This is a genomic window from Lactococcus fujiensis JCM 16395 (assembly GCF_002441655.1).
Classification (GTDB): Bacteria; Bacillota; Bacilli; order Lactobacillales; family Streptococcaceae; genus Lactococcus; species Lactococcus fujiensis.
In genome coordinates this window covers 1-52,123 of the sequence record NZ_JXJU01000010.1, presented here as the reverse complement: position 1 = coordinate 52,123, position 52,123 = coordinate 1, and the positions used below count along the sequence as shown (strand labels likewise).

Sequence of the window (52,123 nt, the reverse complement as noted above, 5' to 3'; positions counted from 1 at the left end):
AAGATTTAAGGATAACATCAATAAATGATGCTATTAATAATATCTTTTTGTGACCTATTTTTTTTCTTCTTCATTCATAATTTCTTAAATTGAATCCAAAAAAGAGAACTACTATCGCAATAAATAAGAGGACAACGAATAATATGAGGACAGTTGATATGCCAAAACCAATTCCAATCATCCATCCGACAAGAAAGGGACCAATCGTCGCACCAATCCTTCCGACAGCTTGTGCAGTTCCCATCCCACTTCCTCTGATTTCAATTGGAAATTGTGTGGGTGTAAGCGCGATTAAAATTCCCCATGCACCAAGATCAAAGAATGACATGAATGCTCCAGCGACTAAAATGAGCTCAATATTATTTCCAAATCCAAAAAATAGACAAGAAATAATCGTCCCCATAAGATAAATGCTTAATAGGATTTTCCGGTTCATTTTATCCATTAGAAATGCGGCAAGATAGTAACCAGGTAATTGGGCTATCGAAATCATTAGCGTAAAACCTAATGAGTTCACAATTGAAAAACCTTTTATCACAAGGATACTTGGAAGCCACAGGAAAATACCATAATAAGTTAACATCGTGATGAACCAAAGGATGCTCAATGTAATAAGTGGTGACCGATAAGTTCTAGAAAATAAAATTTTTAATGCGTTTTCCTTTGGTGATCCGACTTTTGGATCATCAGGAAGATGTTTTCTTAAAATAAAAGCATATACAGAAAAAATCGAAACTAAAGCAGCAGTGATTCGCCAACCAAAGTAAGGAATAATAAGGAAGGCCATTAATGAGGCAAGAATCCAACCATAGGCCCAAAAGCTGTCTCCAAGAATAAGGATCTTTTCACGTTCTTTCCCCCTATAATGATCAGCCAATAACGCCGCAGCAACGGGAAGTTCACCACCTAATCCAATACCTGTAATGAATCGTATAAACATAAACCAATTGACATCTGGTGCTAATGATAATGCCAAATTGCTCAATGAAAAAATAAAAAGGGTCCATAACATCACACGCTTCCGGCCAAATTTATCTGATAGTCGGCCACATAAGAAAGCCCCAACTATCATCCCTACGGATGTAACAGAACCTAATAAGCCAAGTTGAGTTGGATTTAGATGCCAATCATTTTTTAAAAGGGGCATAATAAATGATAAAAGTGCCACATCTAGTGCATCTATCATCCATGCCGTCCCAACGATCATTAATATATGTCGTCTCTTTCTCATAATTCCCTCTCTTAATAAAAGTATTTTTAACTTTTATTATCTTGTGAGAGTTTATCATAGTTTCAATTTAAAGTCAAGCGATATTTTTTTGCAGGTCTTCCAGGACCTTGCTTTTCAATACGACCATCTGGTTCTAATATTTTTTTATGGTTTTGCAAAAAGTTAGAATTATCGGGTTCATACTTCCCAAATAATTCAAAAATATGACGAGCCTCTTTCAAAGTAAAAGAAACTCCTAAGATTAACAATATCGTGGGCTGATAATCAAGTTTATTAATGATTCTATTACAAGCAACTGTTAATATCCAATTGTGGTCAAAAGCCAATCGCTTTGTTGAATCTTCTATGGTGATGTACTCATTATCATCCAATGTGGTGAATCTTAAATTATCATTGATAAATTCAAAATGTTTATTTTTAACATACACTAGGTCAAACCAAGCGACATCTACTGCCCCAGGACCTACAATAAGATTAGTACATTCAGGTAAAAAAATCATGTAACTCAGTGAGATGGCTCTACCATCAGGATTTCGTGATGGTGCTGTAAAAGTTGCTAATTGCTCAGCGTGAATTTCAGGCAAATCAAGACCTATTCGTTCTTTAACTAATCTTAAAGATGCCGTACGAGCGTTCTCGTTATCTCTCAAAAAAGTTTCGGGCAGTGCCCAATATTCTTCAAAAGGACGGTCTTCCCTTTTTACAAGTAAAACTTTTATCTTTTGACTTAACGAATCGTAACACCAAATAACATTCGTTATTGTGATTAATGGACGTGCGATTGCAACATTAATCATAACCTTCCTCCCATTACTTTGATTTTTTGTTTATAAAAAAGAACAATCCAAACGACCACATTTTCACAAGTTAAATCACTTGGATAACTGTGGCCAGTAAAATATAGATTTATTAGATTTCCCCTATTTATACTCATTATAACATGATTTAAATTCTTTTCTTGTAAATGATATGTGATGATTGGATAAGAAAAGACCTACATATCGTAGGTCTTTTAAAATTTCGACTATATTAATTGGTTCAAAAAGAACATCAGTTATTCATTGAAAGCTTTCAAATAATAAATCTAGAAAGGCCCTTTTCTTATGGTTTTTTCTTTTTCAAAATTTAGATTATTTACAGTTAGCTAATATAAAATGACCTACACCACCCTCATTACAAGCCAGTGAGACATAATCACATTGATCTTTGATTGGTTGTGCTGCATCTGCTACTGTTACGGATACATCTACCGTATCAAACATTGACAAATCATTCTCACCATCACCAATCCCAAAACTTGTATAATTCTCAAAATTAGACAAGTAATTTTGAATTGCACTCCCTTTTGAACTTAAAGGATTTACAATTTCAAGCGTTTTAATAAAAGATGAAAAAGCCATGACCGATTGTTTGCTTAACTTTTCACGAATGAAGTCGCGTTTTTCATCACTGGCTTCCATCAGCTCAATTTTAATGATTTTTTTATCCTTACGTTGTGCAAAGTACTCCAATACAGAAGGAACTTGTAAACACTCTTGTGCGAAATAGTGACGTTTAAAATCCATAATTTCAGCATGCTTGTCACCTACTTTTGCTAAACTAAGGCTTAATTCATCCAGATTCCTTTCGTATCGATCCATCGTCTGAATGATTGTTTCATTATCTGTGTGAACAAAATATAATATTTCTAATTCGTCTAATATAGGTAAAATATTACTTAAATGATCAAAAGTTAAACAATTCCGATATTCGGGCTTTTGGCCCTTTAATTTTAATCCAGCACCATTACCAAAAATCAGATCACAATCAACACCAACTTCTTCGAGAAGACTTGTGGCCATATCGATACCACGACCAGTCACAAAAACAAAACGGTCCCCTCTGTTTTCCAAATAATTAATTGCTTCTAAATTAACAGGTGAGATAGGCTCTCCTAGTGATTGGAAAGTTCCATCAACGTCTGAAAATACAATATTCATTCAATCCCTCAATCTTTAAATGTACTTATTACGCTTCTATTTTAACATATGTTTCATATTATTCAAATGCAATATTATTTGGTTTTTTATTGAAATTTAATTCAATGTAGTTTAATTAACTCATTGGTCACGTTATTCATAAAAAAATAAGCAATCAGAAAAAAACATCAGATGACGGTAATATAATGATCAAAGTCTTTTTCGTAGTTTGACATCTCCCATTCATCAACCTTACCATTTAAAAATTCAGATAAGAGAAATGCGATATAGGGACCCGTAGTGAGCCCAGATGAGCCTAAACCACTCGCGACAATCAAGCCAACTTCATCTTTAAGTGGGCCGAAAAAAGGAGCAAAATCTGGTGTATATGCTCTAGTTCCCACTCGAAATGAATATGGAAAATCCGTCAAAGAATTATTATTGAGGTACCTATCCACTCCCTGCGTCAACTTCTCGAACGCTTTCTTAGTCGGTCTTAAATCCCATTTCGCTTCATTTTCATGTGTTGCACCGAGGAGTATTTCTCCTTTGTTAAAAGGGATTAAATCAGCTTCTCCATCCAAGAAAGCAACTGGCCAATTGTTCGTATTTAAGTCAGTAGAAAAAGAAATAAGTTGTCCTTTTTGAGGTTCTACTGCTGTTGAATAGCCCAATGGTTCTAATAAGTCTTTTAACTTAGGTCCAGGTGCCAAAACGACCTTATCTACAACTACTTTTTCCTCAGCCCTATTAATCTCCCAGCCATTTCCAGCTTTCTGAACTTTTACCTCATCCGAAATAATTCTTACTCCACGACCCAATGCCCTCTTTCTCAGATGATTCAAATAAGCTTTTCCATCTAATCTTGCCCCACCTGAAATATAAAGACTTGGTGTGGGCCGTAATATTGGCAATATTTCAGATGTTTCTTTTGGATTTAACAATCGAATTTGTCCAATCTCTGGCGCCTTTTCTTTTCGCTCTATCGCCAATTGTTCAAGTTGATCTAAAGCTACTTGATCTCTCACAAATAAAGTACCACATTTTTCATAGATTTCATTCGTTAGACTAAAATCTGAGACCAACTGTTCATAAAATGCTGCACCATCACGCGCCAACGCATACCATTGTTTGTTTCTTCGTTTAGAAAGCCATGGTGAGATAATCCCTGCACTCGCACCGGTTGCTTGGTTTTTACCAGAATCATAAAGTAATACTTCAAACTGTTTGGAATCCAAATAATTGACCAATGTCATTCCAATGATGCCACCGCCAATAACTGCTATTTTTTTCATAACTTTATTATACCGAAAAATGAGGTTTTGAGCGTACTCGAGACATTTAAAAAAGCCTTAGAAACAATCCCTAAAACTTTCATATTTTACTCATTTTACTCATTTTTTTCAAATTAATCTTTTATCAAGTATTCTTGATTGAAAATTCCAATATATGGTAAATGACGATAACGTTCAGCATAATCAATTCCATACCCAACAACAAATTCATCTGGTACTTCAAATCCGATATAATCTCCGTCAATTTCGACTTTACGGCCTGCTGGCTTATCCAAAAGAGAAATAATTTTAACCGAACTTGCACCTCGATGTTCTAAAAGTTTTTTGACATATAATAATGTATTTCCAGAATCAATAATATCTTCGCAAATTAGAATATCTCGCCCTTCTGCCTTTGTTTCCAAGTCCTTCAATATTCTAACTTCACCAGATGAACTCACGCCTGTTCCGTAACTCGAAACGTCCATGAAGTCAACTTCAGCGTCGATTGTTAATTCTTTGAGTAAATCAACCGTGAACATAATTGAACCTTTCAAAATACCAACAACAAGCGGATTTTTCCCCTCATAATCTTTTGAAACTTCGATTGCTAACTCAGACACGCGTTTCTGAATATCTTCTCGTGTAAACAAAATTGCTTTTAAATGTGGATGCATATTATTCTCTATTCTAATCTTATATCCCTATTCTAACGAAATTTTAGTTTTTTTTGTTTTTTTTCCTCTTTATTTAAGATTTTTCCCTTAAATTGTTCGGATATAGCAAAAATATCTGAACATTTGTAAAATGTTAAATGGAAACGGAGTTTATCTCGTCATCATTTCCTGATAAAGTTACCACCTTTTTACGAACACTTGTGCTATAATGAGGGTTAACGAGTTAGTATTTTAATTACGAAGGAGGCACATTAAATCCGTGAATAAAGAGTTACTCCTGAAACATATTTCTGATGAACAGGGTAAAATGCCATTTTATGTTAATGAATATGTTCGCTCAATGCAAGTTCAAAGACGTTCACAAAACACCATTTACGAGTATTTGAAAGAATTTCATCGTTTTTTTGACTGGCTATACGAATCTGGTTTAATTCCAGATCCTGAAATCAAGTCAATTCCCATGACTGTCCTTGAACATTTGAAGAAACAAGATGTTGAGTCCTATATCCTCTACCTTCGTGAACGCCCAAAAGCAAATAGCAATGGACAACAATTTGGTCTCAGTCAAACCACAATCAATCGAACAATTTCTGCTTTATCCAGTCTTTTTAATTTCTTAACAAGAGAGACAGAGAATGAGGACGGTGAACCTTATTTCTACAGAAATGTAATGGACAAAATAAAAACAGTTAAGTCAAAAGAGACTTTAAATGCGAGAGCATCCGCGATTAAAAATAAGCTCTTTTTAGGAGATGAATCCCTCGGCTTTCTTGAATTTATTGACCATGAGTACAGCGATCAAATTTCTAATGGGGCAAGACCATATTTTGAAAAAAATAAAATTCGTGATCTTGCCATTATCGCATTAATCCTAGCTACAGGCATTCGTCTATCTGAATGTACAAACGCTGACGTCAAGCACATCAATTTAAAAACCCTGACCATCGAAGTTATACGCAAAGGTGGTAAACGAGATGTTGTCGCAATTGCACCTTTTGCACAGGTGTACATTGAACAATATCTAGAAGCTAGGCAAATGATTTATCAACCCGATGTGAAAGAACAAGCCCTCTTTTTAGCCAAATACAAGGGAATAGCAAAAAGAATTGATAATCGTTCGGTTGAAAATCTCGTTGGAAAATACTCAAAAGCATTTAAAATCGAAGTCTCTCCCCATAAGTTACGTCATACTTTAGCAACTCGACTCTATGCAGAAACCAAAAACCAAGCACTAATTGCCAACCAACTTGGCCATACTGATCTGAATACGTCTGCCCTTTATATTTCTATCGTAGATGATGAAAATAAAAAAGGATTGGACCGTCTATAAAACAATCATTTACAAAAATGAGCATCATTCTAGTAAGAATATCAAATAAAGAAACGCCTGCTAATTAACAGACGTTTTTTATTTATTGTTATATCCGTTTCATAAATCAAGATAAGGTAATAATTCTTCAAGTGACCTTTCAGCCAGCAAACCATACTTTTCTTTTTTATCTTTTATCCGTTCCGGCCAATCTTGCATAATACCAAATGTTACATTCATGGGTTGAAAATGCTTACTATCCGTGTGCGTAATGTAGTAAGGTAAGCTCCCAATTGCTGTTGTTCTTGGGAAAATAACTTCTTCTTCACCTTTAAAAAGTCGTGCCGCGTTTATCCCAGCAATTAATCCTGACGATGCTGATTCGACATAGCCTTCAACTCCAGTCATTTGTCCTGCAAAGAATAAATTTTCTTGTTTTCTAGAACGATAATTTTGCATAAGCAATTGAGGAGCATCCATGTATGAATTACGGTGCATCACACCATAGCGGACAAATTCGGCATTTTCAAGCCCAGGGATCATTCGAAAGACACGTTTCTGTTCTCCCCATTTCAGATGCGTCTGGAAACCAACAATATTATATAGTGAGGCAGCTGCATCGTCTTGTCTTAGCTGAACGACAGCATAAGGGGACTTGAAATCACCATCACGAGGTCCTTCAAAATCTTCCGGATATTCAAGACCCACTGGTTTCATGGGTCCATAAAGCATCGTTTTATAACCACGATTTGCCATTTCTTCAATAGGCATACACCCCTCAAATACTTTCATCTTTTCAAATGAATGTAATTCAGCTGTTTCCGCACCAATTAAAGCTGTCTGAAAGGCATTAAATTCTTCTTTTGTCATTGGACAATTATAGTATGCTGCATCGCCCTTATCGTAACGAGATTTTTTATAAATTTTTGACAAATTAACAGTTGATATATCAACAATTGGTGCTGCCGCATCATAAAAATAGAAACCATCTCCTCCATTTAATTCATGGATTTGGGCTGCGAGTGCGTCTGAAGTAAGCGGGCCAGTGGCAATAATGGTTAACTCATCACTTGGTATCTGTGTCATTTCTTCACGAATAATTTCAATCAAGGGATTACTTTGTAAAGCTTGAGTGACATAATCTGAGAATCCTTCTCGATCGACAGCTAATGCCCCCCCAGCAGGGACTTGTGTTGCATTTGCCGCACGGATAATTAAGGAATCTAACCTCTTCATTTCTTCTTTCAGAAGACCCACTGCATTTGTAATAGCAGCTCCACGAAATGAATTAGAACAGACGAGTTCAGCAAACTTGTCTGTTTTGTGTTGAGGTGTTGATTTTACACCACGCATTTCGTAAAGTTTTACGGGAATCCCTCGTTTGGAAATCTGATAAGCGGCTTCAGATCCTGCTAGTCCTGCACCAATAATATTAATATGTTTCTTTGTCATCATTTTCTTTCTTAAAACTTGGCTTTTACATAATAATAAATATGTTATTTCTGTTTTGCTTCTTGATAATCACATTCATCCGATGAACATACGACTTGTTTTCCGCCACCACGTACTTTCTTTTCGACCAGATAGTGTCCTGACTTAGGACAGTCACGTCCAATCGGTTTATCCCAACTTGTAAAGTCACATTCAGGATAACGGTCGCAACCATAAAAGATGCGATTTTTCTTTGTTTTCCGTTCGATGACATTTCCTTCATGGCAAAGTGGGCATTTCACGCCAATTTCTTTGACGATAGCCTTGGTATTATGGCAATCTGGGAAATTGCTACAAGCATAAAATTTACCAAAACGTCCTAATTTAATAACCATTGGGTGACCGCAAAGGTCACAATCAAATCCAGCAGGTTCATCTTTGATTTGAATTTTTTCCATCTCAATTTCTGCTTTAGATAATTCTTTGGCAAAAGGTTTATAGAATTGATCAACGACGCTTACCCATTTACGTTTTCCATCTTCAACTTCATCTAAATCTTTTTCCATTTCAGCCGTAAATTCTGTATTGACAATATTAGGGAAATACTCAACAATTAGAGTATTTACAATGTCGCCTAATTCTGTGGGCTCGAATCGTTTGGTAACGAGTCGAACGTAATAGCGTTTTTGAATGGTTTCAAGTGTTGGAGCATATGTTGAAGGGCGACCGACACCAATTTCTTCGAGTGTCTTAACAAGTGTAGCTTCCGAATAACGTGCTGGTGGCTGAGTAAAATGTTGTTCTGGTTTGAGATTTACTTTTTTTACGACATCTCCTTCTTCCATTGCTGGTAGCATATTATTCTTATCAGAGTCATTATAAATCTTCAAATAGCCTTCAAATTTCACTTGTGAGCCGTTCGCTACAAAGATCACTCCATTTTGTTCTAGATTTACCTTCATGGTATCAAAAATGGCTGCCGTCATTTGACTCGCCACAAAACGGTTCCAAATCAAAGTATAAAGTTTCAACTGATCTTTATCAAGATACTTGGAAATAAGTTCAGGTGTATTAAAAACATTTGATGGACGAATCGCTTCATGGGCATCTTGTGCACTTGCCGAATTTTTTATTTTTGACCCATGCTTACTGTATGGTTCTCCGAACTTGTCAACAATGTATTCGGCTGCGGCAGCTTGTGCCACAGGCGAGATACGAGTTGAATCTGTACGCATATAGGTAATCAAGCCTTGATGTCCTTGAGCGCCTAATGTGATTCCCTCATAAAGTTGTTGAGCAACCATCATTGTCTTACGTGTTCGGAAATTAATCTTATTGGCAGCATCTTGTTGAAGTGAACTTGTGGTATATGGAAGTGGCGCATTTCGAATTCTTTTCTTTTTTTCAACTTTTTCTACTGAGAAATCTGGACCTGAGAGCCGTTCCATCACTTTGACAACATCTTCATTAGTATCAAGGGCTTGTTTTTTGCCATCGACTCCCCAAAATGAGGCTGCAAATTTCTTCGTCCCTTTTTTGAAATCACCAGCGATTGACCAGTATTCCTTCGGAACAAAAGCATTTATTTCATGCTCCCTGTCTACAATGAGTTTTAAGGCAATGGATTGAACACGTCCAGCTGAAAGACCTTTCTTGACTTTTTTCCATAAGATTGGGCTAATAGAATATCCTACGAGTCGATCAAGGATTCGACGAGCTTGTTGAGCATCTACGAGTTCAACGTCAATCGTGCGTGGTTCTTTAAAAGCTTTCTTTACAGCATCTTTGGTTATTTCATTGAACACAACACGATTTTTATCTTCCAATGAGAGATCTAAAATATGTGCTAAGTGCCAAGCAATTGCTTCTCCTTCTCGGTCCGGGTCACTTGCGAGATAGACAGCTTTAGCCGCTTTAGCTTCTTTTTTAAGCGAATTAATCAAAGGTGCTTTTCCACGAATGTTAATATACTGTGGTTCATAGTCATTTTCAATATCCACAGACATACTTGATTTTTTTAAATCTCGAATATGCCCAACGGAGGCAACCACTTTGAAATTTCTGCCTAGATATTTTTCAATCGTCTTAGCTTTTGCAGGTGATTCAACGATGACAAGGTTTTTACCAGCTGTCGTTTTTTTTGTTGAAGCTTTTTTCTTTTTTTTAGTTGTCGTTTTTGGTGATTTTGTAGTTGTACTTTTTGGCATTATTACTTTCTTCTATATTATTAGATAAAACAATGTATTCGTCTTGATGTTAAACAAATCAATTTTACTCGTTCAAAAGTTAATTGTCAAGATGATAATTTGAATCCTTTTCTTATCATAAATACTTTATTTTATTATGTCAAGCAAAATGTGTTTTCTTATAGTAAAAAGCAAGTTTTGTTAAATTAGAATTTTTGCTCTAAACGTACTCGTTTAGAACGTCTCGACCATTTGTAATTAATTTTGCACCTTCTTGTATTAAATGATGACACCCTTCTGAAAATGGGGAAATAATATCACCGGGAACGGCAAAAACATCGCGTCCTTCTTCCATCGAACGTTCACAGGTAATTAAACTGCCACTTCGCATTTTTGCTTCGACTACGATTACGCCACGAGATAAACCAGCAATAATTCGATTACGTTCAGGAAAATGAAATTTTAGTGCTTTCTCACCTGGACCATATTCCGACAGTAATAATTGGTGCTTGCCGATGTACTCTTGCAAGGGACGATTCTCATTGGGGTAATTAATATCTATCCCCGTTCCAATTACAGCAATCGTGAATCCTGAGTTTTTGATGGCAGCAATGTGGCTTGCTGAATCAATTCCCTTTGCTAAGCCGCTAACAATGACCAATTGATTTCCCAGTTCTTTGATCAATTTTTGAACTGACTTAGTCCCAGATGTACTTGAATTTCTACTTCCTACGATTGAAATTTTCATTTTCTTTAGAAGTTCAAGGTTTCCTTGGTAGAAAAGGAGGACGGGGGGATTATAAATTTCTTTTAACCGTTCTGGGTAAATATCATCAAGAATTGAAAATGTAGGGAATTTTTTAAATGTTTTTCTTAGGATCTTACAGTCCTGACTCTTGTATCGTTCGATAAAGTCTGGAATAGACTTGGTTCCAGAAATTTGAGCCATTTTCCGTAGACTTAATTTAACTGGATTTGTCTCAGCAAAGCGAAGGAGTTTGTTAAGTCCTAAGTTGGTCATTCCTGCATCTTTTAGTCTAAATAAATCAAAATTTGTATACATAAGTTCTCCTTTTCTCTTATCCTTTAATACGAAAAAAATATTAGAATGTAACAAAAAAACGCCATGGGCGTTAATTTACTTATTCGGCTTTTTCAATATCACCACGAAGTTTTTCAAGATCAAGATCTGCTTCTAAAAAGCGTTCTGCTTCAACTGGGAAATTTTGAATCACTTGGTCAATTTTACCAAGTTCTAGGTTTCCATTCGCCATTGTAAAGTCCATAATATGTCCTCCGAATTGACGATCATCAGATATGAAGTGAAGGTGGAAACCAGCAACGCTCATCCCATGGAAAAGTTCAGGTGTCCAGTAACCCACAATGGTTCCCGATATATTTTCTTCGGTATATTCAGGTTGGCGTGCGGCGACATCAACAAATTGCTCTCCTTCTTTTGCCCCTGGTGACATTCTGACATGCATTTTATTAAACAAGCCATGTACTTTTACAGAGTGAAATAAATTGCGACTGAGGAGTTTTTTTTCAATTTCCTCTAAGAGTGTTTGATCTGAAATTGTCCGATCAAACTTTTGTTGAATCGTCACATGGGGTGTCGTTACTGCTGCATAGGGAGCTTTTTCGTCAGCACTGACCAAGCGTACTGTGCGATTCCCTTTAGCAATATAGGCATTTCCATCAAGAACAATTAATTCACCGTCAACGCCTGCAAGTGTTCCGATTCCGAATGATCCGTTTTTCAATAAATCGCCAATTTCAATTGTCCCTTCATAAAGTCCTGACATTAATGAGGCTAAAGTATTGTGATGAAATAATTTTACTTGTTCTTGCATTTTTTCTCCTTTTTACATTAAGAAACTCTTCTTATTATAAATCAAATTGAATTGACTGTAAAGAATTAACGATTTTAGTAATTTAATACGCCAATAGGAATTATTATTGTGATAAAAATAACAAGCAAGTCTTTTGCTTTTACATAAGAAAAAAGTTAAATTAGAATGAGGTTAAATTTGTTTAATTAAATTTAATAATACCAAGGAGCAAGAATTTAAAATGACTCATGATTATCGAGTACTCTTATACTATCAATATGTCCCACTTCTGAATGCTGAACAATTTGCAAAGCAACATCTAGCTGATTGCAAAGCACTTGGCTTAAAGGGGCGGATTTTAGTCGCTGATGAAGGTCTCAACGGAACCGTCTCAGGAACAATTGAACAAACAGATGCTTACATCGAGTTGATGCATGCTGATGCACGTTTCGCGAACATGATGTTTAAAGTTGATGAAGCAAACGAAAATGCGTTCAAGAAAATGCACGTGCGTTACCGTAATGAATTAGTTAACCTCAATCTTGAAGATGATATTAATCCTCTTGAAACAACAGGGGCTTACTTGACTCCAGTCGAATTTCGTGAAGCGATGCTTGATGAAAATTCTGTTGTCATTGATGCGCGTAACGACTATGAATATGATCTTGGGCATTTTAAAGATGCTGTCCGTCCTGACATTCGCAATTTCCGTGATTTACCGCAATGGATTATTGATCACAAGGAAGATTTCATGGATAAACGCGTTTTGACCTATTGCACAGGCGGAATTCGTTGTGAAAAATTCTCTGGTTGGCTTGTTCGCGAAGGTTTTAATGACGTTGGTCAATTGCATGGAGGCATTGCAACTTACGGAAAAGATCCCGAGGTTCAGGGGGATCTTTGGGAAGGTCAAATGTACGTTTTTGATAGCCGCATTGCTGTTCCAATCAATAAGAAAGAACACATTGTTGTTGGTAAAGACTGGTTTGATGGAACACCATGCGAACGCTACATTAATTGTGGCAATCCAGAATGTAATCGCCAAATGCTTGCATCTGAGGAGAATGAATACAAATATTTAGGATCTTGTTCTCATGAATGTCGTATTCACCCCAATAATCGTTATATCGTCAAGCACCAGCTAACAGCTGATGAAGTTGCTGAACGATTGAGCGCAATTGAGGAAGTTAATGTTTAATCTTAAAAAGTCAATGTAATTTGGCTTTTTTTGTATCTTTCCCTCAAATTTTGCTATAATTCAATTAGAATTCGGAGTGGAAAAATGAATGAAAAATTAATCTTAAAACGTTTTGAAAGTCAAGGCTTATATTTACCAAAAACTGATGTTCTAGAAGTTCTTCGCCAAACCGTCGGAATTCAGGCTCAATCGCAAAAAGAAGCTGAATTGAACCTTTTCTTGCGGACTGAAAATTTAACACTCGACCATTTACAAACTTTATACCGAAAGCATCAAATTGTTCGGAGCTGGGCAAATCGATGGACCTTGCATTTGTTGACTTATGACGATTGGGAATTAATAATCAATGCTCGTCAAAATGAAATCTTACCCCGAGGCTATTATCAGGGACAAACTGAAATCTCCTTAGAAATCATCCAATACTTGGCCGAAAAGTTAGCGACACATAAAAAGCTATTAAAATCAGAGTGCATTAAATTGGTCGCTAGTGATTTTCCAACTTTTGACTTTCATGGTTATGCCTTTAACGGTATCATTCAACAATTAACACAGTCTGGAATTGCATACATTGATGCAAGTTCAAGCGTCCGCAATCATCAGCTCATTTTTGCGGAACAGTTCAAAACTACTTCTGCTAAACAAGCCATCGAAACATTAATTAAACGCTATTGGGACGGATTTGGCCCAGCAAAATTGGAAGATTTTATTAAATGGTCTGGCATAAAAATTTCAGATGTACGTCCCATTTGGAACACCTTGGAGCTTCCATTGATCATTACTGACAAGACCATGTCTGATAGTACATTTGTTACAGCGCGTTTTGATAGTTTGCTGACTGGCTATGCAGATAAAACATGGTTGACTCCAGTAGATAAAATAAAGTTAATGTGGACTAAAAATGGAATTCTCCTTGCGCCAATAATTTTTCAAGGCGAACTAGTGGGCCGCTGGTCAATTCAAACGAGTGACAAGGCTTGTCGTATTTTGATTGAACATTGGAGCCCTTTTGAAGTTTCGTTGTTTGAAAAAAAGTGGCTGGAAATCGCTCATTTCTTGGGAAAAAAATTAGAACCTATCGAAATTATTGAGCTATAACTGATCAATCGAGGGAAATGTACTTTTTTATTCATCCAAAAAGCTGATTCTCCTTATTTTAGTTTGTCGAAAGCGTCATTCAAGTTAACTTTAATCTTATATTTATATAATCTTTTGATCATCAAATAGAGTAAATCTGTTTCAACAAGATAAGAACGGTTCTTATGACGTACATGGTACTTTAAATTGTACAAAGGTAATGTTTAATGTCACCTCAAGTTTCACATTATCAAAATAAACAGAAGGGACCTTTGCCCCTTCTGTTTATTTTTTATTTTTCTTTTGGTTCCATACTCACTTGATTATTTTTATTTATATAATTGCTTATGAGTCAGCATATTCAATGAACTAACTTAAAAATGTATTGCCTTCAAGCCAATAAACCTTGATTGGAACGGCCATAAACTGTTTGAGAGTTCCCATTACAATTGTGTCATCGAACTGTATTTCCGTTTTTTTATGTTATATTTTCATTCTTTATTCAAATAGGATGGGTAAACTTTAATTTTGTCACTTTAATCAGCATATTTCATTACGAATATTTATTTTACATTATTAATAATCGTAATACCTTCTATTACTTTAATTCATTTTACATTTATTTTCGTATCGTTTATAATAAATCAAAAACAATTAGAAAGATTTACAAATGAGTCAAAAATTAAAAGCGACAATCCGTCGCATAATGAAATGGGAGCAATTAGGAACTCCTACCGCCAAAGAAACAAGCCAATCTCCTGAACAACGAGTTCAATTATTACCAGGCGTACTCCTCTGTCTCATCGTGAGTCTAGTCTGCCTGCTGATCACCTCCTTTTTCCCCACTTTAAGCTCAATGTTACTTGCCATTTTACTTGGCATGCTCCTTCGCAATATCATAAACATTCCTGAAATTTTGGAACCCGGAATCGCATTTTCAGCTAAAAGAATATTGCGTTGGGGAGTCGTTTTACTAGGAGTGCAAGTTTCGCTTTCAGACATTGTTCAATTGGGCGTTCCTGTCCTCATCCTTGATGTTTTTGCCGTTACAATTACATTTTTAATGACCATATTTATTGGGAAGTTGTTAAAAGTTGACAAAGACCTCACAAGTTTAATCGCTGCTGGTTTTTCTATTTGTGGTGCTGCTGCAATCGCTGGATTTCAAGGAACAATCAAAGCGGCTGAGGAAAAAGTAGCTGCTGCAGTTGCCCTTGTGGTCTTGTTTGGGACGCTGATGATTGCCCAAATTCCAGTTCTTATTCACCTTCTTGACTTAAATTTAAGTCAAGGTGCAACTTTGATGGGAGCTTCCATTCATGAAGTGGCCCAAGTTGTGGCAACCGCCGGAATTATGGGGAGTGCTTACTTAACAGTTGCAACGATGATCAAATTGGCGCGTGTTTCCTTGATGGCTCCTGCAATTTTTATCTTTAATTTGTTTAACAGACAACATCAAAAGGAGAGCCAAATGAAGCCAGCTCTTATCCCCCTCTTTGTTGTTGGATTTATCCTGATGGTCGTCATATCAAGCTTAAAGGTCATTCCAACATCCTGGACTGAACCGATTAAGTACCTCCAACAATTAGTCTTAGGAGCCGCCATGTTTGGTTTGGGATTAGGCGTTCATTTCAAGAGTTTAAAAAAATTAGGTCTAAAACCCATCTTACTTGGTCTAATAAGTACGACAACAATTATCTTTGTCGTCTTAATCTGTATTTCATTAGGTTTATTTGCTCACATTTATTAATAAATGAAAAAACACATCTTTAAGATGTGTTTTTGTATTTCGAATATCTTTTCAAACTTTTAGAAGCTTTATTTTGTCCTTAATTTCATCAATGATTGCTTTGATGAGCGGATTTTTTTCTTCCGAAAAATAAATTCCTGTAAATTTACGCTTATATTTTTCACCAAGTGTTACATAGGGCATACCTTCTTCTACAAAACTCTTAGAAATTAACGATGCCCCAAGTCCTGCTTTAATTTGAGCCACGATGACATCATTATTATTAATCTGAATAATATGCCGAGGCTTCCATTCTCTTTCTTTCAAAAACTTACTTGTAAAATAACCAACTCCTGAACCATATTCTCTTCGAAAGAATACTCCATTCGATAGATCGCCAGCTAAGACCAATTCATCTTTAGAGATTTCAAAAGCATCAATAGAATCACTTGCTAAAGGCTTTTCAATAATTCCAAAATGAGCCGTATGATTATCAATCATTGATAGAACAGTTTCTGAATCAGTCATAATAACATTGACATCAATTTTATCCAGAAAAGGTTCAATTGCTTTCAAAACAGATGGTAATATTTTTGTACCAGCACTTTGCGACGTGGCAATTTTAAAAGGACTACGTGCCAACTCACGCTTTAGCAAATCCGCTTGTAGTTGTTCCCATTCGCGCAAGTATCTGACTGCAGACTTGTACAAGACTGATGCCGCAGGAGTTGGTGTTATTTCTTGATTGAACCCACGATAAAACAAACTGACTCCTAATTCTTCTTCTAACTTCTTAATTCTTACAGTTACTGTTGGCTGAGAAATAAAAAGGAGTTCACCAGCTTTTGTAAAATTCTTAGTTTCATATAAAGTAACAAAAGTTTCAAACAATGGATTCACAATTTTCCTCATTTTCTAAATTATTTTTGTAGTAATTTTATTATAAAATACTTCTGATTTTAAAACAAGGCTTATTATGGTTGTTTAATACAAGCTAGAACATGACTCGTAATTTACAGTAAATTATCTGCTCAGATGCGAATTGGACTTTCCCTTGATATTCAAAACATGCACTTTTATGAGGGCTACTTTATTAAGTCTGGCGGGATTCATAAGTGAATTTATTTCTACATCCGTTTCTCTGGGATTAATTTTTTGTGACTGGTATGAGTAGGTTAACCTTTTTTATCAGTGGTCTTCCCGTATTCTATTTATTTTCACAAAGAGGCTTAAAAATGCGCTTAAAACTTAATGTCTATCCAAATCCTCTCACTTATTTTCTCCAAACTAAAACACAAATGAATTTTTCATTAGCAAATGCCTCTCTATTCACATTAAAATGAAGAAAAGGGAATTTAAAAACGAGAGAACTGAGGAGCGTTCTCTCGGAAAGGAGTAACTAGGTTACTTGTTATATTTCTATTATACTGTTAAATCAGTCCGATCCAAAATGATATGCAATTCAATTACTCTTCATTTGTTAATTTATCCAGCTGAATTAAATGTTCAATCTGATTATTTAGGCTATCCCGTACATGGATAAGCGCGTGATTGTCATGTTTGTTCGTTAAAAGGAGGTCAATCCTTACTTTATTCACTAATGCTACAGCCTGTTTAAGGTCTGATATATTTTGTGTTTGTAATTTCATCTTATTCTCTACTCATCTCGTCTAATCTGTTATGACTTTAACACAATATTTTATCAAAGGCAAGCAAAACATGTATTTTTTTGACTATATTTTATCATATTAAAATGAAAAAAAGAGAAATAAATCTCTTTTTTTATCACTGTTTTATTATTATAATTCATCATCTTTATTTCAAAATAAAAGTCTAAGGAAAATAGAATTATTAATAGTAACTTTTATTCAAGAGTTTCACTCATTCCCGCTTATTATTGTGAACGCCTTCGATCAACATGTTAAATTGTATTAATTTTTTTGTCGCCTCAAACTTTTGTTCGTTATTCTACTGAACAAGTCATCAATTTTTTTATAATTGTTTAATGACATAAATATGGCAAAAGTAATGAAGAAAATCAAAATTCCTGGTAGGACGTTGTATTTCATTGTCCAAATTAAATCAACGCTGTTATATTGCTCGGACAAACCTAAGTTACCAGCAAGAGCATATGCAGCAAATAAAGCTGCCGTCAAGCTTAAGGGGAGACGTAAATTTGAAAAGAGTATAAAATTCCCATGTTCTTCTAAACTCAATTTTTCATATAAAAATTGGATAGTAAAAAATAAACCAATAATTAAGAGTAAAATCAGGCTACAAAGCAGTGACCATTTCGAAAAGGTGTCGAATTGGGTGAATAATGAATTGATATTATATTCATTACTTTTGATATGGTTTAATCCAAGGTAAGTATCCCATAAATTTGCTTGAATCATTTCTAGGCCGATTACAAAACCAATAATTGTCAATATTGCCGGAAGAACTCTACCAAAAATCAGGCCTGATAAGTAACCCAAAAAGTAATAAGCGATAGCCACAAATATTATGCACAACTGGTAAAATATTACTTTATTAAAGGGGGAGTTAAAATATCGTGTTGAAAATACTGCATACAGAAGACCTAGATTAATTGCGATGCCAACTATTGCAAATCCAATTAAAGGAAACAATGATGTTTTAATTTTACTTTTTAAAATATCCTTTCTACTAAATCCTGACGAAAATAACATTGTGTTGAAGTTCGTTCGATAATCTAAAAAACTAATTAAAAAACCTGCGATTAGAAAAATTAGACTCAGATAGGTGAAGTTCTTGTAAATTACGCTCGTCGTAAAAATGTATCCACTTGAAATTAAACTTCCAAGACTACTATCAGTAAAAAGTTTATCATAGATATACCCATAAAAATGTTTGAATGAGTCTTTAGAAATCTCGTATTTTCCTGTCTTGGAATTAAAACCGATAATGGAATTACTTCCTTTGGAGTAACCATAATCTAAAGCTTTTTGATAATCTTTCTGAGAATGATATTTTTTATTGATTTCCGATTCTATCTTTGTTTCTTTTTGAAGATAGCTGTTATAATCCGCCCTAGCTTGTCCAGATTTAAGATAATTTTGGTTCTTTTGCCAATAGTTTGTCGAATTAAACCCCACTACCATTGAGAATAAAATTAGTAACATGCCTAGACTAACGATTATCGTTTTGGATTTCTGCCAAGTCAGTCGATTTAAATTTTTTAATTCCAATTCATTTGTCCCCCTTAAGTTTTTCTTTTGAAAATTTACTGACTAAAATATCTTCTAAAGACAACGGTAGATCTTCAATAAATATTGGCTCTTCAGCAATGATTCTTTGTTTTAGCGCCTCTGAATAATTATCAAAGATAATCGTAGTCACTCTGCCTTCACTTATAATTGACTCTGCTGCTTCTCTGACAAATTGAGGTAAATTTGAATCCTTAAATGCAACTTGGATTTTGTGAATAGACATTTTTACTGTTGTTAGATCCAATATTGTGCTTATGGTTTTATTGTTTAATATTGCCACCTGATCAGCTAGTTTTTCCAATTCATGTAAGTTATGTGAGGCTAAAATTATACTTCTTTCCTGATCACTAATGGTATCAATCATTAAATCGACTACTTGTTTTCTAACAATCACATCAAGGCCATCAAGTGGTTCATCTAAAATTATATACGAACAATCAGTACATAAAGCTAAAATTACGATGATGAGACATTGTTCCCCTTTAGAAAATTTTTGAAATTGTTGATCTCCAATTTTGTATTCTTCTATTAATGACCAAAACCTATCTGAATCAAACAATGGATAAATCAAAGAAAAATAATTATCTATCGTCTTTAATCTCATGCCATCGAGGGGTTGATATTGAATATCTAGATAAAAAAAATCATTTTTCAAATGCGGAAATTCATTAATATTTTGCTGATTAATTATGATTTCCCCTTCATCTAACAAGTAATGACTTGCTAGAGAGCGAAATAACGTAGTTTTCCCTGACCCATTTCGACCAACAATGCCATAAATAATTCCTTTAGGAATGGATAAATTAATATCCTCTAATATTTTCACATTATCAATTGACTTACTTAAATTTTTAATCTCCAAATTTAATACTCCTCTTCCTCAATCCATTTATACACTAACTCTTTTGGAACCCTTGCATATTGTGCTTCAACAAGCCACGCTTTTAATTCTTTTTTCAATTTGTTTTGTGTTTGTATATCAATAACCTGCTCATCATCGTTTCTTTTGACAAAGGAGCCACGGCCTTTGATGGTCACAATTACATTTTGATTTTCTAATTCTTTATAGGCTTTGGCTACTGTATTAGGATTTACCCCCAATTTTTTCGACATATCTCTAACTGATAATATCTTATCCTCGGGACTCAGAATCCCTTGTATAATATCTTTTTTGACATTAAAAACGATTTGTTCATAAATAGCATCTTTATTATTAGGATCTACGTACATTTCACTCCTTTCTCTATGTGTACTATTACACACAGTACACTTGTGAATGTCAAGAACTTTTTTATTATTTTTTTGATTAAATTTTTATTCCATAACAGCCCATGATTACTGGCTTCTTTACCCATCAATCGTTTTCAAAGCTTCAAATTCTCTAGTTCCTAGTGTACGAGTATCAAATTTTTAATCTCTTTATAGAGAATGATATTAGATTTGAATCAAGAAAAAACCCTTGAACATAAAAGTTCAAGGGTTTTTTCTCTATTTTGTTATTTCACAAATTTCTTGTTTCTTATCAATAGAATTCTTCAGGCAGGAGGGTATCTGCGAGCTTGATGTTGTCTGAGTAGTCTATGGGGATATCAATCAAAACAGGACCAGATGTTTCTGGAATGTTCTTGATGATTTCGAGGAACTCTTCTGTGCTTGTCGCACGGTATCCTTTGGCACCCATTGATTCAGCGTATTTGACATAATCAACTGGTCCGAAGTCAACTCCTGATGAACGTCCGTATTTTTTTTCTTCTTGGAATTTAACCATATCAAAGTGTCCGTCATTCCAGATAATGTGAACGATAGGGAGGTTCAAACGAACGGCTGTTTCTAATTCTTGCCCTGTGAAGAGCATTCCGCCGTCACCTGACATTGAGTAGACACGTTTATTTGGACGGAGCAAACCAGCTGTAATTGCCCAAGGGAGTGCTACACCGAGTGTTTGCATCCCATTTGAGAAGAGCAGGTGGCGTGGTTCATATGATTTGAAGTAACGAGCCATCCAAATGTAAAGGGAACCTACGTCAACGGTAACCGTTTCATCATCTTTAACAATCGATTGGAAGGCATCGACCAATTCGAGAGGATGAATTCTTCCTTCTTCATGTTTCACTTCTTCGTCACGATAATTCATGATTTCACGAAGATCGGTCAAATATTCAATCGAACCTTCTGGAAGTTCATAACCTCGAACGGCTGGAAGCAAGTTTTCAAGTGTTTGAGCAATATTACCAATCAATTCACGTTCTGGTTGGAAATATGTGTCGATTTCAGCAATGGCATTATCAATGACAACGACACGACTGTCTATCTCAGCGTTCCAGTTACGTGCTTCGTATTCGATTGGATCATAACCAACAGCAATTACAAGGTCTGCACGTTTCAAAAGCATATCACCTGGTTGATTACGGAATAATCCGACACGTCCGAAGAACGTATGTTCCAAATCACGTGAGATAACTCCTGCCCCTTGAAAAGTTTCGACAACGGGGATTGAGACATGTGTCAATAAGTTACGCAATGCTTGCGCAACTTTTGGATCTGAACCACCAGTACCAACTAAAATTACTGGCAAAACTGCATTTTTAATGGCTTGTGCTAAATAATTGATGTCATCAATTGAAGCATTCCCCATTTTTGGCTCTGACATTGGTTTAATGGCTTTTACTGTCACTTCTGCATCAGTTACGTCCTGAGGAATTGAAAGGAAGCTTGCACCATGTTTACCAGATTTTGCTACACGCCATGCGTTAGCGATAGTTTCTGATAATGTGGATGGTTCTTGAACTTCAGCTGAGTATTTTGTAATTGGTGCAAATAATTCAGCATTTTTCATTGATTGGTGAGAACGTTTCAACAAATCTCCACGTTTAACTTGACCACCAATTGCAAGTACGGCGTCCCCTTCTGCAGTTGCTGTGAGAAGCCCTGTAGCAAGGTTAGAGACTCCAGGTCCACTTGTTACGAGTGCCACACCAGGCTTACCGGTCAAACGTCCAACGGCTTGTGCCATAAAGGCTGCCCCTTGCTCGTGACGTGTAACAATAAGTTGTGGGGCGTTTTCATCGCTTTCAAGTCGATCAAAAACATGGTCAATTTTTGCTCCGGGAATTCCGAACACATATTTGACATCGTGGTTGATGAGACTATCAACAATTAGATCTGAGCCGTATTTTTTCTCAGCCATTTCTTACCTCTTTTATATCTTAATTTAAACAATACATAACTTGTTTCCTACCTATTCTATCAGTTTTCATGCGTATTTTCAAAGATTGAAATTGTGATTTGATGCGCAGATTTTGGCAAGCGTTTGCAAGTTTTCTATGACAAACGTTTTCATTGTGATTACAGGACGGCTTTTTATTATTCAAATATATTTTATTAGTCGAACTTATTAAAATGGAAATGAATAAAATCATTCCCATTCTTTTTTAAACCTCTTTTTGGAGGGTTTGTAGACGATACATATCGGCGTAATAACCATTCATTTCGACAAGCTCATCATGCGTTCCACGTTCAATGATTTCGCCTGCCTCAAGAACTAAAATTAAATTGGCATCTTTGATCGTTGATAAACGATGGGCAATCGCCATTGTTGTCCGTCCTTGGCGCATATTACTTAAACCAAGCTGAATTAACGCTTCAGTTTCCGTATCAATATTAGCCGTTGCTTCATCCAAAAGGAGAATTTTAGGTTCACGAACCATTGTGCGAGCAAAATTAATTAATTGCCGTTCACCAGCAGAAAAGGCTGCGCCACCTTCAATAACTTTTGAGTCAAAGCCATGTTCCAAGTTTCTAATAAAGCCGTCAGCATGGACAAATTCGGCCGCGGCAATCGCTGCATCGTCTGAAATTTTTGGATTCATCATCTTAATATTATCCGTTACAGAAGCTACAAACATAAATGAATCTTGCAAAACGAGTCCAATTTTCTTGCGCAATTCTTCATTTGAGTAAGTTTTGATATCGACATCATCAATCAGTACCTGTCCTTCGTAAAACTCATAAAAGCGCATGAAGACATTTATAATACTCGATTTCCCAGAACCCGTATGTCCAACAAAGGCAATGGTCTCGCCTGGATGGACGACGAACGAAATATCCTTCAAGACTTGATTTTCACCGTCATACGAAAAATTAACATGACGGAATTCAATTTTTCCCTGACTAATAATGGGTCCATTTTTGTCATTTGTAACAGCAAGGTCTGGAGCTATATCTTCAGGTTCAGGTTTGTAAGTTGGTGCATATTCAGACTCTTCCATGATGGTTTTAATTCGACTGGCAGAGACAAGGCCATTGGAGAAATTTGACAAAGAGTCCATCAGATTTGAAATCGGATTGAAATAAATCTGCACGTTGGAGATAAAGGCGTAAATCAGGCCTGCTGCAACTACTGTATGCATACTGCGGTCTGAGAACATAATTAAGACGACGATGATCGAAACAGACATCAGGAAATTAACGAGAGGACTGAGTAATAATCCGTTGATTTGAATGACTCGTTTTCGATAACCGTAGTATTCTTCGTTGGTTTGGTCAAAAGCTTTACCTAAACGTGTTTCTTGTCTGAATTGCTGAATGATGCGTATACCTGAAATATATTCATTTAGTTTGGTGTTTAATTCTGATCGTTTTTTCAACATTAATTGATAAACACGTGTTGAAACACGTTGGTATATTAAGACACCCGCCAACAAAATTGGTAAGAAAATGAGCATAACGGACGCAATTTGATGGTCAATAATAAAGAGTGCCGTATAAGCAATGACAATCGAAATTATACTGGTTAAAGTGTTGAAGAGCATTTGCCAAAATGGAAAGAGGTCGGTGTCATTAGTGACCCGCGTAATTAACCAACCCGTCGGTTTTTGATCAAAATAGCGCATCCCTAGAGTATGAAGTTTTGCATAGACTTTTTTACGAATGTATTGATTGACAAAGATCGAACCATTTTGTAAATAGTTCCATTTGAAAAAGAATGCAATTGAGTTGATGATATTAAGCACAAAATAAAGAATTGCAAAGTACCAAATGATTTGATCAGTCGCTTTTTCTGTCTCCAAATAAGAATCCATAAAATTTGAGATAACGAATGGCATCACTGATGCCAAAATTGTGGTTACCACACTAAAGACAAAGGCTAGGATAAAATACTTTTTGAAAGGAAGTAAGAATTTAAAAATAAATTTAAAGACATTCCAATTTTCTTTGAAACTTAATTTTTGGTTTTGTTGATCGATATTTTCCATTATTCTTCTCCTTCCTTTTCTGTTTGATGGCCTAAATGACTTTCGATTTGTTGCATTTGCCACATTTTGGCATACCAGCCCTGATCAAGTTGGACCAATGCCTCATGTTTTCCACGTTCAGTAACTTTTCCACCTTCTAAAACCAGAATTTCATCGGCTTCCATAACGGAACTCAAGCGGTGACTGACAATGACCGTAGCAGATTCCTTTCGTCTGCGTTTTAAGTTCCCAAGAATTTCATTTTCTGTCTTGGCATCTACAGCACTTAAGGCATCATCTAAAATTAATAATTTAGGTTGAACAAGTAAAGCACGCGCAATAGACAAACGTTGTTTTTGCCCTCCTGAAAGTGACACTCCGCGTTCGCCAACCATCGTATCATATCCCTCAGAAAAACCGATGATATCATCATGAATCCCGGCAATTTGTGCTGCTTTCTCAACTTCTGCTTGACTAGCAGTTGCTTTTCCGAAACGTATGTTATCTCGAATGTTCATGGAAAATAAGAAATGTTCTTGCGGGACATAACCAATACTTGGCAAATATTCATCTAATTTATAAGCCATAATGTCCTGATTGGCATAAGCAATTCGTCCCTCATAATGGTCAAATTCACGCATTAATAATTTAATAATGCTAGATTTACCAGAACCAGTACGTCCAACTAATCCAATTAGATGACCTGGTTCAAGATCGAATGTGATGTCTTTAATCATTACTTTAGGATCATCAGGATAAGCAAAGTTTTGAACATCAAATGACAAGGTGCCTTTTTCAGGCATGTCAAGTTTACCATCTGCGACTTTAGACTCAGCTTTCTGATCCAATAGTTTTTCAACCCGAGAGTAGGATGCACGACCGCGCTCCATAACGTTAAAGAGCATCCCTATCGCAAACATAGGCCAAACTAAATTCCCAATATAGGTCATGAAGGAAACTAATTGCCCTAGACTTAAGACATTGTGAACGACATAATATCCCCCCAATAGGATCGTCAAGGTGTAAGAAATTCCCACAATAAATGTAATCAATGGGTCATACATTGAATCAATCCAATTGACTTTGACGTAGGCTTTATCAATATTATCTAATTTTTCCTGAAAATCGGCCTTGTCTTGTTCTTCTTCACCGAAAGATTTGATGGCTTTCATCCCAGTAATTGATTCTTGAACCTTATCGTTCATTTCTGAGAAGGTTTCTTGTGCCAATTCGAAACTTTCATGGATGCGGTCGCCTAATGTTTTAGAAACTAAAGCCAAAAGTGGAAGTGGCAAAACCGCAATGATGGTCAAACGCCAGTCAATAAAGATCAACATGGCCGCAATAGTTGTCCCACCTGTCATCATTGAATCCGCCCAGGTCAAAACGCCTAAACCAGCCACTTCTTGAATGGCATTGAGATCATTCGTAGCATGTGCCATCAAATCTCCTGTTCGATTCTTTTGATAAAAGAGGGTATCCATTTTTAGAAAATGGTGGAATAGTTTTGCTCGCATTATTTTTTCTAGGCGAAAAGCTTCTCCCCAAATATTTGTCGACCAAATAAAACGTGACGCGTATTCAAAAAGGGCAGTTGCAAGTAGAATAATTAAGTATTCTGTTAATAATGGCCAGGTCAAATTATGCTTGACAATATGGTCAATGACTTTCCCAATAATCAAAGGTGGAATCAGGTGTGTCATTGACACCATGAATAGCGCAAAAAGACCTATTCCATACCCTTTCTTCTCTGATTTAAAAAACCACCAGAGTTCTTTAAAGATTTTCATTAATATTTTCTCCAAAATAAACAAATTTTTTGTCATTCATGACAAAAGTTATAAAATTCTTTTATCTGTTAAATCAAATATACCAGACAAAATTATAATCTTTCTAAATATTTTCTATTTTATCACAAAGTATATATTAAATACTTGAATCTACTATGTTCATGATCTTACCCTCCTCAATCCTATTTTCATTTAATCTCGTCTTAATTTTGATCTAATCATAACGCTTTCACTTAAAATTGGCATCAAAAAAGAGGCTATGAAAGTAATCATAACCTCTCCTACTTTTTGAAAAGCATTCAGGAATATGATTTTACAACTATACTCACTTTTGGGTACACTTTCCCCCCTATGCAGCATACGTAAAACCAATCATATGCACACTAGTGATTAATGAATTTTTACTAATAATTTTAATGTCCATATGATTCATGATTGCTTCTCCTTTCGTTCCATTTTCCTTTATTCTCGCACAATCTTTTTTGCATGTCAAGAAGAAAAGGTTAAATTTTTAATTATTTTTACATATTGTTTTGAATTGTCCAGAATATATTACAAATTGGGCAAATCAGAAGTAAATCTTATACTTTTTGCACTTCATCATCTTCCAAACGATAACGATTAAAAACTTTTTCAATCAGTTGAGAATTTATGAATGCAGCAAGTGCAATTGCTGTGACAAGCCAAACAAAGAACAGTTTTGGCAAATAAATTGGAAACATGACAATTAAACCACCATTAATCACTAAAATAAGAATTGATGCTGCCATGTTTTCAAAGCTCATCCGAAAAGAATTAACTAATGTAAGAATAGGTTTATTTTCAAAACGTGCTACAAGTGGGAATAAATAGCCGAGTGCTAATAAAATGATAGTTAATATAATAATGAATAGGAGATTCAAAAATTTTAGATCTAACATAAGTTTACTTATAAGTGGATAAACAAGGATTGATAAACCCAAAAAGGCCAGTACACCAAACCACAATAGTGTTGCCTCTTTAAAATTCTTCCTCATCTCTTGGACAAAAAATTTAAACAGATTAGATCGACTTTCCCCTTTATTGAGTTTAAAGAAACACGAATAGAGCGCCGTTATATTAGCACCAATAGTGATGATCGGAATGGAAAATAGAACAAAACAACAATTCAGTATGATCACTTGATAAATGCTGACCAGAAGTTTATAAAACCATCCGTCAGGGTTAAAAATACCGCTCATGGGTCCTCCTTTTTTTCTTTATCATTTCATTTTAGCATGGATTGGATCATAATAAAAGATAAGACTGGAAAATGCCCAGTCTTATACCTTTCCTATTCCAATTATTTTGTAGGTGTGCTCGCATTCTTATCCATGCCCAATTTTTTAAGATTATCTTGGACTTTTTCGTTTTGAACTTTCACTACACCTTCATAACCATTATTTTTTCTAAACGTCTTGTACGTTGAAATCAATTCATCAAATTTCTGATCACTTGGTGCACGTACAGCAGATACTAATGTATTCAACCATTGTGTTTGCAATGTTGTTAGATTACGTGCCTCAGGTGTGTTCACATCTGGTGTCGTATTTTCAGTTGGGAATTCTGGTGTCAAGTAATTTTTTCCCCAATCGAAGACTGTTTTGACAGAATCTTGATAGGCGTCTGGACTTAGGGCTTTGTACTTATCGTGACCAAATTGAATGAATTCGCCTAAACGATAGTCCGTAGCAAATTTACCAGGGTCTGTTTGTTGAGCCTTACGTGTTGCTTCAGTCAAAATTGCTTGGCCGTTTTTCATGTTGTAAGTTTCACCCTCAACACCGTAGTTAGCAACCATATTACCGTATTTAGATTGAAGATATGTGAAAACTTGCATTGCTGTCGCAGGATCTTTTGAATCTTTAGTGATGTAATTGATCATCCAGCCTGAGATACCTGATTGGTTCAATACCGGTTTGCGACCTTCAGTTGAAGTGATGGCATCCACGGCTACATAGGCAGAATCTTTGTGAGCAGAATCCCATGTTTGAAGTGGATTTCCATAATTGATGGCAGAGCCTAAAATGATGGCTGCATATTTTCCTGTTTGGATATTTTGTTTGTATTTGTCATCCGTTGCAGTAAAGCTGTCATCAGAAATCCCTCCATCTTGATGGACTTGACGTAAAGCTTTCAACCAGGTCAAATAATCTTTATCCATGTCTCGGTCATAAATTTTACCATCTTTATAATATGGGACACCAAGTAAATTTTGAACTGTTGAATCCAATGCATTCGCATCAGGATTGGTCATCGCACCAAAACCAAGCGCTGTCAAATTAGGATATTTCTCTTTGATTTGTTTCATGACTTTAACAAAGTCTTCAGGTGTGTCCATTTTTGGTTCACCAAGTGCTTTGTAGACATCTTCACGGATAACAACTGCTTCTTGAGGTTTGATTGCCCCTGATTTGTAATCTGCTTCGGTATTGGAATAATCTGGATAGCCGTAAGTATTTCCGTCTGACAGTTTAAACCAGTTCATCGTATCCTCACTGGCCACTTTATTCCAGTATGGATCATATGTAGTTGCCAGCTGATTCAAAGGCAAAGCCCATTTATTCGCTGTTTTTGATACTTGAGTCGTCATATCCCAAGTCGAAATAATATCTGGTAATTTTCCTGAGGCAAACATGGTGTTCAATTTTGTATTGTCACCCGTGACAAATTTGATATCGATGTTTAAATCTTTTTTGATTTGTTTTGTTACGACGTCTTTACCAAATGATTTATTCCACCAGTCTGCATTGACGTACCAAGTCAATGTTTTATTTTTTTTGGTATCCAATTTCCATGCAGGTGTTGAATCTGATGGTTTATAGCGTCCGTCTAACGATGGTAATTTTACATTTGATGTCGCACTCTTTGAACTTGAATTAGAACTTCCACAAGCTGCTAAAGTTAGCGTAGCACCAGCAATAATTAAACCAGACAAAATAATTTTTGATTTCTTCATAAATGAAGTCTCCTTTTTAAAATTTCATTATTATATACGACTGAATAGTTTTATGACATTGCGGTCAACTCCTTATTCTTTTACAGCACCTAACATCATTCCTGATAAGAAATGTTTTTGGAGAAGCGGATAAATAATTAGGATTGGTGTTGCTGTAACAACGATTGTTGCCAATTGAATTCCCTGGGTTGTTGTCAAAGATTGTGACAGAGGATTGAATCCTTGGGTTTGTGAAACTTGTGACTGCACAATAATTTCATAAATCCGCATCTGCAATGGCCAGAGTGCCTCATTATTGACATATAATTTGGCTGTCATGAAGTCATTCCATTGACCAACACCATTAAACAACGCGATGGTTGCTAATGCTGGTTTTGAAAGTGGCAAGATGATGGATGAAAAAATCTTAAAATCACTTGCGCCATCAATTTTAGCAGATTCTTCAAGTGAAACTGGAACATCCCTAAAGAAATTCATCAAGATGATCACATCGTAGTAGCTTAATAAAGCTGGAATGATATAAACTAAGAAATTATCAATCAATCCCAATTGTTTAATCAGCAAATAAGTTGGAATCATCCCCCCACCAAAGAACATGGTAACAATTCCCATGGCTGAATAAAGACTACGTCCACGCAATAACTTTTTACTCATCCCATAAGCCATCAATGAACAAAAGAGGACGTGTGTAATAACACCTATGACTGTTTTCGAAACCGAAATCCCAAAAGCAGTCCAAATGGTACTGTCACTTAGAACAGCTTCATAATTAGCAATTGTCAAAGACTTAGGGAAGAAGATAAAATTCTGTGCCATGGCTGATTCTGTTGCAAAAGATGAGATGACAACGTTCCATACGGGAACAACAATAATTAAGGCAAACAGTGTCAATAATACAACATTAATAAGATTAAAGATTTGACCGTCTCGGTCTTTAACTTTATTTTTATTACGTTTTAATTTTTTACTCATTTTTCCTCCTACAACATGGAATTATTATCGTTTAATTTCTTAGTCGCAAAATTAGCCGCAACCAATAATATCAATGAAATAATCGAAACACCTAGACCAACAGCAGTTGCATAAGAGAAATTGCCTTGCACAAGTCCGACACGATACACATATGAATTGATTACTTCTGCATTCGGTTGATTTTGAGCATTCATTAAAACTAAGGTTTGATCCAAATTTGAACCAAAGATTCCAGAGACCCAAAGAATGGTATTGAGCGCAATCATTCCTCGGATATTAGGTAATGTAATTGACCAAATCATCCGCACTCGACTGGCACCGTCCATTTTTGCCGCTTCATAAAAAGTCGGATCAATTTTCGCCATTGCAGCAAGATAAAGAATCGTGCCCCAACCAACTTCTTTCCATGTATCCGATAGGGCGGCAATCCACCAGTATGCACCAGTTTCCAACATATGATTCGCACTGCTGTGAATTCCAACAAAACCAAGTAATTGATTGAAAAGTCCTTGTGTTGACATCCAGGTAATAATCATCCCCCCTAAAATAATCCAACTGATAAAGTGAGGGAGATAAGAAATCGTTTGAACGACCCGTTTGAAGATTGAATCACGTAATTCATAAATCATCAAGGCAAAAATAATTGACAAAGGGAATTCAATCAGCAACTTTAATAAGCTGATGCCTAAAGTGTTGACCACAGATGACCAAAAATAATGGTCAGACATGATGATTTGAAAGTTTTCCCAGCCAACCCAAGGTGCTGACCAAATAGTATCAACAACTGTCATATTCTTGAAGGCAATAATCAAACCGTACATGGGTAAGAAACCAAAAATGAGTAAGAAGATAACTCCTGGTAGTGTCATGACTTGTAGCTGCCATTGCTTACCAAAACTGTGGAGCCACTGGCTGAACCTATTTCCTTTTTTCTTTTGTTTTAATTGATATGCCTCTTCCATCTTTTCCCTTTCAAATTCCATTCCTTTCAATCACGGCTTGATACCAATTGAAAGAATCTTTCTTAATCCGATTCAATGACCCATTTCCTTGGTTATCTTTATCAACATAGATCATTCCGTAACGCTTTTCCATTTCGCCAGAGCCAAAGCTCACCAAGTCAAGAATTCCCCAAGGTGTATAGCCCATAACATCAACACCATCTTCATTAATGGCTAGTTCCATCTGCTCTATGTGATTTTTGAGGTAATCAATTCGATAATCATCATGGACAAGACCTTCGTCAGTTATTTTGTCATAGGCGCCAAAGCCATTTTCGACAACGAACAGTGGTTTTTGATAACGTTCATAGACTGCATTCAAGACATATCTGAGACCGACAGGGTCAATTTGCCAGCCCCAATCGCTCGCACTAATATAAGGGTTTTTGACCATTTTAGCCTCAGGGAAATCGGGAATAGCCTGACCACGCACATTTTCTAAAGTGGTGACGGCATTTGACATATAATAAGAAAACCCAATGTAATCAACGCAACCCATTTGTAAGGCTTCAAGTTCTTCGTCACTTATATCAATAACGAAATCATGCTTCTTCCAATATTTTTTTACATACGTCGGAATAACACCACGAACATGGACATCACTGTAGAAAAAGCGACGGTCATTGACTTTAACTGATGCCATAATGTCTGTTGGATTACAAGAATAAGGGTAAACTGGCACGTATGCCATCATACATCCAATTTGGAAATCCGGATTAATTTCGTGACCAATTTTAACCACTCGCGCTGAAGCGATCAGTTCATTTATTGCGGCTTGGTAAACAACCTCTTCTTTATTTTCGTTCGCACCAATAATTACTGCCGAGTTTGTCCACACGTGAAGTGGCCACTGTCCATCCGCCTGATTATTGATTTCATTGAATGTCATCCAGTACTTTACTTTATCTTTGTACCGTTCCATCACGACTTTGGCATAGTGAGCGAAAAAGTCAATACATTTTTTGTTGCGGAATCCACCATATTCAGTGTATAAATGATACGGAATTTCAAAATGTGAAAGTGTAATGACTGGTTCGATACCATTATTTAATAATTCATCAAATAATTCGTCATAAAATTGTAATCCCGCCTCATTGGGTTCTAACTCATCACCATTTGGGAAAATCCGGCTCCAAGCTATTGAAGTTCGAAAAGCTTTCAACCCGAGCGTTTTAAAAAGCTGAATATCCTCTTTGAAACGATGATAAAAATCACTGGCCTCATGGCTAGGATAATATTCCCCTTCAACTACTCCTTCTGTAATTTGTCGATCAACACCATTGGCTCCAGCTGTAATGACATCTGCAATGGATAATCCCCGACCATTTTCTAAATAGGCACCCTCAATTTGATGCGCTGAGACTGCTCCCCCCCATAAAAAATTGCTGGGGAATTTTTTTATTTCTTTCATATTTCATCCTTTATATAAATTGTAACCGTTTTATTTTTACGTTGCAACCCCTTACAAATAATTAGAACCACGTTTCACGATTTAGGTTAAGGTACCATTATGGTACATCTTGTACCTTTATTTCAATTTCACGTTGCAACTAATGCGGGCCTTTGATAAATCATTAATATAAAAATGAATCGGTCCATTTTCAATAACTTTTGTCCCTTTATTGTCAGCATAAGACAAATCGGCAAGTGTGAATTTAAAACTATAATCCTCCGAATGTTTCGCTTTCAAATCTAATTTGACAAAGTCTAATAATTCTCTAACGGGTCGAACTATTCTGGCAATTGGGTCTTCAAAAAAGAGATTAAGAGTAAATTTACTATCATATTGGCTATGATTGCTTATTCTTACATGAATTTCAATGACATCGTCTTGATTAATTTCGAATTTCGAAAGACTTACATCATCAATTGAAAACTCATCATATTGCAAACCAAATCCAAATGGGAAAAGGGGGCCAATTTCAATGTCTTGATAACGAGAACTATATGTACTTTCGTTAGCTGGACGGCCAGAACGTAATTCATTATAGCGAATTGGTACTTGAGCACTGACCCGCGGAAATGACATTGGTAAACGCCCTGCTGGTCGCTCGATTCCCAAAACGAGTTGAGCAACAGCATTGCCCATTTCATTACCAAGATACCAAGTCCAAAGGAGTGCATCAAGATCAGCAATGACCGATTGCAAGGCTAATGGGCGGCCTGATAATCCAATCGCAATGATTTTCTTTCCCATTCCTTTCAGACTACGGATCAATTCTTTTTGATCATCAGCAATTTCCAAGTCACTACTTGAATGCCCCTCTCCACTCCAATTTGAAGCTTCGCCAATGGTTATGATGACTTGAGTTGCATACTTAAGCTCCTTATCGGGAACCTCATCAAGTGTTTCATAGGCCTTAATCGGACAATTCTGATTTTTAAACCCTTGTTCAAATGAAATGGTTTCTGTTTCTTTTCCCTTGCAAGCCCAATTACCTAGGAGGTCTTGCGTTTTTGCGAATGGCCCAATCAAAATTAAATTATCCTTACGATTGACAGGCAAGATATTTTGGTTATTTTTCAATAAGACAGTTGATTCTAGCGCAGATTTTCTTGCAAGTTGAATGAATTTTTCTTGACGAACCACTGTTTTTTCTGATTCTTCTGATGCAAATGGTTGTTCAAATAAGCCCAATTCATTTTTGAGACAGAGTATTTTCCAGACCGCTAAATCAATTTGTTCGAGTAGTTCTGGTTTTTCCTCGAGTATTTTGGAACCATAGGTGAGAAAGGTATTGGAAAGCATCTCTATGTCAATTCCAGCAGACATTGCAAGATCGCCAGCCTCTTTATCGGAGTCAGCGACACCATGATTTTTTAGTTCACCGACCGCCCCCCAATCTGAAATATTAAGGCCGTCAAAACCAAATTTTTCTCTGAGTAAATCATTCATTAAGTAACGGCTTGCAGTGACTGGTTCTCCATTTAAACTATTGAAAGAAGCCATTACAAAACGAGGGTTGGCGGATAAAGCAATTTCGTAAGGACGTGCATAAAAACCGTAAAATTCTTTTTCGCTCATGTCAACACTGGCATAATCTTTTCCAGCTTCGGGTGCCCCGTAGGCAACGAAATGTTTTAGGCAGGCGACCACATGATCATTAAGAATTTCACCATTCTCGCTCCCCTGATAACCTTCAATCATTGATTTCCCTAATTCACCTGCCAAAAATGAATCCTCGCCAAATCCCTCCATAACTCTTCCCCACCGAGGGTCCCTTGACAAATCCACCATTGGCGAGAAATTAACATGAAGACCAGTCGCTCGCATTTCTTCAGCTACCGCCTCAGCAACATCTTTAACTAATTCACGATCGAAACTACTTGCTAAGGCTAGCGGGATTGGAAATGTTGTCCGATAACCATGAATTGCATCATGCATAAATAAGAGGGGAATTTTCAAACGGCTCTTTTTAAGATATGTCCTTTGAATCTCATTGATAACCGCAGTGCTTGACACACCTAAGACCGAGCCGATTTGATAAATATTTTCTGCATTAAAACCTAGGTCCTCCATTGAAGGACCTGTTTCGACCAATTCCTCTTTGTTTGGCATTTCAAGAAAATGCTCCCCCGTCGTTTGTGTCATTTGTCCAAACTTATCTTCAAGCGTCATTTGTTCAAATAATGCACTTAATTTCTCAAGCTCCATTAATTACTCTCTCCTTTAATCCAAGTTAATGCATCAAGTTGAATGGGAAATTGCCCCTTATTTTCTACATCGACTATTTGTCCTCTTTCTTTTGGTTCAAATGTTATTTCAAGCGTAAATTGATTTGTCTTTATCAAGTGTCCCTTCCCATTTATTGCTAGTTCTGCAGGAATATGATTACTTTTTCCCACTAGGCATAACTTAGTCGCATTAAAATTCGGTTTCAAGTACTGGATTGAGCCCGCATTGGATAACGCATAGGTTTCCATTCTGCTTTCATTATTAAGCTCATTTTGTAAAATTGTATGTCCGTCAAAATTGATGCCATTCAAACGGTAGGTTCCATTTCGCAAAATGGCTTGATCAACTTCATCGTGCAAGATCGCATGGTCAGTTTTTATTAGTCTGAGGTATTCATTAAAAAGTTTGAGTGCTGCCTGATAGGGGATTTTCTTTCCTCCCTTAGAATAGGCGATAAAATCATCCCAGTGATTTGGACGCTTAATTTCGACAGAACAATTGTCATTTCCCATTTTTTTATAGGGCCAAAAATGATATGAAATCTTATTTTGATCGCAAATCCCCGTTACAGCAGCAAACCATTCTAATCTATTTTCCCCTGTTTCGCCTAACCAAAGAGGGACTTGAAATTTTTCACTTAATGCTAAGAATGGTTCAAATATATCAATGAATGGTGCATCCCAATACCGATGAAAGTGAATTACCCAATTGGAATCATATTGGCGGTCAAATACTCGAGTGTCCGTTGCCCAATGATGTCCTTCGATTGAAATGCAATGATTCGAATCATGTTGACGAATGCGTTGAATTGCTTCTTCGTAAAAACGAATTAATTCTGGCACTAAAAATTCACAATCTGAATAGTGACGGTCAGGATCAGCAGTACGAATGGGTTCATTAAGCAAATCATACCCTGCAATCACCTCAAAACTGGCATAACGTTTGGCTATTTCTTCCCACAATGCCAAACCTTTTTCAAAACTATCAGCATCAAGTAACAGGCGAGGCACATCGTCTATTGAGTCATCAATATTTGCTCCCGTTTGTCCTCCCGGCGCACCATGTAAATCAAGCCAAAGATACATATCCTCATTCTGACACCATTTGATAACCTCATCAATGATTTCAAAACCGCTCTCAATAAAGTGAATCCCAGGTTCTTCTTCCATGAACAAGCGCCAATTGAGCGGGAGACGAATTGAATTATATCCTTGTTTTTTAATTCGCTTCACATCGTTCAAATTAAAGTAGTTTTCTCGATAGGTTTGCCAAAATTGTTCAGATTTCTCACTTCCAATGAGTTCCCGAACAACTGCTTCAATTCGACGAGGGCGATCTAATCTGGAACTATTTTGGTAATCCCACATATAGCCCTCACAAAGGAGCCAATTTCCAATGCCCCATCCCGTGAGTTGAATCTCACCACCATCATTGACTAGGACTTTCCCTGACGACCGAATAAATCCATTTACGTTTTTTGTCATGATTTCTCCTTAAAATACATATTATTTATATTGTAACCCTTTTCAAGTAATAAAAAAGCCTATTCTTCTGTTTAGGTTCTTGTTTCATAAACTAGAATAAAAGACCACCATGGTACATTGTGTACCAGGGTGGTCTTTTATTACTGCTCAGTTTTTTGTTGTAAATACTTAACTTTTTCACAAAGCAATTCGATAATGTACATGGCTGGAATTTGTGAAGTAAAATCCATGTAGCGTTTATCCCGTTTAAGATTGACTTGATAGTTCAGCACGTGATCGCTCATGATTGCTAAATGGGATGCTGGGTCGCTTGTGATGGCTACAGAGACAAAATCAGGCTTGTTTTTCACACCATTCATAATTTCAACAACCTCACTCGTGTTTCCCGTAACTGAAAGCGAAATGAATACATTATCGCTCGTATTTTCCAGTTTTTGAAACAAAGGATAAGTTGAATCCGTAAAGGCCGTCGTATTGAAACCTAGCATAGCAAACAAACGTGCTGCATATTCACTTGTGTATGCCGACATTCCTACACCGAAAAAGACAATGTTTTCACTGTTTAAGATGGCATTTGAGACATTCGTTAAACGATACTCCAAATCTTTTGGAAATTTTTCTCGATTTAGGATATTTTCATCAAATTTTTCTTGTGTCAATGCAGCTGCATCGCCTTTAAAATCCAATCTGAACTCTGGAAAACTCTCGTAGCCCAATTTTTTGATAAAGCGCATAACCGATGAAGGCGATGTGTGTGATTCCTTGGCAATATCACGAACCCTCATGTACGGAATTTTATCCGAACTGTTGGATAAATAATGCCAAATGGCTTTGTCAACTTCTGATAACGACTCAAATTCAATATTTTTAAAAAAGGACAACTTGATCACCTCCCTAAATGATAACCTTTACATTTTAACATATTTTACATTTAATATCCAAAATAGTTTATAAATGAATAAAAAAAATAGAGTATCTACTCTATTAATTATTAGACATTAAAATGTAAAATTTATGCATTGATCATTTTTATTGCTTTACTCTGCGAAAGGGCATAATGCAAAATGAGGTAACCTCCAGTAAAAATAGCTCCTTCAAGGAGATTAAATGGGATCACTACAGGAAGAACATAAGCTGACATCGATAAAGCTGACGCGGGATAATGGGCAAATGTTTCATAAACAGGAATTGCATACACCAAATTTAAGAAGACCATCATTGCTGTCATCGCAAGTGTCGCTAGAACGCCACCTAGCACGTATTTTCCAAGTGAAAATCGTTTTTTCACAAAGAAATAAATGATTAAACTAAATAAAGCAATTGCAATAAAGTTCATCGGTAATCCAACAACTGTATTGACACCGTCATTAAAAAGTAAAAACCAAAGAATGGTACGAATAACCAGGATGGCTGCACCTGCACCTAAGCCCAGTGTAAATAATCCAATTAGGATTGGGAGTATTGTTAGATCAACTTTTAGGAAAGGTAAACCTAAAATTGAAAACTGTAATATTGGCATTGCCAAAACAGTTGAAATTGCTGACAAAATGGCAATCATAGTCATTTTGCGTGTCTGTAACATTGAGTTAGACATAAAAAAAGCCTCCAAATAAGAAAAGTAATTCTTCATATTTCGAGGAAGTTGATAAGCATTTTTTGTTGTGAAAAAGGACGCTAAAAAAGCGAGGATCACTAAAAAACTGTCCATCTTCTTCCATCCAGACTGTCAAATTGATTAATGATACTCAATTTAGAATTATTCATCTAAACTTATAATATCTTGGAAGCCTACGGCTTCATCAATCAATTAAATAGACCCAATTATTTGGTTCTATTTTACTGTCGCTGCTAGATTTTCACTAGCTCAATCGCAAATGCGAATCGCGGAGTTGTGAGGTCAAGCNCCGAATTTCACGGTGCCCTGAAGATAAGATAATTATAACACAAAAATACTTATTTTTATTGGAAATTGTTTAATAGGAATTCAAAAAGACTTATAAAAAGTCCTTTTGAATTCTATTTAGATGTGGCTTGATTGACCAGCTGTGAAATTTCTTTTTTATTTAAACGACGGAACTGACCGGCAGGCAGACCTTCAAGTGCGAGTGTTCCATATTGTACTCGGTTCAATTTTTGAACGGGTAAACCAACCTTGGCGAACATATTTTTAACCTGATGATTCTGACCTTCATGTATCGTCAAAGCAACGATTGAGTGATTCTTTTCGCGATCCGTTTTGATTATCTCATAACGCGCTGGACTCACCTTTTTGCCTTCAATGGTCATCCCCAAAGTCAAGGGCCGCAAATTTTCTTTGTTCGCCATTCCTTCAACTTTAGCCACATATACTTTGTCAATTTGATGCTTGGGATGAGTCATTAAATTCGTGAAATCGCCATCGTTCGTCAAAATAAGGAGACCAGAAGTATCCCAATCTAGACGTCCTACAGGATAAATTCTTTCCTTTACATTTGGTAACAATTCCATTACGGTTTTACGCCCTTTTTCATCACTGACTGAAGAAATGTAACCCCGAGGTTTATTCAGCAAATAGTATACAGGTTCTTCATTGTAAATAGCGATCCCATTGACTTCAACGATATCGCCCGATGCAACTTGATAGCCTAGTTCTTTCATTGTATCACCATTAACCGAGACACGACCGTCTAAAATTAATTCTTCCGCTTTCCGTCGGCTGGCAATACCTGCATGTGCGATATATTTGTTAATTCTGGTCATATTAATCCTCTAATTCTTCTTCTAATAACAAATCTGTGTCTGTAAATAAACGCTGCTTCTCAGCCGCGAAATCGTCCTCATTAATTTCGGGGAGTTCATCAAGTGAATTAATCCCGATATAATCCAAGAAAAACTCAGTCGTCGCATATAAACTAGGCCTCCCAGGTGCCTCAACCTCACCTATTTTATCAATTAAATCATAAGCTCTTAATGTAGTAATGGCTCCCGATGAATTGACTCCTCGGAGCAAATCTATTTCTAAACGTGTCATGGGTTGCTTGTAAGCAATGATGGAAAGAACCTCCATAGCTGATTTAGACAATGACTGGTTCAGTGGTGTTTTGGCATAATTTTTCAAAATTTCCGCAAATTCTACCTTGCTGGCCATTTTGTACTTTCCTGCCGTTTCAATAATTGTGAAAGCTGATTCCGAATCAGCTTGATATTTTTCTTTTAGATGATCAATTTGTTGGGCACATGCCGCTTTAGATAGCTCAGTCAGTGCAGACAGCTCCGATAATGAAAGGCCAGTCTCTCCAGAAACGAAAAGTAAGAGCTCGCAAATTGCTGTTTTATTCATGGTTTGCATCCCTTCTTTCTAAAATAATTTCACCGAATATTTTTTCTTGTGAAAAATCAATTTGCTGATTTTTAATTAGCTCTAACAAGGCTAGGAAAGTAGTCAATAACTCCGGTTTTGATGCCTTTTTCTTAAAAAGTTGAGTAAATTTGTATATTCTTTTTTTCGCAAATTTCTTTGAAAGCTCTAAGATTTTATCCGCAACTGTAAATTTTTCGGATTCAATGGTCGTATTTTCATCTTGCTCTTTTTGTCGGTGCAATTTGAGGACTTTGCTAAATGCGAGAAATAAATCAATTGAACTCTTGTCCTTAATTAGAGACATCTCATCGTTTACAATTTCCGTTTTTGATTTCGTAAAAAATTGACTTCGTTCATGATGTAGAACAGTCAGATCTTCCGAAAGTAATTTAAATCGCCGATACTCATCAATTTGACTTAAAATATCATATTCAAGTTGAGCAGTACCTTCCTCAAAGTTTTCATTGACTGAGGGCAGGAGTCGCCGAGACTTAATTAGCATCAGCTGGGAAGCCATCACCATATATTCAGCCGCGATTTCTAATTCTAGATTTTGAGAAGCACGTATATATGCCAAATATTGTTCAATCACTGGTACCAATGGAACTTCGAAGATGTCTAATTCGTATTGACTCACCAAATGAAGCAGTAAATCTAAAGGGCCTTCAAAATCATTGATTTTTATATTCATCTCATTTATCATATAACGTATTTTAAATTATGTACATTTCTATTTGTAATATCTCTCTAGGGTTACTATTGTTGATAGACCTAAATTTTCAGCTGTTTCATAAATTGATTTTCCAGATTTTCTTTGTCGTAGAATGTATTGCTCTCTTAACTCCTTTGAAGTATTGGGGGTGTATTTTTTTAATTCTAGATATAAAAATTGGCGTGATTTTGAAAATAATTCATCAGCATTAGTAATTCCTTTGACCCTAATTGCAAATTTTTCTCGAATGGGTAGAATTCTTTTGATTCCTTTTTTTTCTACGGTCAAAATTCGAAAGGCCCAATTAAAATTTTCCCATTTCAAATTTTGTATCTCAGCAAAGGTAAAACCAAATTCCAAGATCAAAAGCGCAATAAATTGTCCGAGTGACTGAATGGGTGCATAAAATTCCGGAAATTCTCTAATTTGTAAATCAACTTTCTTGGGAGTTGTTTTACTGGGCGTATTTGTAGGCGCCAATCGATAAAAACGGTCCAAAAAACCATTCTGATATTGGTAATACAGATACTGATTAATGGAAGATATTTTTCTCTTTTGTACAGAAGGTTTGGAACCATCCAAGGTTGCACGAAAAAGTTCTAGGGAGACATCAGAGATCATCTTATTTTCAAAGAAATGATGAAAACCTTGTAAATCATAAAAATAATTAGATTTTGTATTCTGTGAAAAATTTTTCGAGGCTAAAAAGCCATCAATTTCGTTGCGTAATTTCATATTGTTTTGTAAAATCGTGTGCGAATGCATTAAACGCTTTAAGAATTTCTTGTCGAACGATAATTCCTTTAAACGTCTTTCCTTGTAGCACAGGGATAAAGGGTTCTTTTACAAGGATATGCATGACTTCTTCTAATGAATAACTTTGTTGAACAGTTGAAATGTTGTGATTAGTAATTTCTCCTATGGATGTCTTTTGTGACTTTTCATAATAAAAATCTGCTTTCATTTCAAAATCAACAATTTCATTCAATCCAATGACACCAACAAATTCTTTTTCTTGATTTAAAACTGGAACGCGAGCATATTTATACTGACTCAGGAGTAATTTTGCATGGGCGACGTTATGTTCTGTGTGTAAGACAGCTACATCCTCTGCTTTTTTTACAAAAGTTGGACTTTGTTTCAGAATGAATGCCTCGATATTTTTGTCAATCATGATTACCTCATTAGAAGTTCAAATTGTAAGCCATCTATTGACTGATGGTTTAAATCTTTATAAGAAACTGTAATTAAATCTTCATTTATTTCAACGCAAGCATACATTTTAATTTGGTAATCTCCTCGAGGCTGTGCTACCGAACCAGGATTTAAGTAAAGCGTATGATTAATCTTTTCAACAACTGGACGATGAATATGACCAAATAAGGCGATGTCAGCTTCTTTTTCTTCAGCAAAGTAAGAATAGCGATCTAAGCCAAAACCAACATTAAATTGATGGCCATGTGTTAGCAGGACTCTTTTTCCCTCGACTTCTTGAAGGAGAAAATCGGGGAATCTCGTGTCATCGTCACAATTTCCTGCAACGACTTGGATCCCAGACCAAATTTTGTCAGAACTTAACAATTCTGAATCTCCGCAATGAAAAATAGCGGTAGCGGTGCTTAGATATTTATCTTTGATTGCCGCTATGACCTCTCGATCATAATGGGAATCTGACATCACAACAAACATATCTTTCTCCTTTAAAGATAAGGCTTCTCATTATCCAATGATGGCTAAACAAATAAATTATGCTTCATTCAACCATTCTGGAAGTTCTACCATCATTTTTTGCATGGCCTGACCTCGATGAGAAAATCTATTTTTTTCCTCATCTGTCAATTCAGCAGCCGTTTTATCTATTCCTGACACCAAAAAGATGGGATCGTACCCAAAACCGTTTGTTCCCTTAGCCCGAATGGCAATCGAACCTGACCAATTCGCTTCAACAACTAAACTTTCATGATTTGGACGCGCGGCTACCAATGTCGTGTGGAAATGAGCTGTGCGACGTTCTGGCGTGACTTCAGTCGAAGCCAGTTCGTGGAGAAGTTTAGCCATGTTTTCCTGATCCGTTGGATTTGGACCTGCAAAACGGTGACTCCAAACTCCTGGGAGACCACCAAGGAGATCAACACATAAACCAGAGTCATCACCTATAACAATTTCACCTGTTATTTCTGAAATTTGTTCCGCTTTCAATCGTGCATTTTCTTCAAATGTAATTCCAGTTTCTTCAATTTCGGGAAGCGCTGGAAAATCATTTAAATTTTTAATTGCGAAACCATAATCAGCAAATAGCTTCTTGAATTCCTTCGTTTTGCCTTCGTTTCTCGTGGCAATTAAAATTGTTTTCGTTTCTTTAGCAGCAAAATCAGTATGCATCACATTAAGATCATCCAAATTTAACCAGTTTTGAGCAATTTCATAAAATGGAGCGACACTCGCAGTTGTATAAAATTCATGGTTAAGTTTTTTACGTTCTTCGCCATTAAGGTTAAAGTAATTCAATAAAACCGAAATGTCACGTACTGTTTCCGCACCTGAATCAATCAATTTTACATTTGGACCCATGTTTGCTTGAATCAATGGGCGAAGCAAAGGATAGTGTGTGCATCCTAAAATAAGCGTATCTACGTTCCCTTTTAAGGGGGCCAAACTTTCTTTGACGACTTTTTCTGCAATCGCCGATTCCATTTCATTTGATTCAACGATTGGTACAAATTTCGGACAAGCAAGACTAATTACGTCAACCGTGGCCGTCCGATTTTTGATGCTTTTTACATATTCACCTGATTTTAAGGTAGCTTCAGTTGAAATAACCCCAATTTTTTTTGTTTCTGTCACTTGGATTGCAGCTGATGCACCAGGCATAATGACTCCGATAACAGGAATATCAAGCTTTTCCTTGACTTCTTCTAATGCTGCTGAAGTTGCTGTATTGCAAGCCATAACAATCATTTTAACATTCTTAGATAATAAAAAATTGACCATATCCCAAGTAAAGTCTGTTATTTGCTCTTTACTTCGTGAACCATAAGGTGCACGTTTTGTATCTCCGATATAGACAATTTCTTCATTAGGAAGTTGACGAAGAAGTTCGCGAACAACTGTAAGTCCTCCAACACCTGAGTCCAGTAACCCGATTGGTTTGTTGTTCATCATTTCCTCCATTTATTTTTTCGATATTATGAATGATACTTTGCAGGGTAGCAAAGTATCTCATTTTTTTATTTTTTCTTTTTACCGTCTTTATCAGCTTGTTTGGCTGCAGCGCGAATTTGACGAAGCACTTGTTGGACTTGAACTTCGCTTGGTTTGCGTCCCATTGAACTCATCATCAAGCGTACACCATCTTCATTGAGGGGTGGGTTTTCAATCAACATTTTTTTCGTTTGACGTTGCATGTAGTAAGTTCCGCCAGCAAATCCAGCGAGTGCAAAAACGACCATCAAAATAATAGCTAAAACTAAATTCATTAGTAATCTCCTAATTCTTTTCTGCCCAACCTAAATTGTGCATTCATACTTGTCTATTATATCAAAATTTATGTATTTTGTCATAAAATACTTCAACATTTGCAAAAAATGTATGGGCATACATTTGACGTCAAAAGAAATGGGCTCCTTAGAGCACCGTTCCTTATGAAAAGTCATAACCCATCAGTGTTGCAAAATAGTCTTCTGGTTTTTCAGCCCGTCGAATTAGTTTAGCAGAGCCATCTTCTTGCAAAAGAATTTCAGCAGAACGTAATTTAGCATTATATTGATAACCCATTGAAAATCCATGAGCTCCCGTATCATGAATGACAAGAAGATCTCCTTCCTCAATTATAGGAAGTTCACGTTCTTTGGCGAATTTATCATTGTTTTCACACAAAGAACCAGTTACATCAACAATTTCACTTGTCTTGTCGTTTTCCTTCCCCATTACAGTAATGTGATGGTAAGCGTCATAAAAAGCCGGCCTCATAAGGTTGACCGCAGAGGCATCAACACCAATATAAGTTCGATAGGTTTTCTTTTTATGTAAAACACGGGTTGCTAAAAGTCCATGCGGTGCCAACATGAACCGGCCCAATTCTGTATATATTTTAAGCTGGTCTATGCCATTCTTGACTAATACGTCATCATATACATGATGGACACCTTCACCAATTACTGCAATATCATTGGTCACTTCTTCTGGTCGATAATTAACCCCGATTCCACCTGACAAATTGATGAAATCAAGTGTCACACCCGTTTTTTGACGGATTTCCAATGCAAATTCAAATAATTGGCGCGCTAGTTCTGGATAATAATCATTTGTAACTGTATTTGATGCTAAAAAGCTATGAATGCCGAACTGCTCAACGCCTAATTTTTGTAAATCTAAAATCCCTTGAATCAATTGATCCTTAGTCATTCCAAATTTTGAATCTTCAGGATTATCCATTATTTTTGTTCCCATCGCAAAAACGCCACCTGGATTATAACGTAAACTCATCGTTTTTGGGAATTTGAAGCCATCTGTTTTAGTTAGTGACTTCAAGAAAACGATGTGTTCATAGGCGTCTAAGTTAATGGTAGCTCCTAGTTTTTCGGCAAAAAGGTACTCTTCCTTAGGAGTATCATTTGATGAGAACATCATTTCTGAACCATCAAAACCACATTTATCAGACATCAAAAGTTCGACATAGGAAGCACAGTCAACACCACATCCTTCTTCATGCAAAATTTTTAAAATCGCTGGCGTTGGAGTTGCTTTAACCGCAAAAAACTCTTTGTAGCCCTTATTCCACGAAAATGCCTTATTCAATGCTCTAGCTTTTTCACGAATCCCTTTTTCATCATAGATGTGAAATGGAGTGGGATATTTTGCTGCGATATTTTCCAGCTGATTTTTTGTTACAAATGGTTTTTTCATATTTCCTCCAACTTTTTTATTTAATTATACCCTAATTTCAGAAATTTATTTAAAATAAGCTTATTTTCTATACAAGAAAAACGTTCGAGATATTGAACGTTTTAAAATATGTAATACAATCCTGAAAGGAGGAACTTTGAAATATTAGTTAACTTTGAAAATCCAACCTTCAGGGGCTTCGATGTCCCCAAATTGAATACCGACGAGCTCATCGTAAAGTTTCTTAATGGTAGGGCCAACTTCCGTTTCTGAATAGAAAACATGGTGCTTTTCACCATCATCAATTGATGCAACGGGAGTAATTACAGCGGCTGTTCCGCATGCGCCCACTTCCGCAAATTGATCCAAATCTTTGACGAAAACGTCACCCTCACGCGCATTTAATCCCAAATGATGTTCAGCAAGATACAAGAGTGAATATTTTGTTATGGAAGGTAAAATTGAAGTACTTAAAGGTGTAATAAATTCTCCCTCCTTCGTGATACCAAAGAAATTGGCAGATCCTACTTCTTCAATTTTTGTATGTGTCGATGGATCAAGATAGATCGCATCTGCATATCCTGCTTCTTTGGCCTCTACTTCTGCTTGAAGAGATGCGGCATAATTCCCCCCAACTTTTGATCCCCCTGTTCCTAAAGGAGCAGCTCGATCATAGTCGCGTGAAATAACAAATTTTGATGGGACGAGTCCACCTTTAAAATAAGCACCCACAGGCATGGCAAAAACGGTAAAAATATACTCTGTAGCTGGTTTAACACCGATGATATCACCAACCCCTATAAGCAATGGACGAAGGTAGAGTGTCGCTCCTGTGCCGTGTGGAGGAACGTATTCTTCATTGGCTTTGACAACTTGCATGACTGCATCGATAAATTTGTCTGTCGGAACTTCAGCCATTCGTAATCGTCTCGCAGTGGCTTGTAAACGAGCAGCGTTGCGATCAGGCCTAAACAATTGAATTTCCCCTGTTTTAGTTCGATAAGCTTTCATCCCCTCAAATCCTTGCTGACCATAATGCAAAGCCGTTGATGATTCACTCATGTGTAATTGATTGTCCTCAGTCAATTTTCCCGCATCCCATTTGCCATCTTTATAATATGAAATGTAGCGGAAAGGGAGATTAAGATAATCAAAGCCGAGATTTTCCCAGTCAATATTTACAGCCATAAAATAGATTCCTCCAACACTAAAAAAACACAATTAATTAATTAATTAATTAAGAGCCGTTTTTTATTTTTTTGATATAATAGATTATAGTATTTTTCGAATATTAATTCAAGAAACATTCAGAAAATTAGGAAAATAAAACTTACATGAAATATTTTAACTTTAACTGGGAGGCCATTCTTGATCTCCTGATCACTAAATCAATCCAAATCATTTGGGTATCACTACTCTTCTTTTTGCTCTATCACATTTCATCCCGCATCGTTAAAAAACTATTTAAAGACTATTCCGAACGAAAATGGACAGATACGGCTCGAATTTTGACATTTGCCAAATTGACTACTTCTGGTATTCACTACCTGACCGTTTTTCTTTATATCTACACCGTTTTAAATATTGTAGGAATACCTGTTAGCAATATTTTAGCTGGAGCAGGTATCTTTGGTGTTGCATTAGGCTTTGCCGGACGTGACCTGGTTGCAGATATTATCAATGGTTTTTTCATCATTGTAGAACACCAAATTAATGTTGGTGACACTATTCGTTTTGAAAATTTAGATATTGAGGGCATCGTTAAAACTGTAGGTATTCGGTCGATCACACTGATTTCTGGCGATGGCGCAACGGCTTTTATTCCTAATCGTAATATCGAATCACTTAAGAACTTCTCCTACGCTGACCGATCAATTAACTTAGACATACCTGTCACGCCCGATAATTTAGCAGAGATGAAAGCTAAAATCCTGGCCGTTAATAGTAATTATCCGCAAGTCAAATTTATGGGAATCGTCACCATTGAAGAAAAACTTTTCCTTCGTAGCCAATTGACCGCCCCTTTATCAGCTTTGACCAATTTAAAAATGAAAATCTTGGATGCTTATTTTGAATAAAACAAAAAACGTGGGTCTCACGTTTTTTTAATACTTTCCAGTTAAGAATGATTCAAGTGCGCGAACTGTTTTAATTTGATAATCGGTTTTTGCTGCATTTGATTCAAGATAGCCTTGTTCATAACCCGTTACAACAAATTTAGCCATGGCTTTTTTATTCATTAATAATTCATAAGCATTTGCAACTTTTTGCATCGAATAAGCGCGATACTTTGCCATCCCTTTTTCGTTTGCTTCATCAACAAGCCGTTTAATTAATTCCGTATTCATTTAATTTCCCTAATTAGATTTTCTAATTAGCCATTCACAAAATGTGAGGTCCTTTCTGAATTGATTTCTAATTACAACGTTATTTTAGCAGACTTGATTCATTTTTTCAATAATTTTCAGAAAAAACCTATAAACTTCCGTTCTTTACTTCATTTACGATCGTTTTCACTGGTTCATATGAACGTCGGTGGATGGGTGTGACACCAAGTTCTTTCAAGGCTGACAAATGCTTGGCTGTACCATAACCTGAATTATGCTCAAAATCGTATCCTGGATATTGTTTGGCATATTTTTTCATCATTTCATCCCGCGTCACCTTTGCCACAATACTTGCAGCAGCAATACTTTCGCTCCGTGCATCACCATGAATAATTTTAGTCTGTGGGAGTGGAATTTCTAATCTCATGGCATCAATAAGGACGTGTTGTGCTTGAGGTTTTAATTGGTTCAAAGCCTGAATCATGGCTACTTTGGTTGCCTCATAAATATTAATTTCATCAATGACATCATGATCTACCAATCCAATGCCAATGGCAACGGCTTTTGTTTGAATCTCCTCGTATATTTCACAATGCTTGGCCTTTGGAACCTGTTTGCTGTCATTAAGTCCTTTAATTTTGCAATGCTTTGGTAAGATAACTGCTGCAGCGATAACAGGCCCTGCAAGTGGCCCACGTCCTACTTCATCTACGCCAGCGATTAAATCAATTCCATGCGCATAGAGTTCTTTTTCAAAAGTCAGCATTTTTTCCAACCGTGCATTTTCTGTATGATCAGCCAAAATTTGCTTGCGTCGACGTTCTAGTGCCTTTTGGACACCTACACGTGAATCAAGGCCTAATGCTTCAAAATATGGATCATTGAGCTCGGTCAGCTCTGACAGGATGGCTTTTATCTCTTTAATTGTTTGCACCATCGAAATCTCCTACTTGATCTAAGCAGTAGGTTCCAAGTCGACCATCCCGCACGTCTTTCACAAACATCTCATAAAAACGATCATAATCATCCCTAAAACCAAAACGTGTGGTCAATTCCATGATAAGTTCAGGAATTTCAAGTTCTAAATCGTCATCAGTCATTCGGTAGCGTTTCATTGTTAATACCCGATAATTTTTCAAGAAATAACGTAATCCAAAAATAGTTACCTCATCCATTGGTAATAATTGGTCCTTAATCGCTCCAGTTAAAGCTAATTTCAGCCCCACCATTTGGTCCTCAAATTTGGGCCATAAAATACCAGGTGTATCAAGGATTTCTAAATCAGGATTTGTCCGCAGCCATTGTTGCCCCTTTGTAACACCTGGCTTATTTCCTGTTTGTGCTACTTTTTTTCCTGCCAAACGGTTCATTAGAGTTGATTTACCTGCATTTGGTATTCCAACAATCATTGTTCTCAAGGACTTATTTTTGATTCCCCGTTCGGCATCATGAGCCAATTTACTAGCCATCAGTTGCTTCCCTGCAACAGTTAAACGTTTTGCCGTATATTCCTCTTTTGAATTGATGGCAAGGGCTTGATAACCTTCATTTTCAAAATATTGAACCCATTCTTTTACACGAGTGCGATCCGCCAAATCTGCTTTATTTAACGCAATCACACGTGGTTTATCCCCAATTATCTTACTTAACATGGGATTACGCGAACTCATTGGTAATCGTGCATCAACTAACTCAACTACAAAATCAACGTATTTCAAATTTTCTTGAACTTGACGTCGTGCCTTGGACATGTGCCCTGGAAACCATTGGATCGTACTCATAAGCTAAATCTCCTTTATTTACACGGCTTCTCAGTCTCACTATTCCCTTTTTATAACGTGTGGGTGGGATGTGGGTGAGATTAGCCTAATCCTAATTTTTGAGCCAGCTGATTCAAAACGTCAACTGACTTCTCTTGTTCAATTTTAGTGCGGTGTGTATAAACCATCGTTGTCTCAACATTTAAGTGGCCCACTCGCCCCATAATTTCTTTTATCCCTACTACATTGCCAGCATCGCCACTTTGCAAATATGTGATTTGCATATGACGGAAACTATGAGGGACAACATGCCTTTTCCATTCAAATCCGTAACGTTTCGGACATTCATTTTTTAATCTCTTTTCTGCTCTACTAAGAACTGCTCGAAAACTATGAGATGTGATCGGCGCACCGTATTCAGTCCGAAATATAAATTGACAATGTCTAAAACTTTTTGCTGGATTTAATGACATATGCTTATCAAACGCTGCATTTCTTTCAATTACACGTTTTACGGCATCTATTGCTGCTTGTGGCATTAAGACAACGCGTTCAGAATTTGGTGTTTTTGTTGTATCTAAATAAAAATCATCAACTTTCAAATCACGTGATTGCAAAGATTTTGAAATATCGACCGTTCGCTTTTCAAAGTCAAAATCATCAAGAGTTAAAGCTCCAGCTTCTCCTATACGCAACCCAGTCAACAAAAGAAAAATACACAAATCAAAATAATTTTTATTTCTACTTTGTTTCATTTCTGCAAAAAAGGCGACTAGTTCTGGTGGTTCCAAAAACTTAGCTTCTCTCCGATCTCGCTCTGCTTTTCGTTGTGCAGGTGTCGCTTGTAGGCGAATTACCTTAGTTGGAGAAATTAAAACCACACCATATAAAACGCCAAAATCAAAAATTTTATTGAATGTCGATTTGATATGTTGAAGCGTAGAATATGAAGTTTGATATTTCCGTTCATACTCTAGCAACGCCCCCTTAATCAAAAGTGGCGTGATGTTTATTAACAACACGTCATCAGAAATTACTTCATTCAATCGCCTCAAAACTAATTTTTCACGTTCTATTGTCGTTCTCTTCACTCCAGCTTGCCAATTATCTAGCCAACTATTTTTTAATTCTCCAAAAGTTGTAATTTTTTTGCTATTATATTTTCGTCCTGAACTTTCGATTAACTCATCAATTTTATCTTCAAGTTCTCTTTCTGCTTCCTTTCTCGCCCTCACAGTATCGTGATAATAAGCCACAGATGCCCTTTTTTTCTTACCTGTCAAAGGGTCAATATAATCATCAAGAACAATAAATCGGCGAATTCCTTTTTTGGATATTCTTACCTCATAATACATCTCTTCCTCACTTCCAGTGAAAAAAATGATTATCAATACTTTTAGCAGTACTAGTATATCATTTTTTGCTCATCTTTGCTTATCCATTCGTTTTCCCAGCTGTTTCCATCTCAGATATTCTTCAAATACTTCAAAATTTATCCAGACTAATTTATGTGTTGGGTTAATGACACCACCTCTGAAACGACTAATTCCTCTCATTTCACTTAACCAGCGATTGAGTGTATAGATATTTAGCCCTTCATATCTTGCCATTACTGCTTTTTTATTTCCCCATTCCGCAATAGAATTGGAAGCTGATACATATGTAATTTTCATTCAATTTTCCTCTAATTTAGTTTTTTTCAATGGATTAAATCTATTCGAACATCACCAATTCTTACATGCCAGATTCAAACCTACCAAGAAGATTTTTTTCATTCTCGAACATTTCTCGAAAGGCAAGTTTCACCCTTCGTCTAGTCATATTATTAAAACTATAATAATCTAAATAGACATCACAAGCTTTAACAATCACTTCTTCATCATTCCTCGATATAAAAACCAATTTGTTTAATTATATAATTCAATATTTTTTCTCCCCAAATTAAAAAAAGCCTGTCAGAACTGACAAAAATATCCTCTAACCCAATAACCGATAATAGCGATTGCTCAAATCTTTAATTTTGCCTTTTCTTGATTAAAGAAACGTACCCGATATTGAATCCACTTCCGCATCCATCCTATTTAATTGCTGAAGTGCCTTCTCTACTGTGTCCAAAACACTTCCATGAAAATCTCCATCTGGGCTTTGAACTTCATAACGTTTCAATCTTTCAAAAGCATAACGTGTTTCCAGTATGTTCGCACTAATTCTTCTTGGCAATACCGATGCACGCCATCTTGACTTAGGTCAATTAGACCAGGATATACTTTACTCAAAAAGTTACGATGGAAAACCAATTACTGAAAATGACAGAGAAGAAATACAACGTCTTGTTAAAGAATATTTTGAGGGACTTGAAAAATAAGCTATGCTTGAAACTTTAAAAAGATTTTTAAGGGAGCATCATATCATTTTACGTTACTCTTCTGTTCTCAATGAACAAGGCAAATTCTTAAAGACACATGGTATTAACTTCATTATAATTCGTTCTGATTTATCCGAATTAGAAGAAATCAAAGTTATTATTCATGAACTTGAACATTTCAAATCTAAAGATACCAGCTTTCAAAATGACCTACAAAATTTATATTCAGAAGCAAGAGCTCGAGAAAATAGCATTCCTGACTTGATTTCCTTACTTGCTACCGAGGAAATCCCCAACCTGAATTACGTCACTATCGCTGAATACCTTGGAATAAATGCGGAAGCGAATAAAGAGATTATCTGTGAAGCACTCGCACAATATAGATACGAATAAAAAGACAGATATGAATAAAAAGACTGGTTCTCCAGTCTTTTTATGTTTTTAATAATGACGTTAAGTCAAGTTTTTAGAG

At 36.2% G+C, this 52,123-nt stretch carries 48 protein-coding genes; 7 read left to right on the top strand and 41 right to left on the bottom strand.

Annotated elements, in window-relative coordinates:
* Nucleotides 1–70 precede the first annotated feature (70 nt).
* The 5 genes from RT41_RS08185 to hpt form a co-directional block, all read right to left on the bottom strand.
* Complete coding sequence (locus RT41_RS08185; RefSeq protein WP_096818837.1) at nucleotides 71–1,231, bottom strand: MFS transporter; 1,161 nt, start codon at nucleotides 1,229–1,231, stop codon at nucleotides 71–73.
* Between the two features lie 62 nt (nucleotides 1,232–1,293).
* On the bottom strand, nucleotides 1,294–2,028 hold the full coding sequence (locus RT41_RS08180; RefSeq protein WP_096818835.1) for an NUDIX domain-containing protein: 735 nt from the start codon (nucleotides 2,026–2,028) through the stop codon (nucleotides 1,294–1,296).
* 333 nt (nucleotides 2,029–2,361) lie between these two features.
* Nucleotides 2,362–3,210, bottom strand: coding sequence for an HAD-IIB family hydrolase (locus RT41_RS08175; RefSeq protein WP_054639795.1), 849 nt, complete (start codon nucleotides 3,208–3,210; stop codon nucleotides 2,362–2,364).
* A 167-nt stretch (nucleotides 3,211–3,377) separates the two neighbouring features.
* A complete protein-coding gene (locus tag RT41_RS08170; protein ID WP_096818833.1) occupies nucleotides 3,378–4,484 on the bottom strand; it encodes an NAD(P)/FAD-dependent oxidoreductase in 1,107 nt (368 codons plus the stop codon).
* A gap of 113 nt (nucleotides 4,485–4,597) precedes the next feature.
* The gene (gene hpt, locus RT41_RS08165; RefSeq protein ID WP_096818831.1) at nucleotides 4,598–5,140 is read right to left on the bottom strand and encodes a hypoxanthine phosphoribosyltransferase; all 543 of its coding nucleotides are present in this window, start codon (nucleotides 5,138–5,140) and stop codon (nucleotides 4,598–4,600) included.
* A 259-nt stretch (nucleotides 5,141–5,399) separates the two neighbouring features.
* Between hpt and xerS the strand changes: the two genes are divergently transcribed.
* Entirely contained in the window at nucleotides 5,400–6,470 is a 1,071-nt protein-coding gene (gene xerS / locus RT41_RS08160; RefSeq protein WP_054639796.1) for a tyrosine recombinase XerS, read from the top strand.
* A gap of 99 nt (nucleotides 6,471–6,569) precedes the next feature.
* Here xerS and trmFO read toward each other — a convergent pair whose 3' ends face one another.
* The 4 genes from trmFO to budA form a co-directional block, all read right to left on the bottom strand.
* On the bottom strand, nucleotides 6,570–7,901 hold the full coding sequence (trmFO, locus tag RT41_RS08155; RefSeq protein ID WP_096818841.1) for a methylenetetrahydrofolate--tRNA-(uracil(54)-C(5))-methyltransferase (FADH(2)-oxidizing) TrmFO: 1,332 nt from the start codon (nucleotides 7,899–7,901) through the stop codon (nucleotides 6,570–6,572).
* A gap of 44 nt (nucleotides 7,902–7,945) precedes the next feature.
* Nucleotides 7,946–10,087, bottom strand: a complete 2,142-nt coding sequence (gene topA / locus RT41_RS08150; protein WP_096818829.1) for a type I DNA topoisomerase — start codon at nucleotides 10,085–10,087, stop codon at nucleotides 7,946–7,948.
* Nucleotides 10,088–10,286: 199 nt separating this feature from the next.
* Nucleotides 10,287–11,129 carry a DNA-processing protein DprA gene (dprA, locus tag RT41_RS08145; RefSeq protein ID WP_096818827.1) on the bottom strand — a complete coding sequence of 281 codons (843 nt, stop codon included), beginning with the start codon at nucleotides 11,127–11,129 and terminating at the stop codon, nucleotides 10,287–10,289.
* A gap of 79 nt (nucleotides 11,130–11,208) precedes the next feature.
* Entirely contained in the window at nucleotides 11,209–11,919 is a 711-nt protein-coding gene (budA, locus tag RT41_RS08140) for an acetolactate decarboxylase (RefSeq protein ID WP_054639797.1), read from the bottom strand.
* A 220-nt stretch (nucleotides 11,920–12,139) separates the two neighbouring features.
* Here budA and trhO point away from each other — a divergent pair, with 220 nt between their 5' ends.
* The 3 genes from trhO (at nucleotide 12,140) to RT41_RS08125 (ending at nucleotide 15,920) form a co-directional block, all read left to right on the top strand.
* The gene (gene trhO / locus RT41_RS08135; RefSeq protein ID WP_054639798.1) at nucleotides 12,140–13,096 is read left to right on the top strand and encodes an oxygen-dependent tRNA uridine(34) hydroxylase TrhO; all 957 of its coding nucleotides are present in this window, start codon (nucleotides 12,140–12,142) and stop codon (nucleotides 13,094–13,096) included.
* Nucleotides 13,097–13,180: 84 nt separating this feature from the next.
* Entirely contained in the window at nucleotides 13,181–14,191 is a 1,011-nt protein-coding gene (locus tag RT41_RS08130; RefSeq protein ID WP_054639799.1) for a DNA glycosylase AlkZ-like family protein, read from the top strand.
* Nucleotides 14,192–14,840: 649 nt separating this feature from the next.
* Nucleotides 14,841–15,920: a YeiH family protein gene (locus RT41_RS08125; protein ID WP_054639800.1), complete on the top strand. Its 1,080-nt coding sequence runs from the start codon at nucleotides 14,841–14,843 to the stop codon at nucleotides 15,918–15,920.
* Between the two features lie 51 nt (nucleotides 15,921–15,971).
* Here the strand turns inward: RT41_RS08125 and RT41_RS08120 are convergent, their stop codons facing one another.
* From RT41_RS08120 to RT41_RS07990, 27 genes are all read right to left on the bottom strand, one after another.
* On the bottom strand, nucleotides 15,972–16,811 hold the full coding sequence (locus RT41_RS08120; protein WP_054639801.1) for a LysR family transcriptional regulator: 840 nt from the start codon (nucleotides 16,809–16,811) through the stop codon (nucleotides 15,972–15,974).
* Between the two features lie 554 nt (nucleotides 16,812–17,365).
* A complete protein-coding gene (locus RT41_RS08115) occupies nucleotides 17,366–17,548 on the bottom strand; it encodes a hypothetical protein (protein WP_054639802.1) in 183 nt (60 codons plus the stop codon).
* A 282-nt stretch (nucleotides 17,549–17,830) separates the two neighbouring features.
* Complete coding sequence (locus tag RT41_RS08110) at nucleotides 17,831–19,108, bottom strand: hypothetical protein (RefSeq protein WP_096818823.1); 1,278 nt, start codon at nucleotides 19,106–19,108, stop codon at nucleotides 17,831–17,833.
* 1 nt (nucleotide 19,109) lies between these two features.
* Nucleotides 19,110–19,991: an ATP-binding cassette domain-containing protein gene (locus RT41_RS08105; RefSeq protein ID WP_096818821.1), complete on the bottom strand. Its 882-nt coding sequence runs from the start codon at nucleotides 19,989–19,991 to the stop codon at nucleotides 19,110–19,112.
* A 2-nt stretch (nucleotides 19,992–19,993) separates the two neighbouring features.
* The gene (locus RT41_RS08100) at nucleotides 19,994–20,359 is read right to left on the bottom strand and encodes a GntR family transcriptional regulator (RefSeq protein WP_096818818.1); all 366 of its coding nucleotides are present in this window, start codon (nucleotides 20,357–20,359) and stop codon (nucleotides 19,994–19,996) included.
* 292 nt (nucleotides 20,360–20,651) lie between these two features.
* A complete protein-coding gene (alsS, locus tag RT41_RS08095; protein ID WP_096818816.1) occupies nucleotides 20,652–22,316 on the bottom strand; it encodes an acetolactate synthase AlsS in 1,665 nt (554 codons plus the stop codon).
* 244 nt (nucleotides 22,317–22,560) lie between these two features.
* Complete coding sequence (locus tag RT41_RS08090) at nucleotides 22,561–24,384, bottom strand: ABC transporter ATP-binding protein (RefSeq protein WP_180752703.1); 1,824 nt, start codon at nucleotides 24,382–24,384, stop codon at nucleotides 22,561–22,563.
* Complete coding sequence (locus RT41_RS08085) at nucleotides 24,384–26,153, bottom strand: ABC transporter ATP-binding protein (protein ID WP_096818813.1); 1,770 nt, start codon at nucleotides 26,151–26,153, stop codon at nucleotides 24,384–24,386. The genes RT41_RS08090 and RT41_RS08085 overlap by 1 nt, the downstream gene beginning before the upstream one ends.
* A gap of 581 nt (nucleotides 26,154–26,734) precedes the next feature.
* Nucleotides 26,735–27,373, bottom strand: a complete 639-nt coding sequence (locus tag RT41_RS08080; protein WP_054639809.1) for a DUF624 domain-containing protein — start codon at nucleotides 27,371–27,373, stop codon at nucleotides 26,735–26,737.
* Between the two features lie 101 nt (nucleotides 27,374–27,474).
* Nucleotides 27,475–29,130, bottom strand: a complete 1,656-nt coding sequence (locus tag RT41_RS08075) for a type 2 periplasmic-binding domain-containing protein (RefSeq protein ID WP_096818811.1) — start codon at nucleotides 29,128–29,130, stop codon at nucleotides 27,475–27,477.
* 72 nt (nucleotides 29,131–29,202) lie between these two features.
* Nucleotides 29,203–30,102 (bottom strand): carbohydrate ABC transporter permease, encoded by a 900-nt coding sequence (locus RT41_RS08070; protein WP_096818808.1) that lies wholly within the window; start codon nucleotides 30,100–30,102, stop codon nucleotides 29,203–29,205.
* An 8-nt stretch (nucleotides 30,103–30,110) separates the two neighbouring features.
* Nucleotides 30,111–31,064 carry an ABC transporter permease gene (locus RT41_RS08065; RefSeq protein ID WP_096818838.1) on the bottom strand — a complete coding sequence of 318 codons (954 nt, stop codon included), beginning with the start codon at nucleotides 31,062–31,064 and terminating at the stop codon, nucleotides 30,111–30,113.
* Nucleotides 31,065–31,074: 10 nt separating this feature from the next.
* The gene (locus RT41_RS08060; RefSeq protein WP_096818804.1) at nucleotides 31,075–32,514 is read right to left on the bottom strand and encodes a 6-phospho-beta-glucosidase; all 1,440 of its coding nucleotides are present in this window, start codon (nucleotides 32,512–32,514) and stop codon (nucleotides 31,075–31,077) included.
* Nucleotides 32,515–32,631: 117 nt separating this feature from the next.
* Nucleotides 32,632–34,758: a glycoside hydrolase family 3 N-terminal domain-containing protein gene (locus RT41_RS08055; RefSeq protein WP_096818802.1), complete on the bottom strand. Its 2,127-nt coding sequence runs from the start codon at nucleotides 34,756–34,758 to the stop codon at nucleotides 32,632–32,634.
* Complete coding sequence (locus tag RT41_RS08050) at nucleotides 34,758–36,263, bottom strand: glycoside hydrolase family 5 protein (RefSeq protein ID WP_096818799.1); 1,506 nt, start codon at nucleotides 36,261–36,263, stop codon at nucleotides 34,758–34,760. Before RT41_RS08050 ends, RT41_RS08055 begins: the two co-directional genes overlap by 1 nt.
* A gap of 140 nt (nucleotides 36,264–36,403) precedes the next feature.
* Nucleotides 36,404–37,144 carry a MurR/RpiR family transcriptional regulator gene (locus tag RT41_RS08045; RefSeq protein ID WP_096818797.1) on the bottom strand — a complete coding sequence of 247 codons (741 nt, stop codon included), beginning with the start codon at nucleotides 37,142–37,144 and terminating at the stop codon, nucleotides 36,404–36,406.
* Nucleotides 37,145–37,275: 131 nt separating this feature from the next.
* Nucleotides 37,276–37,857, bottom strand: coding sequence for an ECF transporter S component (locus RT41_RS08040; RefSeq protein WP_054639813.1), 582 nt, complete (start codon nucleotides 37,855–37,857; stop codon nucleotides 37,276–37,278).
* Between the two features lie 422 nt (nucleotides 37,858–38,279).
* A complete protein-coding gene (locus RT41_RS08035) occupies nucleotides 38,280–39,002 on the bottom strand; it encodes a pseudouridine synthase (RefSeq protein WP_096818795.1) in 723 nt (240 codons plus the stop codon).
* A 1-nt stretch (nucleotide 39,003) separates the two neighbouring features.
* Complete coding sequence (gene scpB, locus RT41_RS08030; protein ID WP_054639822.1) at nucleotides 39,004–39,582, bottom strand: SMC-Scp complex subunit ScpB; 579 nt, start codon at nucleotides 39,580–39,582, stop codon at nucleotides 39,004–39,006.
* The gene (locus RT41_RS08025) at nucleotides 39,575–40,306 is read right to left on the bottom strand and encodes a segregation/condensation protein A (protein WP_096818792.1); all 732 of its coding nucleotides are present in this window, start codon (nucleotides 40,304–40,306) and stop codon (nucleotides 39,575–39,577) included. The genes scpB and RT41_RS08025 overlap by 8 nt, the downstream gene beginning before the upstream one ends.
* Before the next feature lie 27 nt (nucleotides 40,307–40,333).
* Nucleotides 40,334–41,050: a site-specific tyrosine recombinase XerD gene (xerD, locus tag RT41_RS08020; RefSeq protein WP_096818789.1), complete on the bottom strand. Its 717-nt coding sequence runs from the start codon at nucleotides 41,048–41,050 to the stop codon at nucleotides 40,334–40,336.
* A complete protein-coding gene (cbpB, locus tag RT41_RS08015) occupies nucleotides 41,028–41,489 on the bottom strand; it encodes a cyclic-di-AMP-binding protein CbpB (RefSeq protein ID WP_054639815.1) in 462 nt (153 codons plus the stop codon). The genes xerD and cbpB overlap by 23 nt, the downstream gene beginning before the upstream one ends.
* 2 nt (nucleotides 41,490–41,491) lie before the next feature.
* On the bottom strand, nucleotides 41,492–42,004 hold the full coding sequence (locus RT41_RS08010; RefSeq protein ID WP_054639816.1) for a metallophosphoesterase: 513 nt from the start codon (nucleotides 42,002–42,004) through the stop codon (nucleotides 41,492–41,494).
* A gap of 57 nt (nucleotides 42,005–42,061) precedes the next feature.
* Nucleotides 42,062–43,474 (bottom strand): glutamate racemase, encoded by a 1,413-nt coding sequence (gene racE, locus RT41_RS08005; RefSeq protein ID WP_096818771.1) that lies wholly within the window; start codon nucleotides 43,472–43,474, stop codon nucleotides 42,062–42,064.
* Nucleotides 43,475–43,542: 68 nt separating this feature from the next.
* Nucleotides 43,543–43,791, bottom strand: coding sequence for a YneF family protein (locus RT41_RS08000; RefSeq protein ID WP_096818768.1), 249 nt, complete (start codon nucleotides 43,789–43,791; stop codon nucleotides 43,543–43,545).
* A gap of 163 nt (nucleotides 43,792–43,954) precedes the next feature.
* Nucleotides 43,955–45,220: a diaminopimelate decarboxylase gene (locus tag RT41_RS07995; RefSeq protein ID WP_096818765.1), complete on the bottom strand. Its 1,266-nt coding sequence runs from the start codon at nucleotides 45,218–45,220 to the stop codon at nucleotides 43,955–43,957.
* A gap of 144 nt (nucleotides 45,221–45,364) precedes the next feature.
* Nucleotides 45,365–46,387, bottom strand: a complete 1,023-nt coding sequence (locus RT41_RS07990) for a branched-chain amino acid aminotransferase (RefSeq protein WP_054639817.1) — start codon at nucleotides 46,385–46,387, stop codon at nucleotides 45,365–45,367.
* 146 nt (nucleotides 46,388–46,533) lie between these two features.
* Between RT41_RS07990 and RT41_RS07985 the strand changes: the two genes are divergently transcribed.
* Nucleotides 46,534–47,277 (top strand): mechanosensitive ion channel family protein, encoded by a 744-nt coding sequence (locus RT41_RS07985; protein WP_096818762.1) that lies wholly within the window; start codon nucleotides 46,534–46,536, stop codon nucleotides 47,275–47,277.
* 27 nt (nucleotides 47,278–47,304) lie between these two features.
* Here the strand turns inward: RT41_RS07985 and RT41_RS07980 are convergent, their stop codons facing one another.
* The 5 genes from RT41_RS07980 to RT41_RS07960 form a co-directional block, all read right to left on the bottom strand.
* Nucleotides 47,305–47,547, bottom strand: coding sequence for a hypothetical protein (locus RT41_RS07980; RefSeq protein WP_054639818.1), 243 nt, complete (start codon nucleotides 47,545–47,547; stop codon nucleotides 47,305–47,307).
* Nucleotides 47,548–47,674: 127 nt separating this feature from the next.
* A complete protein-coding gene (locus tag RT41_RS07975) occupies nucleotides 47,675–48,463 on the bottom strand; it encodes a ribonuclease HII (RefSeq protein ID WP_096818759.1) in 789 nt (262 codons plus the stop codon).
* Nucleotides 48,447–49,307 (bottom strand): ribosome biogenesis GTPase YlqF, encoded by an 861-nt coding sequence (ylqF, locus tag RT41_RS07970; protein WP_054639819.1) that lies wholly within the window; start codon nucleotides 49,305–49,307, stop codon nucleotides 48,447–48,449. The genes RT41_RS07975 and ylqF overlap by 17 nt, the downstream gene beginning before the upstream one ends.
* Nucleotides 49,308–49,387: 80 nt before the next feature.
* Nucleotides 49,388–50,641 carry a tyrosine-type recombinase/integrase gene (locus RT41_RS07965; RefSeq protein ID WP_096818754.1) on the bottom strand — a complete coding sequence of 418 codons (1,254 nt, stop codon included), beginning with the start codon at nucleotides 50,639–50,641 and terminating at the stop codon, nucleotides 49,388–49,390.
* Between the two features lie 69 nt (nucleotides 50,642–50,710).
* Nucleotides 50,711–50,959 (bottom strand): hypothetical protein, encoded by a 249-nt coding sequence (locus tag RT41_RS07960; protein ID WP_054639820.1) that lies wholly within the window; start codon nucleotides 50,957–50,959, stop codon nucleotides 50,711–50,713.
* A 521-nt stretch (nucleotides 50,960–51,480) separates the two neighbouring features.
* Here RT41_RS07960 and RT41_RS10475 point away from each other — a divergent pair.
* On the top strand, nucleotides 51,481–51,651 hold the full coding sequence (locus RT41_RS10475; protein ID WP_180752702.1) for a hypothetical protein: 171 nt from the start codon (nucleotides 51,481–51,483) through the stop codon (nucleotides 51,649–51,651).
* 3 nt (nucleotides 51,652–51,654) lie between these two features.
* Entirely contained in the window at nucleotides 51,655–52,044 is a 390-nt protein-coding gene (locus RT41_RS07955) for an ImmA/IrrE family metallo-endopeptidase (RefSeq protein WP_054639821.1), read from the top strand.
* Nucleotides 52,045–52,123: the final 79 nt, after the last annotated feature.

Coding starts and splice junctions, on each gene's coding strand:
- RT41_RS08185 (WP_096818837.1), bottom strand. CDS start 1,231: ATGAGAAAGAGACGACATATATTAATGATCGTTGGGACGGCATGGATG.
- RT41_RS08180 (WP_096818835.1), bottom strand. CDS start 2,028: ATGATTAATGTTGCAATCGCACGTCCATTAATCACAATAACGAATGTT.
- RT41_RS08175 (WP_054639795.1), bottom strand. CDS start 3,210: ATGAATATTGTATTTTCAGACGTTGATGGAACTTTCCAATCACTAGGA.
- RT41_RS08170 (WP_096818833.1), bottom strand. CDS start 4,484: ATGAAAAAAATAGCAGTTATTGGCGGTGGCATCATTGGAATGACATTG.
- hpt (WP_096818831.1), bottom strand. CDS start 5,140: ATGCATCCACATTTAAAAGCAATTTTGTTTACACGAGAAGATATTCAG.
- trmFO (WP_096818841.1), bottom strand. CDS start 7,901: ATGACAAAGAAACATATTAATATTATTGGTGCAGGACTAGCAGGATCT.
- topA (WP_096818829.1), bottom strand. CDS start 10,087: ATGCCAAAAAGTACAACTACAAAATCACCAAAAACGACAACTAAAAAA.
- dprA (WP_096818827.1), bottom strand. CDS start 11,129: ATGTATACAAATTTTGATTTATTTAGACTAAAAGATGCAGGAATGACC.
- budA (WP_054639797.1), bottom strand. CDS start 11,919: ATGCAAGAACAAGTAAAATTATTTCATCACAATACTTTAGCCTCATTA.
- trhO (WP_054639798.1), top strand. CDS start 12,140: ATGACTCATGATTATCGAGTACTCTTATACTATCAATATGTCCCACTT.
- RT41_RS08130 (WP_054639799.1), top strand. CDS start 13,181: ATGAATGAAAAATTAATCTTAAAACGTTTTGAAAGTCAAGGCTTATAT.
- RT41_RS08125 (WP_054639800.1), top strand. CDS start 14,841: ATGAGTCAAAAATTAAAAGCGACAATCCGTCGCATAATGAAATGGGAG.
- RT41_RS08120 (WP_054639801.1), bottom strand. CDS start 16,811: ATGAGGAAAATTGTGAATCCATTGTTTGAAACTTTTGTTACTTTATAT.
- RT41_RS08115 (WP_054639802.1), bottom strand. CDS start 17,548: ATGAAATTACAAACACAAAATATATCAGACCTTAAACAGGCTGTAGCA.
- RT41_RS08100 (WP_096818818.1), bottom strand. CDS start 20,359: ATGTACGTAGATCCTAATAATAAAGATGCTATTTATGAACAAATCGTT.
- alsS (WP_096818816.1), bottom strand. CDS start 22,316: ATGGCTGAGAAAAAATACGGCTCAGATCTAATTGTTGATAGTCTCATC.
- RT41_RS08090 (WP_180752703.1), bottom strand. CDS start 24,384: ATGGAAAATATCGATCAACAAAACCAAAAATTAAGTTTCAAAGAAAAT.
- RT41_RS08085 (WP_096818813.1), bottom strand. CDS start 26,153: ATGAAAATCTTTAAAGAACTCTGGTGGTTTTTTAAATCAGAGAAGAAA.
- RT41_RS08080 (WP_054639809.1), bottom strand. CDS start 27,373: ATGAGCGGTATTTTTAACCCTGACGGATGGTTTTATAAACTTCTGGTC.
- RT41_RS08075 (WP_096818811.1), bottom strand. CDS start 29,130: ATGAAGAAATCAAAAATTATTTTGTCTGGTTTAATTATTGCTGGTGCT.
- RT41_RS08070 (WP_096818808.1), bottom strand. CDS start 30,102: ATGAGTAAAAAATTAAAACGTAATAAAAATAAAGTTAAAGACCGAGAC.
- RT41_RS08065 (WP_096818838.1), bottom strand. CDS start 31,064: ATGGAAGAGGCATATCAATTAAAACAAAAGAAAAAAGGAAATAGGTTC.
- RT41_RS08060 (WP_096818804.1), bottom strand. CDS start 32,514: ATGAAAGAAATAAAAAAATTCCCCAGCAATTTTTTATGGGGGGGAGCA.
- RT41_RS08055 (WP_096818802.1), bottom strand. CDS start 34,758: ATGGAGCTTGAGAAATTAAGTGCATTATTTGAACAAATGACGCTTGAA.
- RT41_RS08050 (WP_096818799.1), bottom strand. CDS start 36,263: ATGACAAAAAACGTAAATGGATTTATTCGGTCGTCAGGGAAAGTCCTA.
- RT41_RS08040 (WP_054639813.1), bottom strand. CDS start 37,857: ATGTCTAACTCAATGTTACAGACACGCAAAATGACTATGATTGCCATT.
- RT41_RS08035 (WP_096818795.1), bottom strand. CDS start 39,002: ATGACCAGAATTAACAAATATATCGCACATGCAGGTATTGCCAGCCGA.
- scpB (WP_054639822.1), bottom strand. CDS start 39,582: ATGAATAAAACAGCAATTTGCGAGCTCTTACTTTTCGTTTCTGGAGAG.
- RT41_RS08025 (WP_096818792.1), bottom strand. CDS start 40,306: ATGATAAATGAGATGAATATAAAAATCAATGATTTTGAAGGCCCTTTA.
- xerD (WP_096818789.1), bottom strand. CDS start 41,050: ATGAAATTACGCAACGAAATTGATGGCTTTTTAGCCTCGAAAAATTTT.
- cbpB (WP_054639815.1), bottom strand. CDS start 41,489: ATGATTGACAAAAATATCGAGGCATTCATTCTGAAACAAAGTCCAACT.
- RT41_RS08010 (WP_054639816.1), bottom strand. CDS start 42,004: ATGTTTGTTGTGATGTCAGATTCCCATTATGATCGAGAGGTCATAGCG.
- racE (WP_096818771.1), bottom strand. CDS start 43,474: ATGAACAACAAACCAATCGGGTTACTGGACTCAGGTGTTGGAGGACTT.
- RT41_RS08000 (WP_096818768.1), bottom strand. CDS start 43,791: ATGAATTTAGTTTTAGCTATTATTTTGATGGTCGTTTTTGCACTCGCT.
- RT41_RS07995 (WP_096818765.1), bottom strand. CDS start 45,220: ATGAAAAAACCATTTGTAACAAAAAATCAGCTGGAAAATATCGCAGCA.
- RT41_RS07990 (WP_054639817.1), bottom strand. CDS start 46,387: ATGGCTGTAAATATTGACTGGGAAAATCTCGGCTTTGATTATCTTAAT.
- RT41_RS07985 (WP_096818762.1), top strand. CDS start 46,534: ATGAAATATTTTAACTTTAACTGGGAGGCCATTCTTGATCTCCTGATC.
- RT41_RS07980 (WP_054639818.1), bottom strand. CDS start 47,547: ATGAATACGGAATTAATTAAACGGCTTGTTGATGAAGCAAACGAAAAA.
- RT41_RS07975 (WP_096818759.1), bottom strand. CDS start 48,463: ATGGTGCAAACAATTAAAGAGATAAAAGCCATCCTGTCAGAGCTGACC.
- ylqF (WP_054639819.1), bottom strand. CDS start 49,307: ATGAGTACGATCCAATGGTTTCCAGGGCACATGTCCAAGGCACGACGT.
- RT41_RS07965 (WP_096818754.1), bottom strand. CDS start 50,641: ATGTATTATGAGGTAAGAATATCCAAAAAAGGAATTCGCCGATTTATT.
- RT41_RS07960 (WP_054639820.1), bottom strand. CDS start 50,959: ATGAAAATTACATATGTATCAGCTTCCAATTCTATTGCGGAATGGGGA.
- RT41_RS10475 (WP_180752702.1), top strand. CDS start 51,481: ATGTTCGCACTAATTCTTCTTGGCAATACCGATGCACGCCATCTTGAC.
- RT41_RS07955 (WP_054639821.1), top strand. CDS start 51,655: ATGCTTGAAACTTTAAAAAGATTTTTAAGGGAGCATCATATCATTTTA.